General features: G+C 40.8%; 44 protein-coding genes, 1 other RNA gene and 1 pseudogene (1 of these 46 only partly in view). 28 read left to right on the top strand and 18 right to left on the bottom strand.

Going from position 1 to position 57,671, the window contains the following annotated elements:
• Window positions 1-232: 232 nt before the first annotated feature.
• The 7 genes from fabD to H6G68_RS09735 all read left to right on the top strand — a co-directional run bounded on the left by fabD (window position 233) and on the right by H6G68_RS09735 (window position 5,873).
• Complete coding sequence (fabD, locus tag H6G68_RS09705) at window positions 233-1,114, top strand: ACP S-malonyltransferase (RefSeq protein WP_190906452.1); 882 nt, start codon at window positions 233-235, stop codon at window positions 1,112-1,114.
• A 60-nt stretch (window positions 1,115-1,174) separates the two neighbouring features.
• Entirely contained in the window at window positions 1,175-1,549 is a 375-nt protein-coding gene (locus tag H6G68_RS09710) for a DUF433 domain-containing protein (RefSeq protein ID WP_190906453.1), read from the top strand.
• On the top strand, window positions 1,546-1,938 hold the full coding sequence (locus tag H6G68_RS09715; RefSeq protein WP_190906454.1) for a DUF5615 family PIN-like protein: 393 nt from the start codon (window positions 1,546-1,548) through the stop codon (window positions 1,936-1,938). Before H6G68_RS09710 ends, H6G68_RS09715 begins: the two co-directional genes overlap by 4 nt.
• Window positions 1,939-2,139: 201 nt before the next feature.
• Window positions 2,140-3,258, top strand: coding sequence for a fatty acid desaturase family protein (locus tag H6G68_RS09720; RefSeq protein ID WP_190906455.1), 1,119 nt, complete (start codon window positions 2,140-2,142; stop codon window positions 3,256-3,258).
• Between the two features lie 272 nt (window positions 3,259-3,530).
• Window positions 3,531-4,244, top strand: a complete 714-nt coding sequence (locus H6G68_RS09725; protein WP_190906456.1) for a PspA/IM30 family protein — start codon at window positions 3,531-3,533, stop codon at window positions 4,242-4,244.
• A gap of 10 nt (window positions 4,245-4,254) precedes the next feature.
• Entirely contained in the window at window positions 4,255-5,121 is an 867-nt protein-coding gene (locus H6G68_RS09730) for a phosphate ABC transporter substrate-binding protein (protein WP_190906457.1), read from the top strand.
• A 113-nt stretch (window positions 5,122-5,234) separates the two neighbouring features.
• A complete protein-coding gene (locus H6G68_RS09735; protein ID WP_190906458.1) occupies window positions 5,235-5,873 on the top strand; it encodes a 1-acylglycerol-3-phosphate O-acyltransferase in 639 nt (212 codons plus the stop codon).
• A 470-nt stretch (window positions 5,874-6,343) separates the two neighbouring features.
• On the opposite strand, the gene H6G68_RS09740 is transcribed toward H6G68_RS09735, so the two are convergent.
• Complete coding sequence (locus H6G68_RS09740; protein ID WP_190906459.1) at window positions 6,344-7,444, bottom strand: MraY family glycosyltransferase; 1,101 nt, start codon at window positions 7,442-7,444, stop codon at window positions 6,344-6,346.
• 158 nt (window positions 7,445-7,602) lie between these two features.
• Between H6G68_RS09740 and groL the strand changes: the two genes are divergently transcribed.
• From groL to rnpB, 4 genes are all read left to right on the top strand, one after another.
• A complete protein-coding gene (gene groL / locus H6G68_RS09745; protein ID WP_190906460.1) occupies window positions 7,603-9,294 on the top strand; it encodes a chaperonin GroEL in 1,692 nt (563 codons plus the stop codon).
• A 381-nt stretch (window positions 9,295-9,675) separates the two neighbouring features.
• Window positions 9,676-10,821: a magnesium/cobalt transporter CorA gene (gene corA / locus H6G68_RS09750; protein ID WP_190906461.1), complete on the top strand. Its 1,146-nt coding sequence runs from the start codon at window positions 9,676-9,678 to the stop codon at window positions 10,819-10,821.
• Window positions 10,822-10,900: 79 nt separating this feature from the next.
• Entirely contained in the window at window positions 10,901-11,617 is a 717-nt protein-coding gene (locus tag H6G68_RS09755) for a hypothetical protein (RefSeq protein ID WP_190906462.1), read from the top strand.
• Between the two features lie 48 nt (window positions 11,618-11,665).
• An RNA gene (gene rnpB / locus H6G68_RS09760) (RNase P RNA component class A) lies at window positions 11,666-12,033 on the top strand.
• Window positions 12,034-12,381: 348 nt separating this feature from the next.
• Here the strand turns inward: rnpB and H6G68_RS09765 are convergent.
• Window positions 12,382-12,639 carry an alpha-amylase family protein gene (locus tag H6G68_RS09765; protein ID WP_190906463.1) on the bottom strand — a complete coding sequence of 86 codons (258 nt, stop codon included), beginning with the start codon at window positions 12,637-12,639 and terminating at the stop codon, window positions 12,382-12,384.
• A 181-nt stretch (window positions 12,640-12,820) separates the two neighbouring features.
• Here H6G68_RS09765 and rnc point away from each other — a divergent pair, with 181 nt between their 5' ends.
• Together rnc and H6G68_RS09775 are read left to right on the top strand one after the other, a co-directional pair.
• Entirely contained in the window at window positions 12,821-13,558 is a 738-nt protein-coding gene (gene rnc, locus H6G68_RS09770) for a ribonuclease III (RefSeq protein WP_190906464.1), read from the top strand.
• Window positions 13,559-13,568: 10 nt separating this feature from the next.
• Window positions 13,569-14,618 carry a Gfo/Idh/MocA family protein gene (locus H6G68_RS09775; RefSeq protein ID WP_190906465.1) on the top strand — a complete coding sequence of 350 codons (1,050 nt, stop codon included), beginning with the start codon at window positions 13,569-13,571 and terminating at the stop codon, window positions 14,616-14,618.
• Window positions 14,619-14,867: 249 nt separating this feature from the next.
• Here the strand turns inward: H6G68_RS09775 and H6G68_RS09780 are convergent, their stop codons facing one another.
• A complete protein-coding gene (locus tag H6G68_RS09780; RefSeq protein WP_190906466.1) occupies window positions 14,868-16,889 on the bottom strand; it encodes a sensor histidine kinase in 2,022 nt (673 codons plus the stop codon).
• Between the two features lie 292 nt (window positions 16,890-17,181).
• Here H6G68_RS09780 and H6G68_RS27140 point away from each other — a divergent pair.
• From H6G68_RS27140 to pabB, 4 genes and pseudogenes are all read left to right on the top strand, one after another.
• Window positions 17,182-17,594: pseudogene (locus H6G68_RS27140) on the top strand (dihydrofolate reductase family protein); the annotation flags it as partial.
• A 162-nt stretch (window positions 17,595-17,756) separates the two neighbouring features.
• Complete coding sequence (locus H6G68_RS09790; protein WP_190906467.1) at window positions 17,757-18,938, top strand: GNAT family N-acetyltransferase; 1,182 nt, start codon at window positions 17,757-17,759, stop codon at window positions 18,936-18,938.
• A gap of 78 nt (window positions 18,939-19,016) precedes the next feature.
• Window positions 19,017-19,400, top strand: coding sequence for a DUF4346 domain-containing protein (locus tag H6G68_RS09795; RefSeq protein WP_190906468.1), 384 nt, complete (start codon window positions 19,017-19,019; stop codon window positions 19,398-19,400).
• 265 nt (window positions 19,401-19,665) lie between these two features.
• Entirely contained in the window at window positions 19,666-21,819 is a 2,154-nt protein-coding gene (pabB, locus tag H6G68_RS09800; protein WP_190906469.1) for an aminodeoxychorismate synthase component I, read from the top strand.
• Window positions 21,820-21,917: 98 nt separating this feature from the next.
• On the opposite strand, the gene psb32 is transcribed toward pabB, so the two are convergent.
• Entirely contained in the window at window positions 21,918-22,649 is a 732-nt protein-coding gene (gene psb32 / locus H6G68_RS09805; protein ID WP_190906470.1) for a photosystem II repair protein Psb32, read from the bottom strand.
• A gap of 466 nt (window positions 22,650-23,115) precedes the next feature.
• Here psb32 and surE point away from each other — a divergent pair, with 466 nt between their 5' ends.
• The gene (gene surE, locus H6G68_RS09810; RefSeq protein WP_190906471.1) at window positions 23,116-23,796 is read left to right on the top strand and encodes a 5'/3'-nucleotidase SurE; all 681 of its coding nucleotides are present in this window, start codon (window positions 23,116-23,118) and stop codon (window positions 23,794-23,796) included.
• A 9-nt stretch (window positions 23,797-23,805) separates the two neighbouring features.
• On the opposite strand, the gene H6G68_RS09815 is transcribed toward surE, so the two are convergent.
• From H6G68_RS09815 to fraI, 4 genes are all read right to left on the bottom strand, one after another.
• On the bottom strand, window positions 23,806-24,165 hold the full coding sequence (locus H6G68_RS09815; protein ID WP_127056688.1) for a hypothetical protein: 360 nt from the start codon (window positions 24,163-24,165) through the stop codon (window positions 23,806-23,808).
• A 570-nt stretch (window positions 24,166-24,735) separates the two neighbouring features.
• Entirely contained in the window at window positions 24,736-25,407 is a 672-nt protein-coding gene (locus tag H6G68_RS09820; RefSeq protein ID WP_190906472.1) for a HupE/UreJ family protein, read from the bottom strand.
• 435 nt (window positions 25,408-25,842) lie between these two features.
• The gene (locus tag H6G68_RS09825) at window positions 25,843-27,594 is read right to left on the bottom strand and encodes an ABC transporter ATP-binding protein (protein WP_190906473.1); all 1,752 of its coding nucleotides are present in this window, start codon (window positions 27,592-27,594) and stop codon (window positions 25,843-25,845) included.
• Between the two features lie 307 nt (window positions 27,595-27,901).
• Window positions 27,902-28,561: a septal nanopore formation protein FraI gene (fraI, locus tag H6G68_RS09830; RefSeq protein WP_190906474.1), complete on the bottom strand. Its 660-nt coding sequence runs from the start codon at window positions 28,559-28,561 to the stop codon at window positions 27,902-27,904.
• A gap of 259 nt (window positions 28,562-28,820) precedes the next feature.
• On the opposite strand from fraI, the gene galE reads away from it, so the two are divergent.
• The gene (gene galE, locus H6G68_RS09835) at window positions 28,821-29,819 is read left to right on the top strand and encodes a UDP-glucose 4-epimerase GalE (RefSeq protein WP_190906475.1); all 999 of its coding nucleotides are present in this window, start codon (window positions 28,821-28,823) and stop codon (window positions 29,817-29,819) included.
• A gap of 104 nt (window positions 29,820-29,923) precedes the next feature.
• On the opposite strand, the gene H6G68_RS09840 is transcribed toward galE, so the two are convergent.
• The 3 genes from H6G68_RS09840 to H6G68_RS09850 all read right to left on the bottom strand — a co-directional run bounded on the left by H6G68_RS09840 (window position 29,924) and on the right by H6G68_RS09850 (window position 32,956).
• Complete coding sequence (locus H6G68_RS09840) at window positions 29,924-30,562, bottom strand: hypothetical protein (RefSeq protein WP_190906476.1); 639 nt, start codon at window positions 30,560-30,562, stop codon at window positions 29,924-29,926.
• On the bottom strand, window positions 30,537-31,766 hold the full coding sequence (locus H6G68_RS09845; RefSeq protein ID WP_190906477.1) for an urease accessory protein UreH domain-containing protein: 1,230 nt from the start codon (window positions 31,764-31,766) through the stop codon (window positions 30,537-30,539). The genes H6G68_RS09840 and H6G68_RS09845 overlap by 26 nt, the downstream gene beginning before the upstream one ends.
• 377 nt (window positions 31,767-32,143) lie before the next feature.
• Window positions 32,144-32,956 carry an SDR family oxidoreductase gene (locus tag H6G68_RS09850; protein WP_199332558.1) on the bottom strand — a complete coding sequence of 271 codons (813 nt, stop codon included), beginning with the start codon at window positions 32,954-32,956 and terminating at the stop codon, window positions 32,144-32,146.
• Between the two features lie 88 nt (window positions 32,957-33,044).
• Between H6G68_RS09850 and H6G68_RS09855 the strand changes: the two genes are divergently transcribed.
• Window positions 33,045-33,449, top strand: a complete 405-nt coding sequence (locus H6G68_RS09855; protein ID WP_190906478.1) for a MerR family transcriptional regulator — start codon at window positions 33,045-33,047, stop codon at window positions 33,447-33,449.
• Between the two features lie 47 nt (window positions 33,450-33,496).
• On the top strand, window positions 33,497-34,516 hold the full coding sequence (locus tag H6G68_RS09860; RefSeq protein ID WP_190906505.1) for a M28 family peptidase: 1,020 nt from the start codon (window positions 33,497-33,499) through the stop codon (window positions 34,514-34,516).
• Here the strand turns inward: H6G68_RS09860 and H6G68_RS09865 are convergent.
• On the bottom strand, window positions 34,513-34,953 hold the full coding sequence (locus H6G68_RS09865) for a hypothetical protein (protein ID WP_190906479.1): 441 nt from the start codon (window positions 34,951-34,953) through the stop codon (window positions 34,513-34,515). The genes H6G68_RS09860 and H6G68_RS09865 overlap by 4 nt on opposite strands.
• A gap of 507 nt (window positions 34,954-35,460) precedes the next feature.
• On the opposite strand from H6G68_RS09865, the gene H6G68_RS09870 reads away from it, so the two are divergent.
• The gene (locus H6G68_RS09870) at window positions 35,461-37,140 is read left to right on the top strand and encodes an alpha/beta hydrolase (protein ID WP_190906480.1); all 1,680 of its coding nucleotides are present in this window, start codon (window positions 35,461-35,463) and stop codon (window positions 37,138-37,140) included.
• 150 nt (window positions 37,141-37,290) lie between these two features.
• On the opposite strand, the gene murD is transcribed toward H6G68_RS09870, so the two are convergent.
• From murD to H6G68_RS09890, 4 genes are all read right to left on the bottom strand, one after another.
• Window positions 37,291-38,676, bottom strand: coding sequence for a UDP-N-acetylmuramoyl-L-alanine--D-glutamate ligase (murD, locus tag H6G68_RS09875; protein WP_190906481.1), 1,386 nt, complete (start codon window positions 38,674-38,676; stop codon window positions 37,291-37,293).
• 80 nt (window positions 38,677-38,756) lie between these two features.
• The gene (gene glyS, locus H6G68_RS09880; RefSeq protein WP_190906482.1) at window positions 38,757-40,907 is read right to left on the bottom strand and encodes a glycine--tRNA ligase subunit beta; all 2,151 of its coding nucleotides are present in this window, start codon (window positions 40,905-40,907) and stop codon (window positions 38,757-38,759) included.
• Between the two features lie 342 nt (window positions 40,908-41,249).
• Window positions 41,250-45,434, bottom strand: a complete 4,185-nt coding sequence (locus tag H6G68_RS09885) for a DUF4347 domain-containing protein (RefSeq protein ID WP_190906483.1) — start codon at window positions 45,432-45,434, stop codon at window positions 41,250-41,252.
• A gap of 340 nt (window positions 45,435-45,774) precedes the next feature.
• Window positions 45,775-47,703 carry a heavy metal translocating P-type ATPase gene (locus H6G68_RS09890; RefSeq protein ID WP_190906484.1) on the bottom strand — a complete coding sequence of 643 codons (1,929 nt, stop codon included), beginning with the start codon at window positions 47,701-47,703 and terminating at the stop codon, window positions 45,775-45,777.
• 491 nt (window positions 47,704-48,194) lie between these two features.
• Here H6G68_RS09890 and H6G68_RS09895 point away from each other — a divergent pair, with 491 nt between their 5' ends.
• The 5 genes from H6G68_RS09895 to H6G68_RS09915 all read left to right on the top strand — a co-directional run bounded on the left by H6G68_RS09895 (window position 48,195) and on the right by H6G68_RS09915 (window position 55,227).
• A complete protein-coding gene (locus tag H6G68_RS09895; RefSeq protein WP_190906485.1) occupies window positions 48,195-49,406 on the top strand; it encodes a sigma-70 family RNA polymerase sigma factor in 1,212 nt (403 codons plus the stop codon).
• Window positions 49,407-49,408: 2 nt separating this feature from the next.
• Window positions 49,409-50,545: a DUF1822 family protein gene (locus H6G68_RS09900; RefSeq protein ID WP_190906486.1), complete on the top strand. Its 1,137-nt coding sequence runs from the start codon at window positions 49,409-49,411 to the stop codon at window positions 50,543-50,545.
• 290 nt (window positions 50,546-50,835) lie between these two features.
• On the top strand, window positions 50,836-53,175 hold the full coding sequence (locus H6G68_RS09905; RefSeq protein ID WP_190906487.1) for a CHASE2 domain-containing protein: 2,340 nt from the start codon (window positions 50,836-50,838) through the stop codon (window positions 53,173-53,175).
• A gap of 411 nt (window positions 53,176-53,586) precedes the next feature.
• Window positions 53,587-54,042 (top strand): hypothetical protein, encoded by a 456-nt coding sequence (locus H6G68_RS09910; RefSeq protein ID WP_190906488.1) that lies wholly within the window; start codon window positions 53,587-53,589, stop codon window positions 54,040-54,042.
• A 402-nt stretch (window positions 54,043-54,444) separates the two neighbouring features.
• Complete coding sequence (locus H6G68_RS09915) at window positions 54,445-55,227, top strand: DUF928 domain-containing protein (protein WP_190906489.1); 783 nt, start codon at window positions 54,445-54,447, stop codon at window positions 55,225-55,227.
• Between the two features lie 132 nt (window positions 55,228-55,359).
• On the opposite strand, the gene H6G68_RS09920 is transcribed toward H6G68_RS09915, so the two are convergent.
• Window positions 55,360-56,892: a calcium-binding protein gene (locus H6G68_RS09920; protein WP_190906490.1), complete on the bottom strand. Its 1,533-nt coding sequence runs from the start codon at window positions 56,890-56,892 to the stop codon at window positions 55,360-55,362.
• A gap of 80 nt (window positions 56,893-56,972) precedes the next feature.
• Here H6G68_RS09920 and H6G68_RS09925 point away from each other — a divergent pair, with 80 nt between their 5' ends.
• The gene (locus H6G68_RS09925) at window positions 56,973-57,161 is read left to right on the top strand and encodes a hypothetical protein (RefSeq protein ID WP_190906491.1); all 189 of its coding nucleotides are present in this window, start codon (window positions 56,973-56,975) and stop codon (window positions 57,159-57,161) included.
• 66 nt (window positions 57,162-57,227) lie between these two features.
• On the opposite strand, the gene H6G68_RS09930 is transcribed toward H6G68_RS09925, so the two are convergent.
• On the bottom strand, window positions 57,228-57,671 hold the 3' portion of the coding sequence (locus tag H6G68_RS09930; RefSeq protein ID WP_190906492.1) for a CHAT domain-containing protein. Its footprint extends 2,184 nt past the window's final position; the window shows 444 of its 2,628 coding nt (coding positions 2,185-2,628); its start codon lies off the right edge, out of view; its stop codon occupies window positions 57,228-57,230.

Consider the following 57,671-nt stretch of genomic DNA (forward strand, 5'->3'; position numbering starts at 1 on the left):
GGAATTTCTTGCCCAATGACCAATGACCAATGACCAATGAATGACCAATGACTAATAACTGGGGAAGGTAAAGAGGCAGGGGGCAGGGAGCAGGGGGCAGGGGGCAGGGAGCAGGGGGCAGGGGGCAGGGAGCAGGGGGCAGGGGGCAGGGGAGGGAATTTCCTGCCCAATGACCAATGACCAATGACCAATGACCAATGACTAATAACTAATAACTAATAACTAATGACAAATGACTAAAACTGCATGGGTGTTTCCCGGACAAGGTTCGCAAACCTTAGGTATGGGAATGGATCTACTAGAAATACCATCTGCTCAAGAAAAATTTGCCCAAGCTGAGGCAATTTTGGGCTGGTCTGTCATAGATATCTGTAAAAATGATGAAGAAAAACTATCACGCACACTGTATACTCAACCGATTCTTTACGTAGTAGAAAGCATTATCGCTGATATCCTACGAGAACGAGGACAGCAACCAGATTTAGTTGCTGGTCATAGTTTAGGAGAATACATAGCCCTTTATATTGCTGGCGTTTTTGATTGGTCTACGGGCTTACACTTAGTTAAACGTCGGGCGGAAATCATGGATAGTTCCGCAGGTGGAATGATGGCTGCACTGATGAACTTTGACCGTGAAGAATTGGAAAAAGTCATTAGTGATACACCTAATGTAGTTCTAGCAAATGATAACAGTCCGGCTCAAGTCGTCATTTCTGGGACTCCAGATGGTGTACAGGCTGTAATGTCGCAAGTCAAAGCCAAGCGCGCTATCCCCTTAAAAGTTTCAGGAGCATTTCACTCACATTTAATGACAGCTGCTTCCACTGAATTCCAAGAAATTCTCGACTCAGTGATTTTTGAATCAGCGGTAGTCCCAGTTTTGTCTAATGTCGAACCTGTTGCCACAGTAGATGCTGACGTATTAAAACAGCGCCTTTCTCGACAAATGACAGGTTCAGTTCGGTGGCGAGAAATTTCTCTACAATTACCAGAAAATGGAATTGAGCGAGTTGTAGAAATTGGTCCTGGTAATGTTTTAACTGGTTTGATTAAACGTACTGCTCCAGGCTTGATTTTGGAAAACATTCGTAATGCTGCTGAGTTACCTGTTTAGGGTAAATTCATTCACAATTAAATTAGGGTCAACAGAAACAATTTCTAGGAGATGATGGATATGACAACCGTATCCAATGAACAATCAGGTATCATTCGGACAGAAAAAGGACTGATGATAACCGGAACTCGTATTACCTTGTACGATGTGATGGACTATTTAAAAGCCCAATATCCATCCAAGTTGATTCGTGAAAAGCTCGGACTAAATGATGAGCAGATTAACTTGGCTTTAGCTTACATAGATGCTCATCCTGCGGAAATAGAAACTGAGTATCAAGAATTTCTCCAAACAGCAGAGGAAATTCGACAGTATTGGCAAGAACAAAACCGCGAACGATTTGCCAAAATAGCAGCTATGCCTACTAAAGTTGGTCAGGAAGCTCTGCGTGCAAAACTGCAATCGTGGAAAGAGCGCATTACATCCCAATCATGAATTTTCTAATTGACTATAATTTGACAGGGGACGCGGTTTTATTCTGGGGAACACTTGCAGCAGAAGGTTGGGTTGATCTCTTGTCAATTCGCTTTTTCACTTTTAAACAAATTGGATTAGCAACAGATAGTAGTGACAGAATTGTGTGGCAATTTGCTCAAGCAAACCAAATGATTCTGATTACAGCTAATCGCAATATGAAAGGATCTGATTCGCTAGAGCAAATGATTCGTGAGGAAAATATAGAAACTTCACTACCAATTCTCACTATTGGAAATCCTGATCGATTCGATGAGCGTGGTTATAGAGAAAAATGTGCGGCTCGTCTAGTTGATATTGTATTAGATATTGAAAACTATATGGGAGCGGGTAGAATCTTTATTCCTTGAAGTTTTTGGTCTGGTGGAATAGCGATTTCAATATCATAAAAAAGTTATGTAGCCTATTTTTTTGTCTAAAGATTGACTTGATGAACTCCAGTAATTTGTTAAGGGTTTCAGTAAGATAACGCCAAAAAAATCGACCTTAAAGTTCCTGACGATTTCTCAAAAATCGGCTTAATAACTATTCAAACAAAACTAAAAATATTCATGAATACAGTTGAACAAAACACTTGGATGACGCAAGCAGACTATGCTAAAAAGCTGCGTCCTTTACTTCCAGCAGAAGCATTTCTCCCTGATACTACTAAAGTCTGGATTCTGTTAATTAATCTAGCAATTTTAGGGCTGGGTTGGGGAATTGCCAATCACCTTGATGACTGGAATTGGTATTTTCTCTGGCTTTATTTGCCACTAGCATTAGTGATGGGTAATAGTGTTATTGTTCTCCTTTTTAGTACCCACGATTTGCTCCACAGCCGCAGCATTAAAAATCCCCGGTTGAGGCAAGTAATTAGTCTGCTGGGATTAACAATGTTATGGATGCCACCAACTTTATGGAAGGCAGTACACAATCGAGAACATCACAATAAAACAAATTCTTTACAAGATCCAGATCGCAATTATTTAGATAGCCAACCTCAAAATTGGGGTAAATGGATTCAGAATGCTTTTGTCCCCTCCGCTGAGGTAAATCCTATTTTACTGTTTATCGGTATGGGTCATGCTTGGGGAGTTCACGCATTTCGTAACCTGACCTCAGTGTTATTATTTAACAATGGTAAAGCCGAATATCCTGTGGTAGCTTTTACAGTTAGTGGCAAAGAACGACGTGCGATCGCTCTAGAATTATTAATTATCATAGGAATACATGGGAGCATCTTAACTTACCTGGAATTCCATCCCGTTAAACTTCTCCTGGGCTACTTTTTACCAATTTGGATAGGCTATGCAGGTCTTATATTTTATATCTATACTAATCATATGGTATGTAAAATGACAAGTGTAAATGATCCTCTGATCAATAGTCTTTCTATTCGAGTTCCTAAAATATTTGATGTTTTACATTTTAACTTTTCTTACCATACCGAACATCACATTTTTCCTGGCATAAATTCAGATTACGCGCCAATGGTGCAAGAATTATTACAAACACATTACCCTGAACGTTTCAATTTGTTGAATGCTGGCAAAGCATGGCAATTGATGCTGCAAACTCCTCGTCATTACAAAGATGACAACACTTTCACAGACTGGTCTGGAAACAAGTCCGTGGAATGTCCAATCTTATGCACAAATCATCTCACTGATGATAGTAATGCTCAATAAATCTCTGTAGTAAATAATGAATGTGGAGACTTTTTCAGGAACGTCTCTACAAGCATTCTAGAAGATACACATTTAAATTTAGTCCATGTCTAATGATGGGTTTGGCTAATGAAAAAGTTTTGCCTAAAATCATAATTATGCAATTTACAGGCGTGATAGCTTAATATAAGTTTTTGCTAAATACCTGAAAAAGTTGACATAAGACTGGTGTATATGTCTATATTAAGGTAAAAATATTACCATAACCATCCTCACTGAAATAACTTTGGGTTATGAAAAAAGCTGTCTACTGGATAATGGGTGAAAGGGCAGGGCGAACCATAGTTGGGACTTGGAACTGGTTATGGGGAATGCCTGTCGAGTCTGGTGGTAAAGTGGCTGTAGCCGTTGCTGAAGAATCTCTACAGTCAATGCAAGAAGCAGTGCAGAAACTGGCTGTAGCAGTTGCGGCTCAAGAAGGTGCTTATAAAACCGCCAAGAATAAATATGAGACAAAAGTTAAAGAATTCAAAACCCTAGAGCAACAAGCGATGATTGCTCAAAATGGTGGCAATGAAGAAGCAGCGCGAATGGCCATGAGTAAGGCTATTCAAACAGAGCAAATCTTGCCCAAACTAGAAGAAATGGTTAAACAGGCGGAAATGGCAGTCAAGGCTTCTAAAGATAAACTCAACCGTGAGCGTATGAAGCTAGAAAGTTATAAAGCCGATATGCAGAATATGAAAGATATGTCAGAGGTAAATGAAGCTCTGGCTATGATAGCCAAAGTCAATAATGAATTTGACATTGGTTCTGCTAAAAGTGACTTTGAAAAAGCTAAAGATGCAGTAGAACGTCGAAATCTCAAGACAGAAGCTTTAGCAGAATTGTCAGAAAATCCAGCAGAAAAACTACAGGCCGAAATCGAAAATATGACATTAGACGACGAAGTTGCCCGTCGTTTGCAAAGGTTACAAGATTCTCAACCCAAACAACTACCAGAATAAATAGGAATTTATGAGTCAGAAAAGCGGACCACCTCCTATTGTTTTTATCTTGTTGTTTTTAGGGCTTTTGGGTGGTGGTTACTGGTGGTTTTTCATGCGGAACTCTGCTTCAACCACTACAACTACTACTGGGGCTTTTTCACTACCAACAACAGTAGCCAGCGGTACTACCGTAAAAATAGACGGTTCTACCAGTATGGTGACAATTAACCAAAATCTTAAAAATAGTTTTGAGAAACAGTTTGCGGGTACAAAGGTAGAAACATTTGGGAATGGGACAGATAAGGGAATTCAGGATCTATTGGCTGGTAAAGTTGATATTGCCGCAGCTTCCAGACCATTGACAGCACAAGAGCAAGGTCAGGGATTGAAGACTGTTACTGTAACACAAGATGCGATCGCTCTGATTGTCAGTAAGGCAAATCCTTTCAACCGAGGATTAACCAGCAGCCAAATTGCAGATATTTTTCAGGGAAAAATTAATAATTGGTCAGCAGTGGGTGGTTCACCTGCAACAATCCGCGTTATTAATCGACCGATAATTAGTGGCACACATCAAACATTTAAAGAATTGGTGTTAAAAGGAGCTAATTTTGGGACGACACCCAACATTACGACATTACCGCAAGATGCTACAACTCCCTTAATTCAAGCTTTGAAAAAAGATGGTATCGGCTATGCTACCTTTGCTCAAGTTGCTAATCAGCAAACCGTGCGAGTTGTTGCTATTGAGGGCTTGACTCCAGAAGCCGCTAGTTATCCTTACAAACGTTCACTGTATTACGTTTATAAAGACCCTGCTAATGTGGGAGTGCAAGCATTCCTAGGCTATGCAACTTCGCCCCAAGGTCAGCAGGCTTTAACATTAGGAAACTAGTGTAGAAGAAATAGAAAGTTATGATCTGGGAGAATGCTCCCAGTTAAAGGTTAAAATGAATTCTGACTGCTGAATTCTGACTGCTGAATTCTGTTTTATTTATATTATTTTCTGTGACTAGAACTCGTGAACCCTTAATTAGTTTGGCACTGTATCACGCCTTTAAATGGTCAGTGGTTAGTCCTATGCTGCATACTTACTTTCGGATCAAGATTTATGGCGTGGAAAACGTCCCTCAAACGGGCCCATTGCTAGTAGTCAGCAATCATGCCAGTTACTTTGATCCACCAATTGTTTCTAGTTGTGTACGTCGTCCCGTCGCGTACATGGCTAAAGAAGAATTATTTAAAGTCCCAGTTTTAGCACAAGCAATTAAATTATACGGTGCTTACCCGGTTAGTCGGGGAAGTGCTGATCGGACTGCAATCCGTTCTGCTTTAGAATGTCTTGATAATGGTTGGGCTGTGGGCGTTTTTTTAGAAGGGACTCGTACCCCAGATGGTCGGATTACTGACCCCAAAAGAGGAGCCGCACTACTAGCAGCAAAGGCAAAAGTACCTTTTTTACCCGTAAGTTTATGGGGTACTGACAAGATTTTACACCCAGGTTCATCGCTTCCCCGTTCAGTTCCCCTGACTGTCAGAATTGGTAAATTAATTGATGCTCCTAGTTCCACTAATAAACAAGAATTGGAGACATTGACACAAAAATGTGCATCTGTAATTAATGAAATGCACGATTTAGGGCGATAATAGCAATTTTAGATTTTGGATTTTCAAGTAAGTGAACCACATTTTTTATTTCACGCTCCAGAGAAATAAAGAGTGTAGTCCAAATACGTGAAAACTGCGGTCATGTCCACGATAGAAATGAAAATGCCGCAGTTATAGCAGGAGTCAGGAGTCAGGAGACGCTTCGCAGACCTTCGGTTCAGGAGTCAGGAGTAAACCCTCTTTAAGTGGGAGTTTCATTATCAATTGATGTCCTAACCACCCTGTCCACGGCTATACAAGTAGTCGGACAAAATTAAATTCATTAGTGGAGAGAGAGAACTCTTAACAGGGAACGGGGAACAGAAAAACAATCCGTGTAATTAATTCTGTCGGGGTACTTATCAATTCACTTAATTAAAGCTACAAATGAATCCCCGCCTCTCACCGTCTCCCCGTCCCCACGTCTGTCCATTTGTATCAATCATAGAAAAAGAGAGTTTCAAAGAGAGTTAAGAGTTCCCTGTTCCGTGTTCCCTGCTGTATATTCGTTGCCAGACAGTAAAAGCTAAAAGCAAAATAACACTACTGGCACAAGCCATCATTACTAGCAAACTCATCCCTTGTACTCTCATTGCCAACAGGTTAAAAAACAAGGTAATTGACCACAATGTAAAAGCGGCGTGACGTTGGGATAATCCCCAAGCCAGCAAGCGGTGATGTAAATGGTCTTTACCGGGAGTACTGAGAGGGTTTTTTCCTGCCAAGAGTCGCCGGATAAACACCTGAGTAGTGTCTAAAACTGGCAACAGCAGAAATAAAACCGTGGGGATCAGAGCATAAACAGTATTTTGTTGAAGTTTGCCCAAAATACTAGTTGCTGCTAGTACATAACCGAAAAAATATGCTCCGGCATCACCCATGATGATGCGCGACGGGTAGAAATTATGGCGCAAAAAGCCTAGTGCTGCACCTGCCAAAGCTGCCAAAACTAAAGTAGCCGCCGCCCGATTATTAAATTGGGCAGAAACCGCTAACAAATTCATGGCGGTAATGAAACTGATTCCTCCTGCCAAACCATCCATACCATCCATTAAGTTAATAGCATTGGTAATACCTACAACCCACAATACTGTCAACGCCATCGACAGCAGCGAATCAATAGGAGTACCAAACATCACTTTGATGCTGATGCCATTGGCAACCAGCAACAGTGCTGTCGTAATCTGCGCCCACAACCGAACAGAAGGGGGTAAGCCAAATTGGTCATCAATAAAGCCGACAAGGACTAATATCGACCCTCCTAACAGAATCGTTAAAACTTGAGCTAATACGCCTTGGAGTTCAATAGGACGTAAAAGGCTGGCTAGTACCAAAGCGGCGATAACACCGGCATAGATAGCCAAACCTCCTGCATTAGGTAAAGGTTCTCGATTTAGTCGCCGGGCGTTGGGTTGGTCTGCCCAACCTACCCGTAAGGCAAATTTGCGTATAATCGGCATTAAACGCCACGTTACAAGCCAAGCCAAAAGAAAAGTAAAAACTACTGCCAACCAGCCGGTGCCGCTAGGGTCAGCAATACCAAGGGATTTCAGGGAGTTCTCTAGGTTCATCTCCCAATTCCACCATTACTGCCAGTATCTAAAATGAGCATTAACTGTAATATTAATCAATTTTTTATTTGTATCTGTTAAATTCAGTAGCTGAGGCACTTAGCACTCTTTGCCTGTGAGTGCTAAATTGTCTAATGGAAGCGCTAGAGAAATAAAACATGGCCAAGATTATTGCATTTAATGAAGAATCACGACGGTCTTTAGAAAAGGGTATTAACGCCTTGGCTGACGCGGTGAAAATCACCTTGGGGCCAAAGGGTCGTAATGTCCTTTTAGAAAAAAAATTTGGTATACCTCAAATTGTCAACGATGGTATCACTGTTGCCAAAGAAATTGAATTAGAAGATCCTCTGGAAAATACTGGAGCCAGATTAATTCAAGAAGTAGCCTCCAAAACTAAAGATATTGCTGGAGATGGCACTACTACGGCCACGGTTCTAGCACAGGCTATCATTAAGGAAGGGTTAAGGAACGTTGCCGCCGGTACAAACCCCATTAGCTTGAAACGGGGAATTGATAAAACCGTTGAGTTGCTAGTGGCAGAAATTGCCAAAATAGCCAAGCCAGTGGAAGGCAGTGCGATCGCTCAAGTTGCTACCGTTTCTGCTGGTAATGACGAAGAAGTGGGCAATATGCTGGCTCTAGCAATGGAAAAAGTCACCAAAGATGGTGTCATCACCGTTGAAGAATCCAAATCCCTCACAACCGAATTAGAGGTAGTAGAAGGGATGCAAATTGACCGGGGTTACATTTCCCCCTACTTCATCACCAACAACGAACGGATGACGGTGGAGTTTGAAAACGCCCGCATTTTGATTACCGACAAAAAAATCAGCAGCATTCAGGATTTAGTACCTGTATTAGAAAAAGTTGCCCGTGCAGGTCAAGCTTTGCTGATAATTGCCGAAGATGTCGATGGAGACGCTTTGGCAACTTTAGTCGTCAACAAAGCACGGGGTGTGCTGACGGTTGCAGCAATTAAAGCCCCTGGATTTGGTGAACGCCGCAAAGCTTTATTACAGGATATCGCCATTCTGACCGATGGGCAGATGATTTCTGAAGAAATCGGTTTAAGTCTAGATACCGCTACTTTGGAAATGTTGGGTACTGCCCAAAAAATCACCATTGACAAAGAAAACACCACTATTGTCGCTGGTAGCACCACCAAACCAGAAATCCAAAAGCGGATTGCTCAAATTCGCCAGCAGTTAGAAGAAACTGATTCTGACTACGACACAGAAAAATTGCAAGAACGCATCGCCAAACTAGCTGGTGGTGTGGCAGTTATCAAGGTGGGCGCAGCCACAGAAACCGAACTCAAAGACCGCAAGCTGCGAATTGAAGACGCACTTAACGCCACCAAAGCCGCAGTTGAAGAAGGCATTGTTCCTGGTGGTGGTACTACCCTGATTTACCTGGCTTCTAAGATAGAAGCAATTAAAAACAGCCTCGATGCAGAAGAAAGGATTGGCGCTGAAATCGTCGAAAGAGCGCTAGAAGCTCCTTTACGCCAAATCGCTGACAATGCAGGTGTTGAAGGTTCCGTGATTGTTGCCAAAGTGCGGGAAACTGATATTAACATCGGCTACAACGCTGCTACAGACGAATTTGAAGATTTAATTGCCGCAGGTATCATCGATCCTGCCAAAGTTGTGCGTTCAGCTTTACAAAACGCCGCTTCTATTGCGGGGATGGTCTTAACTACCGAAGCAATTATCGTCGAGAAGCCTGAGAAACAAGCTGCCGCTGCCCCTGATGGTGGCATGGGCGGTATGGGTGGCATGGGCGGCATGGGCGGTATGGGCGGTATGGGTGGTATGGGCGGCATGGGCGGCATGGGTATGTTCTAATCACAACTTCCCCAAATAATTAATTTTTAATTTTTTCTACAGTTTGTCTTCACAAAAAGGCAAACTGTTTTTTATAGCATTCAGAAATTTTGCAGAAACTTATAAATGTTATTATGTCGGCTGTAATACTGCTGACTTTTCACGATAATTGTAAAAAGCGGCTTTGCTCAAGGTCAATTACAATAATTCGTAATTCATAATAATGCTTACAGTCCCGCTAGGGATACATAATAATGCCTAAGGCAGGCTACCGCCAACGTAATTAAGTTTTGTAATGAAGATTTAGACCTTGCCTAACATACTTGCTGCTTTTAGAAGCTCTTGACTTAAACCCCCAGAATTAGTTAGAACCTTTGACAAATGACTATTAGGTAAAAATGCATGATTAGAAAAATTCGCCGTACTTCTAAAGTTATTACTAAAAAATATGAGAAAGAATATTATCATCAACCAGGAACTCTGCCAGGCACAATCATCATTGATGAAAATGCTGAACAGCCAATTATTTTTATAATTGACTATAACCAAACTAACTTTATCCGTGAACAAATTACTAACCCTGAAGATTGCCTTAATTATTTGGATACAGAATCTGTTTCTTGGGTAGATGTACAAGGCTTAGGTAATAGAGATGTCTTAGAACGCTTGGGGAAAGTTTTTGATTTACATCCTCTAGTTTTAGAAGATGTGGTGAATATGACAGAGCGTCCCAAAATTGAAGATTATGAAGACCAATTGCTGATTATTGCTCGCATGGTAGTACCGAAGGAAAAAGGCTATGGTTTTTATAGTGAACAAGTAAGTTTAGTATTGGCAAAATATTATTTACTCACAGTTCAGGAGGAAGCAGAACATGATTGTCTGGAAGGAGTAAGGGTGCGAATTGAAAAAAATAAAGGTATTATTCGCAAACAAGGAGCGGATTATTTAGCTTATTCTTTATTAGATGCAATTATTGATGGCTTTTTTCCCGTATTAGAACTTTATGGCGAGCAAATTGAAGAGTTGGAGCAGGAAGTAATTATTAAACCTACCCCACAAACACTACGAAAAATTTATCAAATCAGACGAGAATTACTGCAACTACGTCGTGCAATCTGGCCTCAACGGGATGCAATTAATTCTTTAATTAGAGATGGCAGTGAACTAATTGGTGATGAAGTGCGAATTTATTTACGAGACTGTTATGATCATACGGTGCAAGTGATGGATATGGTGGAAACTTACCGAGAACTATCATCTGGATTAATGGATGTTTATCTTTCCGCAGTTAGCAACAAAATGAATGAAATTATGAAACTGCTAACTGTAGTTTCATCAATTTTTATTCCCCTAACTTTTGTGGCTGGAATATATGGCATGAATTTTAATACTGAAAAATCGCCATATAATATGCCTGAACTGAATTGGTATTGGGGTTATCCATTATGCTTGGCATTCATGGCAATGATTGCTGGTATATTAATATTCTTTTTTTGGCGACGGGGTTGGCTAAATAATTCAGTAGATATTAATAAGCATGATTAAAAATGCCACCCAAAAAATTATAATCAATAAATTAATCTAACAATCGACAAAATATTAGCGGGAGTTGAAGAACAAATTTATGGCAATACAAAGCGGCGATCAAAATCTCATTGTTTTGACGGTTTATATTCTGGGGGTATATTACACATTCAATCGCATGATTGAATCTATCGACGATATGGTAATGCTGAATTTTCAGAAAGCTCTTGTTGATGAACAATTAAAAGAGCAAAATCTCCAAGATACAGTGGGCATTTCTTTTAAGACAAGTAATTATGGTTTAGATAAGATAGAAACTGATCTGAAAGAGTTATCAATGAGTATTGAAAATAAATCAGAAAGTATTGCCATATACGTTGATTGGGATAATAGTTCTTTTGTGGTTGAACATACTCAGCAATCCCGCCGAGTGATTCGCAAATCCCCAGATTTAACTCGTGATTTAGCCATACCCCAAGTACCTACTATCATTGCTCCTAAGAAAACTATTTCGGAAAATGTCACCGCAGAAGATGTTTTTCAACGAGATAAAGAATTAGGTATTTATAAACCAGCATCGCCTTTAATTAATGTTGCTGCCATCAAAAAGAATGATAAGCAAAAGAAGTTATACAAAGACTTTCTAGATGGCACAAAGGATTTAGAATTTTCATTACAACTCGTGCTGCGGATTTCGGAAATGAGAGTCGGTATTGCTCCTGGTATCAATGTTCCTCCAGTGTCAATTATCAATTGTCCCTTTACCATCACCAAGCTACCCTGGACTTACGCTTTACCTTGGAATAAAAAGAAGTAATTCCGATCCAGACACAGATGGCGATCAAAGCGTACACTGGATAAAGGAGAGAGTAGGCGTAGGCAGTTGCAGATCAGTTATCAACACTGGTTTGAGGAAAGTCCGGGCTTCCGAAAGACCAAACTTGCTGGATAACGTCCAGTGCGAGCGATCGTGAGGATAGTGCCACAGAAAGATACCGCCCATCAATTTTAAATTGGTTGGTAAGGGTGCAAAGGTGCGGTAAGAGCGCACCAGCAGCATCGAGAGGTGCTGGCTCGGTAAACCCCGGTTGGGAGCAAGGCCAGAGGAACTATGGTTGGTCTTTTACCAGTTCCGTTAAACAAGAGCCGCTAGAGGTGTCTGGTAACAGGCATCCCAGATAGATAACTGCCCTCGAAAGAGAACAGAACCCGGCTTACTACCGACTCTCTTCTTTAAACGAATTATGGATTTTTTATTTTCCATAGTTCGTTTTTTAGTTTCAGCGATTAGAAATCACCGCTACACAAACTAAGTCCACACTATGGCTAACGCCACGCTACGCTATCGACAAGCTCAGTGACCGCCTGCGTGGACTAATGAAAAATCAAAAATTTCAAACCCTCACATCATGAAGCTTTAAATGCACCTTTACTAAAACCAGAGAAAAAGAAAAGAGCGAAGAAAAGTAATTAATTGTTAACCTAAATAGCTAGGGGTTTAGCATTGCTAAACCCCTACAAAAATTTTATCCATATCATGATTTTGGTGAATTGCTATAGAATAAACCTCTACCATAAATCTTAGGCGTTAATATCGTCCCAAAGCTGTGAAACTGGGAAAGTTTGCCCTGTTGCTACCTGTCGCATTGACTCTTGCAGATCAGCTAATATTTGTGCTTTTGGCTCTTGTTCATCAATCCAAGCTAAACCACTGGTATTATCAGAGTTGATGGAACTTATAAGCTGTTTCCAAAGTTCTACGGGAACGAGTACATCGGTTGTTTCTCCGTCTACATTGGTGACATAACGAATCTGACTTTCAATCTGTGCAATCATCATCGGTTGATCTCTCGCTTCATGTTTTTATTGTAGGGTAGGCGATCGCTAATTCCAAATTTCATAAATCTTTGCATTTATGAAAATGCTGACACAGTAAGTTTTTCCACAAAAACCAACTTGTATTTATACTCTATATTTAATGCTAAGTTAGGATTATTAGCCCTTTTTCCACACTTACTGAATGTCTCTCGTTTATCCCCGCCGTCAACGGCAACTTGAAAGTTTAGTCCAAAAGCTGGGTTTGTCAAAAGATGCACCGATAAAGTGGCCTTTACTTGATTTGGCGCTAACTCATGCGACTGTTTCTGAGTCGGCAAATTATGAACAGCTGGAGTTTGTGGGTGATGCGGTGGTGCGGCTGGTAGCGGCTGTAATGTTATGGGAACATTATCCTGATTGCTCTGTGGGGGATTTTGCGGCTATTCGTTCCGTTTTGGTGAGCGATCGCATTCTTGCCCAATTAGCAAGAGGATATGGTTTAGAATTATACTTACTCGTCGCTGGTAGTGCTACCGCTGATCATGTTGGTCAAGAATCAAGACTTGCAGATGCTTTTGAAGCAGTTCTGGGAGCGCTTTATCTCAGTACTCACAATCTCAATCTGATTCGTCCTTGGTTAGATCCCCACTTCCAACAACTGACTACAGAAATTCGTCTTGATCCCGCAAGACTCAACTATAAAGCGGCTCTCCAAGAATGGACTCAGGCACAATTTAAAGTTCTGCCAGAGTATCGAGTAGTGGAGGTGAATCAACCCCACGGCACTCAAGAGCGTTTTGTGGCTGAAGTTTGGTTAAATGAAAAAATGTTAGGACAAGGCAAGGGACGCTCTATTAAAGCAGCTGAACAGGCAGCAGCTAAAGTAGCTTATGTAGCAGTTACTGAAGAGGTGATTGCTAAGGGAGCAAATGACAAATGACTAAAAACTAATGACTCATATTAAACTTGCGATCATCGGGGTAGGACGTTGGGGAGTACATTTACTGCGAAATTTTTTAGCACATCCTCAAGTGTATGTAGTGGCTGTAGTAGACAACCATCCAGCAAGATTGACAGCAGTCCAACAACAATTCAATTTAGGTGAAGATGTATTATTAACAACTGATTGGCAAGTTGTCAAGCAAGTTCCAGGAGTGAATGCAATAGCGATCGCAACTCCTGCTACCACTCACTATGCCTTAATTAAAGATGCTCTCCAGCTGGGATATCATGTTTTGGCAGAAAAACCCTTAACTCTTAATCCAGAAGAATGCCGGGAACTTTGCCAATTAGCCGATTATCAGCAATTGATACTCATGGTTGATCACACCTATTTATTTCATCCAGCCGTGGAACGAGGTCAAACTGTTGTTCAGTCTGGTCAATTAGGTGCTTTACGTTATGGCTATGCTACCCGCACCCATTTGGGTCCCGTTCGGCAAGATGTTGATGCATTGTGGGATTTAGCTATTCACGATATCGCCATCTTTAACACTTGGTTAGGTGAATTACCTGTGAAAGTACAAGCAACAGGTACGGTGTGGCTACAGGAAAATAGGGAAATTGAGGGAACCGCAACAGAAAACCAAGGTTTAGCTGATTTAGTTTGGGTAAAGCTGACTTATCCAGATCAATTTCAAGCCTATATTCACCTATGTTGGCTAAATCCTGATAAACAGAGACGATTAGGGATTGTGGGTAGCAAGGGTAGCTTGATTTTTGATGAAATGTCCTCCCCATCACCGTTAACTCTGATACATGGAGAGTTTTCTCAACAGGAAAATTTCTTTATTCCTGTGAATCAAAGCCAAGAAGTGCTGGACATTGAAAAGGGTGAACCATTACAGAAAGTGTGCGATCGCTTTGTTGTCTCTATCCTCCAGAATACCCCTTCTCTGGTTTCCTCTGGTTGGGTAGGTAGAGAATTAGTAGAAATTCTCACCGCTTTGACGACATCTCTTCAGCAAGGTGGTAAATCTATTAAAATCACTAATCCTTAATTTTATGATTTGTAGTAACCGTTCAGCGGGTTAGACAAGCGATCGCCATAAATTTAATTTATATAGGACTAAATATACAGCGCTTCCTACTGTTATCAGGTACAGTTTTTTATCCTAAGTAGGGGCGGGGTTTCCCCGCCCTATATTGTATTGAATAGGGTTTCCCCGCTCTATATTGTATTGAATGGGGTTTCCCCGCCCTATATCGTATTGGATTCTGAAAATAAAACTTAATTCCAAGAGGAAATATTAAAGCTTTGCTACTTTTTCCCCTTGTTGTAAAAGTTGATTGATATCACCTGTATCTACGTGTTCTCCCTTTATCTCTGCTGGCTGCAAGCTAGGATAACTAATTGCTTTCACTTCATTAATAGAAGTATGTTCACTATTTCTTAAATCCCCTTTTTTTACTGAGTTAGGTAACTGCTGTATATCAATCAAAGGTAATATAATTTTTACCGTCGTCCCTTGGTGCAAACCCAAACTCTCAAGAGTAATAGTTCCTCCCATGAGTTCGATTAAATTGCGAGAAATTGCTAATCCTAGTCCAGTTCCTTCAAATTTGCGTGTGGTTGTACCATCCACCATCACAAAGGGGCGAAATAGTTTATGCTGCTGTCCAGGATCAATACCTATTCCTGTATCTTTGATTGAGACTATGACATGATATTTACCATGACTGTGCTGAATATCTGTACTAATGGTGATACTCCCTGTATCGGTGAATTTTGTAGCATTACCAATGATATTAATGAGAACTTGTTTGAGTTTTACTTCATCTGCCTTAATTGGTATCGCTTCATTACCTAACTCACATTTCAGTTGCAGTCCCTTGTGTTGCACATTAACTGATTGTAAATTAATGACCTCTAGCAGTAGTTGACGCAATTCTAGAGGTGTTATCACTACTGAGAGTTTACCTGCTTCAATTTTGGAAATATCGAGTAAATCATTAATAATTCCTAACAAGTGAATTGCTGTTTCATCCGCTCGCTGGAGAAATTCTAATTCTTCTTCTCGGTCATCACACATTCCATCTCTAACTAAGCGAACGCAGTTAATAATAATATTTAGTGGGTTTCTTAATTCATGGGAAGTCGTAGCTAAAAACTGACTTTTAACTTTGTTGGCTGATTTTGCTTCTTTCCAGGCTATTTCTAGTTCTTCTGCCCATGCTTTAAGTCGTTCAACCATTTGATCTAGTGCTTGTGCCAGTTGATTAAATTCCCGAATTTCAAAGTTACGAGGAATTGGTTGTGCAGCGTGGTGACTGTGAATATTTAAAGCATAGTCTCTGAGTTCTTCTACAGGGCCTGCTAGATAAGGAGCTAAATATAATGATGCTAACAAACTTGCGCCAATTAAACCGACAGTCAAAACAATAAGGATAAGTTTGATTTCATCTAAACTAAACAGTGCATTTTTTACACTTGTTACAGCTAAGATGACCCATTTCTTTTTCTGCTTTGGGGTAATGGGATCAGGAATAGCTGTATAACCAGCAACTAATTCTTCACTTTCTATAAAATTAAAATTTATTGAATCATTCCGTCCTGCAACTGCATTTTTAATTAAGCTTTTTAGTTGTTCAGCATCTGAGTAATTATTAATATTAGTTCCAACTCTTTCTGGCAAAGGGTGAGCCAAAATAGCTCCATTTTCAGCAATGACTACCAAAGATCCTGTCAGTGAACCCGGTTGATTTGTAGTTTTTTGATGCAATGTCGTTTGCAGAATTAAGGCATAAGCTAAATTTCCTCGACGATTATAAACTGGGGCTGATAACAGCAATTGCAGCTGATTCTGTGTATTTTTTTTGCCAGTTGTTCCGGCTTTGGGTGGTAATATAGCTTGGATTTGCACTTCATCACTGGGAAAGGATGATTTTAATTCTGAAATTGCTTTATCACCGCAGCTACTAGCAATAATGTTACCTGTTTGGAGATTTTTTAATTGAATACAATCAATGTGGTTTGGTAGTTGTTGCGCTAGTTGATTGAGAAATGTTTGAACTTGATCGGAGTAACCAGACTTAATGACAGTTGTTTGACTAGCACTCAGCAAATTAGTTTTCAGTAATGCAATCGCATCGGTAATTTTTTCACCTTTATTGATAGCGCTCTCTGTTAAGTTTTGTCGAGCAGTTGTCAAAAGGCTTGAGCGTGCCTTATTCAGAGCCACCATTTCTCCGACTAATAACACCGGAACAAACACCAAAAGAATTCTTGTTACTAAAATTCGTCGAAAGGACGATTGACGGAACTTAGCCATCGAGTGTCTCACTTCGCATCTGCAAACCACAATAACACCGATATGCAATTAGACTAGCTAAACGAGACATTTTATAAACTTATGGGAAATTTATTGTAACTTGTTAAAAATATCAAACTGTTATTAGGTAAAAAGACATTAGAGATACCAAAACTATTAGACAGTATATGTAATAGCGGCTGGTTTTGCATATCTATCTAAGGATGAAATTAATCAACATTGTTCTGTTGGCAAGGCTTTTCTACAATCAACTCATTCACAAGAAAAAGTTCAAAACTATCAAACCAATCCAATGGTAAAATATGTTCCTCATTCCACAGTAGTTGTGGACATGAGTGTAGATGGCAAGATAGCAGATTTTAAGCGATCGCACTGTTGGCCTCAGGGGCTGATACAACCCACCTGGAAAAACAAATTGCTGCCTCTCATGCCGTTTTATTCGGGGCAGGTACGCTCCGTGTCTACGGTACAACAATTACGGTATCAGATTCAACGCTGCTGCAACAGAGAACAAAAGAAAATAGAACTCCTCAGCCCGTTCATATAGTGATTTCGAGTTCTGACCACCTTAATCCGGATATTAAATTCTTTCAGCAACCAGTTAAATGCTGGTTAATTACGACTAAAGTGGGGGCAAATTTTTGACAATCAGGCTCAGAATTTGAGCAAATTCTGGTTACGGAAACACCAACCGAAGAAATTGATCAAGGGCAAGAATTTTTACCCGGATTTCTCACAAGTGGCAACTTCTACAAGTTCATACAATAGAATAAGAAGTATTTTGGCGCTATCGGCTGCAACCACAAGCTTCTATAGATTACGCTAATGAAAGCTTTTGCTAAATTGTTAAATATTAAAAGCCACACGATGGTAAAACCACTTAAACCTAACTATTCTGTCGTTTGGACTAACAAAATTGCCGAAGTTACCCAAGAAGCCTGGGATGCTTTGGCAATGCCACTAAAAACCCCGTTCTTGGAGTGGGAGTGGCTGAATAATATGGAAACCTCCCACAGTGCTACAGCGAACGCAGGTTGGTTGCCAAATCACTTGACGCTGTGGCGAGATAGAACATTAATTGCTGCTGCGCCACTTTATTTAAAAGGGCATAGTCAAGGCGAATTTGTATTTGATCATCAGTGGGCAGAGTTAGCCTCACGCATTGGGGTAGAATATTATCCAAAAATGTTGGGAATGTCTCCATTTACTCCGGCGGAAGGCTATCGCTTCTTAATTGCTGCTGGGGAAGATGAGGAAGAAATCACGGCGATAATGTTGCATGAAATTGATTCTTTCTGCATCAAGCATGGTATTTCCGGCTGTCATTTTCTCTATGTTGATCCTCAATGGCGTGCTGTAGTGGAAAAACAAGGTTTTACGCCTTGGTTACACCATAGTTACATTTGGGAAAACGCAGAATTTCAAGCTTTTGATGATTACTTGACAGTATTCAATGCTAATCAAAGACGCAATATTAAACGGGAACGCAAGGCTGTAGAAAAAGCAGGTTTAAGACTTGAAGCATTAACTGGTGAGGAAATTCCTAAGTCTCTGTTTCCCTTGATGTACGAGTTTTATGCTGACACCTGCGATAAGTTTGGTTGGTGGGGTAGCAAGTACCTGACAAAGAGGTTTTTTGAGCAGTTACACTATAGTTATCGCCATCGGGTGGTGTTTTTTGCTGCCTACAATGAGCAAGATCATCGCCAACCTGTGGGAATGTCCTTTTGTCTATTTAAGGATGACAGACTATATGGACGTTATTGGGGTAGTTTTCAGGAAATAGATTGCTTACATTTTGATGCTTGCTATTATAAACCGATTGAGTGGGCGATCGCTCACGGTATCCAAACTTTTGACCCCGGTGCAGGAGGTAGACACAAGAAACGGCGAGGGTTTCCAGCCAAACCCAATTACAGTCTCCATCGCTTTTACAACAATCGTTTAGGACAAATTTTGCGCCCCTATATTCGGGAAGTGAATGAAATGGAACAGCAGGAAATGGAGGCGATTAATGCAGAGTTACCTTTTAGTAAAGGTAATGCTTAGGAAAAATATCACCTCAGCAATACCTTTGAGATGTAATGTAAAAAGACTGTCGAATTAATTTTTCTTTTGAGAATGCTTATGAATTTGCTACTTGATGATTTAACCGCAATTGATAATAAACTTTCTCAACGTCATATTGACCTTGATCCTAATGGCTATTTCATAATTTACATAGACCGCAATGAACAGTTAATTTACGCCAAGCATTTCACAAATGTAATTGATGATCGCGGTTTGGCTGTAGATCCAGAAACAGGTCAAGTAATTCCGGCACGGGGAAAGGTAGAAAGAACCCACACAACTGTATTTAGTGGCAGGACTGCAAAAGAACTGTGTGTAAAGATTTTTGAAGAAACTCAACCCTGTCCTCTTACCTTACTAGACCATGCGGCTTATTTGGGTAGAGAATTTGTTCGCGCTGAAATTGCTTTAGTGACAGGGCAAGAGTACATTCAGGATTAAAATCAAGGATGATGAGTAATTGGGGAGGAGGTAATGGGTAATATTTGTTCTCCAATTATCTCTTCCTCAATTTGATAGCTGATGAGACAATTGAGTTTACGTTAATAATGTGGAAAATTGAAAGTTTCACCAAAAGCAATTTTCCTGGAGTTCTTACCTTGCGCTCATTGGTACTGTAATGAAAGAAAATAAGGTTTCTTCTGCAAATTTTTTCAAACCAACAAAAAGCTGGAATTGTTGAAAAGTTAATTGAGAGGATTGCAATGTGAAAACCTTGATTATTGACAACTATGACTCTTATACTTTTAACCTTTATCAATTAATTGCAGAAGTCAATGGAGAGTATCCGACTGTAATTACAAACAAGTTTGTATGGGATGAACTGAAACAGTGGGAATTTGATAACATCGTAATTTCACCCGGACCTGGTCGTCCAGAAAACCCAAAAGATTTTGGGATCTGTCTTCAAACCATTCAAAATGCCCAAGTGCCACTTCTAGGCGTTTGTCTTGGACATCAGGGACTTGGTCATGGGTATGGAGGAAAAGTTATTTATGCGCCTGAAGTGAGGCATGGTCGGGTCAGTGAAGTTTATCACAATGGCAGTGATTTGTTTGCGGGAATTCCTTCACCTTTCTCTGTTGTGCGTTACCATTCCTTGCTGGTTTCCGATGACCTACCGGACTGTTTGGAAAAAGTAGCGTGGACAGAGGATAATCTGATCATGGCAATGCGCCATCGCTCTTTGCCACTATGGGGTGTGCAGTTTCATCCAGAGTCAATCTGTACTCAATATGGACATACTTTATTCGAGAATTTTAAAGAAATTACTCAAAAATTTTCCCAAAAGCAAGGCAATAGTCCAAAGAAAAACTATTGGACAGAAAATAATGGAACTTTAATAAGTTCTTCTGACCAAAAACAGCAACGAGAATTTGAACTTTGTACGCGCAAACTGAATCTATTTCCTGATTCTGAGCAGATATTTGTGCATTTGTTTGGTAAATCACCCAACGCATTTTGGCTAGATAGCAGTCGTGTTGAACCTGGTCTTTCTCGCTTTTCCTTCATGGGAGATAGCAGTGGTGAAAACAGTCTCCTGATTCATTATCGGACGCTATCGCAGGAACTCACAATTACACAGTCCGATACTGTCAGCTTCAGTACAGAAGGGATTTTTGAGTATCTCAAGCGAGAAATTGAACGGCGACATTGCCAATCTCATGATCTACCCTTTGATTTTAATTGCGGGTTTGTGGGTTACTTTGGCTATGAACTCAAGGCAGAATGTGGATCGCAATCAAACCATCCCTCTACCTTACCCGATGCCATGTTTATGTTGGCTGATCGGATGATTGCAATTGATCACCAGGAGCAAACTCTTTATTTGCTTTGCCTAATTCAGCAAGGACAAACAGCCTCAGCAGAAGCTTGGTTTGAATGGATTAGATACCAGATTGCCCACCTTCCTCCCCTGTTACCTATTGTTCCTGAGCAGAAAGAGACACCTGTGATTTTCCGGTTAAGCCGTTCCCAAAGGACTTATCTTGATGATATTCAGAAATGTTTGCAGGAAATTCATGAAGGAGAAACTTATCAAGTTTGTTTGACGAACCAGATTCATACAGACACGACTCCTGATCCACTGGCGTTCTATCGTTCATTACGCTGCATCAATCCTGCTCCCTACTCTGCATTTTTGCGCTTTGGTGATGTGGCAATTGCTTGTTCGTCTCCAGAACGATTTCTGCACATTGATCGCCAAGGTTGGGTAGAAACAAAGCCTATTAAGGGGACGCTATCACGAGGAAAAACACTCAAAGAAGATTTTATCCTGCGTGAACAATTACGGAATAGCGAAAAAGATCGAGCAGAGAATCTGATGATTGTGGATTTGCTTCGCAATGATCTGGGAAGGGTTTGTGCAGTCGGCACTGTCCATGTTCCCAAATTGATGGATGTGGAAACATATCCTACAGTACATCAACTGGTAACGACCATTCGTGGTCATTTACGCGCCGATATGAGCGCCGTAGACTGCATTCGCAACGCCTTTCCCGGCGGTTCTATGACTGGCGCACCTAAGATCAGAACCCTGGAAATTATTGATCGATTAGAGCAGGAAGCGCGGGGTGTGTACTCAGGGGCAATCGGCTTTTTGGGATTGAATGGTTCAGCTGATTTGAATATTGTTATTCGCACCGCTGTGTTGACTCCAGAACAAACTTCGATTGGTGTTGGTGGGGGCATTGTGGCGCTTTCTGATCCCCAGATGGAGTTTCAAGAAACAATGCTGAAAGCAAAGGCATTGTTTCATGCGATGTTGATCACAATTCATGGAGTTTTTGATCCTGACCAATATTACATCCAGGGAATAGAAACAGAGGTTTTTGATGGCTATGAAAAAGCGCCGGCATAGTCCAGAAATTTTGGAAATCTAATTCCAGTGGTGAGGGTTTAGCATTGCTAAACCCCTACACAATATAGGGTACGATGTTTTACGCCATCCCCAATCACCTATGCCTCATTTGATGGTTGAACGGCTAGGTAGATATAGTAAGTGGCCATGGGAATGACAGTGGCAGCAATTAACAATCCTACTATCCAAGCGATCGCATTATCTTTTTCGGTTCCTTCGGTTTTTCCAAATGTGCCTTCTACTCGTAGAGTTTCTACTATCTTTGGTGGGCCGGGATCAGGTTTACCGGAGATGACAGCGACTAAGCGATCGCGCACGTCAATAAATGCCTGATTATATTTGTTACCATTGCGTAACGGTACACCCAAAGTTTCTTCAGCCACACTCTCAGCGATCGCATCTGTCAATGTAGACTTGACTTGATCACCGCTGACAATAGCGGCACGATTGGTAACAGTATCAATCACCAATAAAGTTTGATTTGCTTGTGCTTCTGCTGTGGGAAACCATTTTTCAAATAGTCCTTGAGCAAAACTTTCTGGTGTTTCCCCATAGTCAAGACGGTGAATAGTCACAATTCTGGCTTCGTTACCAGTTTCCTGTGCCAATTCTTTGAAAGCGCTGCTAATTTGACCTTCATTGAAACGACTAATGACTTCAGCTTGATCTACAATCCAGGTGTCTGGTGTCAGACTGGGTATTTGATACACACCCGTAGCAAAAGCAGGCACAGCGAACAGAGAAGTCGCCATCATCATCACCATTAAGGATAAAATGAGGCGCGTAAAGTATTTTTGACTACTAAATAATTGCTTGAGTAGCTGTTTCATCGGATGAATCCTAAGACAGTCTTGCACTCAAAATACTACACAACCAAGGACAAAATCACCCCATTTGCGGATAATTATGGATTTGTTAGTTGAAGAAGGAGTCAGGAGTCAGTAGCCAGGAGCGGAGCCGGAGACGCTCCGCCTCCGGTCAGAATCAATCAGTCGGGGATTGGGTACCCACAACTGAATTGTTGCACCACCAAATCTACGATTTGGTGGGGGTCTTAAACCCGGTTATTCATCCGCCACTCGCACAGAATACCTTTCCTGTATTCTGACTCTTGACGGATGTATTCTGTTCGATAAAATCTATGAATTCATCTAGTATCTATCTGCCTAATCTTCTCTTCTCCTGTCGGAGACGCTGCGCGAACGAGAAGTCACCCATAGGGTGTCTATATCCGCGTTTATCTGCGGTCGTTGTCCTTGAAATATAATAGTATTCTTACAGATATTATTGATATACATGACCATCATCTTAACCAACGACGACGGTATTGAAGCAGATGGTATCCAAGCCTTACTGAAAGCGGTAAACGGGAAAAATGTGATTATCGCTGCACCACAAGAACATCAATCTGGTTGTGGACATCAAGTGACGACAACTTTGCCTATTAAACTACAACGCCGTTCTGAGTTTGAGTACGCTATCTCTGGTACTCCCGCCGATTGTGTGAGAATTGCAATCACACAAATATGTTCAAATGTCAAATTTGTTCTTTCAGGTATTAATGCTGGAGGGAATCTGGGCGTAGATGCTTACATTTCCGGTACTGTCGCAGCTGTTAGAGAAGCTGCAATGCATGGTATTCCTGGAATTGCAATTTCCCAATATCGCAAAGCCAAACTAAATTATGATTGGGACTTAGCCGCTAAATGGACATCGGCAGTTTTAGCAGATTTACTTCAACGTCCTTTAAAACCTGGAAACTTCTGGAACGTCAATTTACCTCATCTCCTTCCGGGAGAAACAGATCCTGAAGTTGTGTTTTGTCAACCATGCACTAAACCTTTGCCCGTCAATTATCGGATGGAAGGTAATGATTTTTACTATGTGGGGGAATATGGTAAACGAGATCGCACTCCTGGGAGTGATGTGGATGTATGCTTTTCTGGGAATATTGCGATAACTCAATTAAGGGTTTAAGGTGAAACGTCATGTTTCTTCATCTGGACTTTGAAGCAAAGATACGATTTTGTCTACTGTTTGTGTCAATTGAGTGAGTTCTTGTAGTGAATCTTTCTGAGCTTCAGCTAAACTTTGGACAGCATCACACAAAGCGAAAATTTGAAACCCCTGCTGCTGTACCTGTTTTCCTTGTGCTTCAACTTGTACACTTAGAGCATCAACTCTTTCTGCCAGACGTTCAATTGTTTCAGTAGTAGATAGTACTGCTTCCCCTATTTGCTCAACAATAGATTCTAATCGACTTATTTTAGCTTCGACTCCTGCTGAAATCATTTCCTGTCCGCCCCAATTTTGAGAAATCATCATAGTAATATTGTTAGTATTCATCCAATAATTTCATAATCAGTAATACAAGGCTAAATTGCAAATTCCAGTATTAAATAAAGTCTAACTGATTCTCATACTGGTATGCATTCCGAAAACCTATTTAAGTTACAGTGAATTACCAATGATTGAAATCGATAATTTTGTTGTCAATTCATATTATATAAAGCTTGTTTTACTCATGTCTCCAGCAATACTACTGTATTTCGAGAAGGGTTATCTCCTGGACTTTAGGCTGACGTAATTAATTGTGTAATTTTTCTAACAGGAGGATAACTTACGCATTGACATATAGCAGGAGGCAGAGGGCAGGAGGCAGGAGGCAGGAGGGAAAGCCTTATTATATCTAAGTTTCAAGGATTAATAATGTCCTAATTATCCTGGCTACAGCTATAAAACCCCAAATATGTTGCGTATTGTCGAAAAGCCACATTATCCTTAGGGGTTTAGCACTGCTAAACCCCTACAACACGACATCAACAAAATTATTAATTAAAGCCTGAAAGAAGCTATTTCGGTAAAGGCACACCATGATTAATTTGCACAGTGCGTAAGCCCTATATTCTACTTAACTTAGATGAATGATTGACCCAAAAACACAATACCGATACCACAAAAAGCTAAACCAGCCCAGCGAATTTTACTTGGTAATATTGGCTGAATTTTTCTGCAACCGATAATTGCACCAACTTCTCTAGTACAGAGGAAAATTACACTTTGAGTTAAAATGACACCAGTAATATAGGCAACTACAGTGAATATTCCTGCACCGATGATGGATTCACCATCAGCATATCCCTGAAATAAACCAGCCGCAGCACCCAGTATGGCTATAACTAACCAACTAAGTTGAATTTGCCGGACTAAGATGATGCCAAAGGCAATAGTGCAGATAGCGATCGCAATTTCTTGTCCTGGTAAATTGTGTTGGTACAGATGAATCATTTGTCCACAGAATGCAGCTATAACAAAAGATACACCTATCCAAACACCACTTCCAAATCGAGCAGCCAGTAAACCTATGGCAACTATGCCAGCTAATCGATTTAAGCTAATGACTGGATCAGCTATGCCCCAAATTAATCCTTCCCAGAAGTTAGAAATAGTGTGCTGAACTGGTGAGCCACCTGATGAACTTAGTAGACTGATGAGGACTAAAGCTGCGATCGCTCCCATATGGCTGTACAGTCTGGATGCAGGTAATTCCCCTGAATTAGAAGATGCTATTAGTTGAATTTTCAACATTATCATTAATAAGTCAAATTAGTCTTTTCTGTAATTTATACTACTTCAATCTCAAAAAAAACTAACGCCGTTATAAATATATATGACACTTACAGCAGGTTGCGTAGTTAGGAGGTACAAAATCTAAATTGAAACCTATACACAAAGCCAGTTTTACTCCTGACTCCTGACTCCTGACTCCTGACTCCTGACTCCTGACTCCTGACTCCTGACTCCTGACTCCTGACTCCTGACTCCTGACTCCTGAATTCTGCTGTATATGACACTGGCTATATATATTTTTGTTAAGTTCAAATTAGGGCAGGATTACTCTCAGGGAACTCCAAAAAATAAATTATCCAATTTCTGCTAGAATCAAAACGACTTTTCCCCCCTGCCCCTGCATTAAAAGCGATAGAGTATTTTTTTATTTGGAAGTCCCTAAGAGCGGGTAGCTCATCGAAGTAATTCCTCAACTTGATACTGGCTCCACAAAGTTCTGTAAAGACCTGGCTGTTCTAGAAGTTCTGAGTGATTACCTACTTGGACAATTCTGCCCTTGTCCATGACAAAAATTCGGTCAGATGTGGCAGCGGCAGAGAGTTGATGGGTAATGAAAATTACTGTTTTCCTTTGAGTGCCACGATCAAGATTTTTCAGGATTTTTGTGGCTGTTTGATTATCCACACTAGAGAGAGCATCATCTAAAATTAATACCGGGGCATCAATCAGCATTGCCCTAGCTAGGGCTGTACGTTGCCTCTGTCCCCCAGACAGAGTAATTCCTCGTTCACCAACAATAGTTTCATACTGCTGCGGAAAATTACTAATTTCTGCCTGGATTTGGGCAAGATTGGCAACGGCTTCTACACTTTCTTGTTCACTGAGAGGATCGCCATAACGGATATTATTTTTAATGGTGGTGCTAAACAAAAAGCTATCTTGAGGTACATAGGCGATCGCACCCCGTAAATCATTTATAGCTATTTTTGTAATATCCATCCCATCTAAAAACAACTGCCCCGCTTCAATATCCAACAAGTGTGGTAAAGCATTAGCCAAAGTAGATTTACCCGATCCGATAGCGCCGACAATAGCCACCACTTCCCCCGGAGCAATAGTAAAGTTGACATGATCTAAAGCTGGAGTAGCAGCACCAGGGTAAGTGTAAGTGAGATTTTTGGCTGTCAGTTTTCCTGTGATTTTGTCGGCGCTGATACGTATGGCATCTGCGGGATCTTGAATTTTTGGGGTAACACTGAGAATAGATTCCAGGCGATCTATACTTACTTCACCTCGTTGGTAAGTAGTGATTGTGAAGCCTAACAAAGCTGTTGGGAAAACTAGACGCTCTACATAAATCAGTAGCGCCAAAAAATCACCCACATCCAGCGTGCCAGAAGATATCCGTATTGTTCCCAAGCAGATGATAATCAGAGAACTGAGATTAGCTAAACCGCCAATCAGCGGAAACAGAGTATTGCGGCTTTGTGCCAATTTTAGGTTAGCTGCCAATAGCTGCTGATTTTTCTTGTTAAAAGCTTGACGTTCGTTTTCTTCTTGAGCGTAGATTTTAATCAAAGAAATGCCGCTAATGTCCTCTTGGATGAGTTCACTCATATCCGAGAGTTTTTCCTGTACCGCTGATTGTTGTTGACGCAAGCGATCGCTAAACAGATGTACTAACAGAAACATGAACGGATAGACTGCCAAGGAAGCTAATGTTAGATCTACACTAATCGACAGCATCACTGGCAGCGTTAGAGCGTAAGCAAACAGAGTATTTGCCAAACTCAATACCGCAAAACCCAATAACCTCCTGATATTTTCTACATCACTAGTAGCCCGACTAATTAAATCCCCAGGAGTGTTATTGGCAAAATAAGCCGGCTCCAACTTGAGCAAATGTTGAAAAATCCGCTGTTTCAGTTCAAATTCTACCTGCCGCCCTACGCCAAAGATCCAAATGCGGGAAGCCATCCGCATCAGCAACATCGCTGAACTCAGCAAGATGATTGTAATTACATAATGTAATACTTGATTGATACTAAAGGTGGTCGAAAGTTTGTCTACCCCAGAGCGAATGAGCAAAGGAATATAAACGCCCAGCGCATTCACAAACAATAAAGCAATAATGCCTAATGTCGTCTCTCGCCAATAGGGACGCAGATAAGTACCGAGTTTCTCAAGCCGTCGAGATTGTGCCATTCAAGCAATTCTGCTACTTTATCATCCTGAACTAACTGGCTATGGTTTTCTTGTTTTGTCGTTATTGCCGCAGCCAGTCTTCACCTACTCTAATCCATGACTAAGTTACATAGCCATCATCAACTGGGTACACTAGGACGCATAAAAATATTTATTTATATTTATTTGCGTATTTACACCTTTGCGTCCCCGTGTGTCCATGTTTGTGCGTCTATTCTTCAAGTTAGCAAATCAGACTGAATTTTAAATCAGGCCAGCTACTACAAGGTAGCAGAGCGGCCTGTTTATAATCAGGTTTTCCACCTTCTTAAGAGCGCCCGCGTAAGAAAATGTAAATCTGATTGAGATAACTTTCCCAAACTTGGGTTGTCAGTTGTAGCGTTTCCGCACTAGGTACAAAATCTTCTACTCGTAATCCTCTTGTACTGATGGCTTGAGGATTTTGTAGTAGATAGGATGGTATTTGCATATTTAGAGCATTGAAGGCCATGGTTGTCCGATTCATATCTCCCACAGGTAGGATGCTATCCCCTCTGATATCTGAGATGTTCAAAGCAGTACTTGTTGGACTCAAAGCAACTAATGCCGATGGGGGCAGCCCCCCTACTGGGGTTCTGACTACGAAGTAAGCAATAGCTGGTGTACTTGACAATAGTAAAATCGTCAGCGCCCAACCCAATAACAACCCACCTGGTTTGTCTATCCCACCTCCTTTGATCTTCTGGGCAGCAATCATCAACATTAAAACCGACGCACCTAGAGGCTTGAGTGGAAAAGAGATAAACCGCCACAAGGAAGCCACAGCGGGTTCGCTAGGATTAAGAAATGCCAAAGCTAAAACAACCAATACAATCCCTAAAGCAAATTTTCCAACAAAGCTTACTGTTGGATAAAATCTTTGGAATAAAGAAAAGGCAACAACACCAATTAGCAGCCACAACAATACCCGGCTTAGTAATTGAAACATAGATTAACTCTCTAATTTTCTGGTGTGGCAAGCCCAAAGGATGCGGGGAGTGGACTTATTTTATCGTCAAACTGTAATTTCACCATTAGCCGACTTATAAAATACTTCATACCTCACACCTACAGACTACCGTCGTAGTGATTTTAGTTCAATTTTTTGACACTGCGTCTATATCTTAGGATTTTCCAGAAGAGCAACATAGCACCAGTAAACTAAATTAATTGAGTAGTAGTAGTCAAATCGTTATAAAGGAAAAACTATGTCGGCAGGAAAACCCACCATTTTGGTAACTGGGGGAGCTGGTTATATTGGTTCTCATGCAGTGCTGGCTTTGGTAAAGGCAGGTTATCAGGTGGTGATCCTCGATAATCTGGTGTATGGACATCGTGATTTAGTGGAAAAAGTTTTACAGGTAGAACTTATAGAAGGTGATATAGAAGATCGCCCACTGTTAGATCATCTATTTAAAACCCATAATGTGGCGGCAGTTATGCACTTTTCAGCCTATACATATGTGGGCGAATCAGTCACCAATCCTACCAAATACTATCGCAATAACGTTGTCGGTACTTTAACGCTGTTAGAGGCGATGCTGGCAGCCTCTATTCAGAAATTTGTTTTCTCCTCCACTTGTGCCACTTACGGTGTACCGGAATTTATCCCGCTGACTGAGGAGCATCCTCAAAATCCCATCAATCCCTATGGAACTACCAAGTTAATGGTAGAGCAGATTCTTTCTGATTTTGATGTGGCTTACGGCTTAAAATCGGTGCGTTTCCGCTACTTTAATGCTGCTGGCGCTGATCCCAATGGATTATTGGGTGAAGATCATAATCCCGAATCTCATTTGATTCCTTTAGTATTGATGACAGCATTAGGCAAGCGAGAATCAATCTCGATTTTTGGTACCGATTATTCTACTTCTGATGGCACTGCTATTCGGGATTATATTCACGTCAGTGATTTAGCAGATGCTCATATTTTGGGTTTGGAATATTTACTCCAAGGTGGTGAAAGCGAAGTTTTCAATTTGGGTAATGGTAACGGCTTCTCGGTTCGAGAAGTGATTGCCGCTGCTGAGGATGTGACAGGAATGGTTATACCTGTTCAAGAGTGCGATCGCCGTTCTGGAGATTCTCCAGTTCTCATCGGCACAAGCGAGAAAGCCCAAAAGGTCTTAGGCTGGAAACCTCAGTACCCAAATATTAAAGATATTGTCGCCCATGCCTGGCAATGGCATCAAAAACGGCATAAGTAGGTGACAGGGAGCAGGGGGCAGGGAGCAGGGAGCAGGGAGCAGGGAGCAGGTGACAGAAAAGAGTTTTTCCTAATTACGAATTACGAATTACGAATTACGAATTACTATCTCCTCAGTGCTTGCACTAAGAAAAATACGATACCTATAGATAGCAGTATAATTGCTATGACAATTATAGGCTGTATGAATCCTATCGTCCCACCTTGCTGTTGATTAGTAATATTTTCTACAGCTTGTGGTGTTTCTACAGCCTTACCTGCTGCTACGGTGATTTGAAACTTTAAATCAAACGGTCGAAAACTCCCTTCGGTGGCAGGTTTACCAGTCAGTTTGAGTTCATAAGCCCCTGGTTTGGGAAAAGTAATTTCTGCTCCTGGTATGCCTTCATACCGTTCAGCCTGCACAGGTTGCAAAGCAGGCTCAAGCAGTGCCGGTTCTCCTGGTGTATAAGGTTCGGCATAAACAGCCAACTGACAATCACACTCTTTGAGGGGTAGTACCTTACCACCTTTGCGGGTAAGAGCAAACCAAGCTTGAGAAGGTTCGCCCGCACGGGGGTTATCATTGGGTTCAATGTGGAGAGTACCACCAATATCGGCTGCAATTTGCACCTTATGAGCAGAAACGGTGGAAACTGATGTTAATAATATAACTAATAAAAATACTGGTAAGACATAATTTATCTTTCTCCGCCTGGGTGTAGTTGAAACACTGAGTTTACCGCGACTTGTTTGGAGGGACATACAACTTTTCTATACTTAATTTTGACCAAAAACAGCGCCAACGGACTAATAACACCCCAAGAGTGATGATTCCCAGTAATACAGCCGCTAATGTATTTTCCCAAGTCAATCTTAAAGAACCCAGATAATGAGAACCAATTAAAATTGCATGAATGGTACTCAATAGTAAAGCTGGAACGCTTAAAAGATGAATTTGCCGCCAATAATTACCTAAATACTTCTGAATTTGATCAAAACTTGTAAGAGCAGCAGGAGTCATTAACATTAATGCCACAGCACCTGCACTCATACCCCATTGAAATTCCAAAGGCAAAAACCCGAAAGCGGCAAAATTCCATTGTAGGGAGTGTTCTATCATGTGGGTGGTATGCACCCCAGAGAGAATAAAAGCAGCTACTCCTAAAGCGCGACGGTAGCGCAGAGGTGATGCCCAGCAGCTACTAATGGGACGAGCAATTAGCGCCAGAATTAGGCAAATTAAGGCGGCGTGTCCGCTGTAGTCTACCATTGTGTCACCAGTCCGCAACAGGGTAATTGCGCCAATAATCAGTGTCACCCAACCACCCAAGCGAAACAACTGACTCCGCCGATCTTTACTCATTAAGGAAGTGGAAACACCTACTCCCAACATCGTCGGTAGAGTTCCCAAACCAAAAGCTAACATAGTAATTGCACCATGCCATAAATTACCAGTTGCTGCGGCTTTAATTTGAGCAGCGTATAAAAAACCGCAAGGCATCAAACCCCAAGTCATCCCTAATAGTGCTGGTGTCCACCATTTACTATGTAAGGATAGCTTCACCATCCCCGCACTCAGTCGGTTATGTAAACTACCTTGTAATATCGGGTGTAGTAAGGGAATACGCGGTATTAAGTCTGGTTTGACTTGTCCTAAACCAAACCAGATCAGCATTATGCCAGTAATTATTGCTATCCAACGGCGGAAATCGCTACCAATACCTGCTAATTGCCCACTTTCGACTAGTACCGAACCTAGTGCGCCAATACCAGCGCCAACCAGAGCATAACTCAACATTCGCCCTAAGTTTAGCAGGGTATGAAATTTTAATTGCTGTTGCCAACCCAGAGTTTCCTGTTGATGCGAAAGGGAAAATGCAACTGCTAGGGGGCCACACATCCCAAAGCAATGTCCAAAACTCCCCAGGAAGCCCAGGATTGTCATTAACAGCAAATCTAACCACATAAATAAAGTCCTGAGTCCTGTTAGCGGTAGCGGGGCGTTTAGCCCGTTATAAGTTCTGAAGCTTAAGTCATATCATGTCCGGTTGAATACTTATCATTTAGACTGACACGGAGACAGGGAGACGGGGGGACGCGGAGATTTTTTTTGATAAGTGATTAGGCGGACATGATATCAGAACTTTTCTAGAGGCGAACTTTACGTTAAATTTGTAATTTTGTCAAAAGACAAGTTGTCAAACTAGTACAGCAAGGCGCAAATAAGCAGACAATCAACAATTTCTGAAAAGTTGGTGCAATCTGCTTTTTAAATTACGCTGTACTGTACTAGGCATTTGATCGAGGATTTGTTTAAATGCTTTCAATTAGAACAAAACGGATCTAATAGCTTTTTCCCAGCATTATTTTGCCAACTAAAGACCGCCATAATGTATCTGGAAGTATGGCGTGTAGAAAGAAAAAAGCCTCACCATAAGGTGAGTAACGCAGTCTTCCTGATTGATCCGTTGCTGCCCGATAAATTGTTTTTGCCACCCCTTCTGGTTCTGGTAAAGAGTCATTAATCTTCTTTGTGAACTGCTGATAATGATTGACCATTTCCGTATATTCAGGATGGGTGGCCCAAGTTGTGCCGTGATTAATAAAGTTAGTTTTGATACCGCCCGGTTCAATAATTTTTACCTGAATACCAAAGGGACGTAGTTCATAGCGTAAAGACTCAGAAAGTCCCTCTACAGCCCATTTAGTTGCGTGATAAGAGGAAGTGAGCGGGAAAGCAAGACGACCACCAATTGAAGAAACATTGATAATTGTGCCTTTCCCTTGCCGGCGCAAAACTGGAATAACATTTTGGATAGTGGATACAAGCCCAAAAAAATTAGTTTGAAACTGATGCTCTAACTGCTCAGGTGTAACACCTTCCAGTGGTCCCATGAGTGCATATCCAGCATTGTTTATCAATACATCAATATGCCCGAAATATTCTAATGTTTCGCGGATAGCAGCGGCAATTGTTTCGGGTTTGGTGACATCAAGATGTGGACAGATCACATTCTTTTCTTTTGCCCAATTATTAGTTTTATTAGGCGATCTCATTGTTGCTGCAACATTCCAGCCTTTTTGGAGGAAATACTTGGCTGTTGCTTCACCAATACCACTGGAAGCACCTGTAATCAAAACCGTTTTACTCATCATTACCCTTTAGAAAATTAAATTTTGCTATCAGGTAGCTTAAACTGTGGAGTATAGTCCGCAGTCAAGTAAGATATTTGAGGTTGCTGTGATGTTGATTGGTGAACTGTCCCAGAAAACGGGGCTATCGAAGGACACTATCCGTTTTTACGAAAAAATAGGCTTAATCGCTGCCAGTGATAAGCCTGCTGGAACCAGAATCTACAAGGAATACAATGCAGAGACGGTAGAACGTCTTTTTTTAATCAACCAGGGAAAAGGACTCGGATTTACTCTCAGTGAGATCAAACAGCTAATTGATCAATGGGGAAGTGATGCCATGCCTGAAAGCGAACAAATTAAAACCATTGAGCGCAAACTCACCGAAATTGATCACAAGATCCAACAAATGAGTAATATCAAATCTTACTTGGCTGCTAAATTAGGTAAGCTAAAGCAAGGAAATAATGCATCTATCCCACCTGCAACATCAAGGAAAATTGAGTCCAAAGACTAAATTATTTGCGTTATCTTAGGTCTGGAATATAAGAGTAATTAATAATGATGAAAAAATGGCTTTGGCTAATGTTAGTGATCTTGGTTGCAATAGCTGTGATGGACATTAGCGGTGCTTTCCAGCAACCTGAACTTTTACCTATTGTTGAAAATACTCCCTTAGAAAAGCCCCAACCTCAGCCAGAACCGCAGAATAACAATACTAATACTCTATTGGTGTCTGCTGATCAGCTTTTGGAACATATTCAAAAGTTGAATTTTCAGCGATTTACAACAAAGGAGAGATTTAATACCCGCACTTATATTACAACTGAATTGCGAAGATTTGGCTGGAAACCGCAAATAGAAAAATTTCCTACAGGTGTAAATATTTTTACTCAACGACAGGGAACTGACAACGCTGCTGGTTCAATTCTCATCGCTGCCCATTATGATAGCGTTGAATTTTCTGCCGGTGCAGATGATAATGCCACTGGTGTAGCTGTGGTATTAGAAGTTGCCAGACTTTTCGCTGACTATCCCACATCTAGAACATTGCAGTTAGCTTTTTTTGACAAAGAAGAAGCAGGACTTTTAGGTAGTCAAGCTTTTGTCAAGCAAAAAGCACGTTTATCAAATCTCCGAGGTGTAATTGTCATGGATATGTTAGGTTATGCTTGTTACACTGCGGGATGTCAGAAATATCCGATTGGATTACCTGTAACTCCACCTAGCGATAAAGGCGATTTTTTAGCAGTAGTAGGTGATATGGAACATCTACCTTTATTGAATGCTTTTAGCAACACTAATCAAAATCTACCACCAGTACTGACATTACCTATACCTTTCAAAGGTGTGTTGACACCGGATACTTTACGTAGTGATCATGCACCATTTTGGTATCAAGGTGTAGGTGCTGTATTAGTGACAGATACTGCTAATTTGCGTAGTCCTAATTACCACCTACCCAGTGATTTACCCAAAAATATCGATCGCTCTTTTTTCACAGGTTCGGCGCAAATTATTGTCAATGCTGCTACTACTTTGTTAGAAACAACGGGTGTTTTGACAACTCCACCAGCGACTTAATTAACCTTGGGTTTAGGAAATGTCAAAGTCCAGTTTTGGGGATTATTTAGCTGAGAATATAAACCTTGAAAAATCATTTTTATAGCAATGCGACTTCTAATATAGTACCTAATCAAATGGGTTCCTGGTTTGGCAACAACATCATCATAATTTTCGCTATAGCCAAAAGGACGAGAACAGTATTGACGATTACCTGGAACTGTTAACATAAAAAATGGAGTTTCTTTATATTCATCAGGAACCATAAATATCCCATATATATTATGTTCACCATGCCAAGGTTTAACAATAACCTGACTTGCTTGTACTTGAAATTTTCTGGTTTTTAATTTCAGCACATCTACGAGACTGCAATTAGAATCATTTACAGGCCACCAAATAATAATGATGATTATAGAAAACAGCAGAATTACACCATAAGTGAAGGAGCGACGCATACAGTCAAGATAATTTTGTGGGCATGAGATTTAAATTTCTATAGGACTCCTATTTGATGTTTGTGAAAGTGTCCTCCGCTTTGCGTTTATCAAAATCAGTACATATAGGAATCCTACTAAATGATTTCTGTTAGCTTGCGTGGCGTAGCCATAAAATATCCGAGTATTGTAGGGTGGGCATTGCCCACCAAAACCCGCATATTGTAGGCAATGCTCACCGTATATGTTCAAAAATCAAATAGTAACCCTATATCTACCTCTCCTGTTCCCTATTCCCTATTAAGAACCCACACAAGTAAATTCCGTAATCAAACCGGATTCCTATCTATATATATTGTTGTATTTAAATTAGACGAGAATTTAGGCAATATTTGTGGCTATTAACACCAATTTTAAATAAATTAGGTCAATGAGGTAGGATTATTTATTGTAACTTTTAATTCAGAATAATAGTAGTCAAAGACACTAAAACCAGGTACAATTCCTTAAGTTGAGGTGCAATTTAAGATGTTAACAGAAAAAAGCTGGGACAATCTCAAGCCAGTTGCAGGAGTTGTTTGCAAGTTGGGCAAAGCCGTTGCCGTAGGCATCACAATCACGCAACTATGGGGAGTAAACACTTCTGCACAAGCGGCAGATCAGGTTGTGGTGCGGTATGGTGCTTTGGAAGAATCCGCTACTCTTGCTGACTTAAAAAAGACTGCGGAAACTGGAGAATTACCTGCTAGTTTAGGTACTTACACCAAAAGATTAAACGAACAACAACGTAGTTTCCTGGTGCGCGGCTTAAAAATTAGAGTACCTGTGAATGTTGTCACTCTCAATCGGTTACTCAATACTCAACTTGGTAACACTATTCTTAATGACATCTCTAAGGCTATAGTCCGCGAGGATAAAGCTGGAGTTCAAGCACTCAGATCCGGTTTAATTTTAGGTGCTAATTCGTCCCAAGGTCTATCTGTACTCAATTTTATTGCGGCCTATCCCAGTAAACGCCTAGAAATTAGTGTACCGCAAGCGTTGACAGTGGCGCAGAGTTTGAATATGGCTTTTTGGCGGACTCAGCAGTTAATGCTGGCTATGACTCCCCGAATTGACCCCACAAAAGGACAAGTTTCTTACTCTGTTGATCCTACACAACCAGGAAGCGCCCAAGTACAAGTCCTCAACTTAAATCTGAATGATCAAAAGCGACAACGTGATATTCCCTTAGATGTTTACTGGTCAACTGCTACAAATACTGACAAACCTGTAATTGTCTTTTCTCATGGTTTTGGTACAAATCGTACAGATTTGCGTTATTTAGCTGAACATCTGGCTTCTCATGGTTATGTAGTCGCAGCTTTAGAACATTCTGGTAGTAATCAGACAAGCAGGGACTTAGCAGTCAAAAATAAAACTCCGTTGCTTCAACCTCAAGAATTTGTAGATCGACCAAAAGATATTAGCTTTGTTTTAGATGAATTAGAAAAGCTAAATCAAACGGCTGATAACCCATTAAAAGGGAAACTAGCAACTAATAAAACTATGGTTGTCGGTTATTCTTTTGGTGGTACTACAGCTTTAGCATTGGCTGGAGGTGAGTTCCAAATTGACAGTCTCAAAAAAAGCTGTGAGCAGAAATCGGCTAAATTGGCTTTGCTACAAGGTTTTTTGTGTGTAGCTAAAGGATTACCGGAAAATAGCTATCAATTACGAGATGACAGAATCAAACAGATAGTAGCCCTTAATCCTGCTACTTCTTTAGTGTTTGGTGAAACAGGTTTAACAAAGGTACAAGTACCAACTTTAATGTTAACAAGTTCAGCCGATGATGTTACCCCACCTTTAAGCGAACAGATTATCAGTTTTGCGAAAGTTCCATCTCCTAAATGGTTGGTTGGTGCAGTTGGTGGTACTCATCTGAGTGTGGTGGATGCTAGTCTGATTAAGAATAATCAGGGAAACACTAATTCATCTTTTTCTAATCGGGAAGTAGTGGGTGAAAAATCCGCAGATATTCGCAAATATTTGAAAGCTATAACTTTAGCAATGGCTGCACAATTAACTCCAGAAGCCAGCAAGTATGCAGTTTTCCTGACTCCAGATTATGCTCAAATTTCTTCAACTTCGCTGTTTCCATTTCGGCTAGTGAAGGAACTTCCTCGCGATGTGCTGGGGTTGACGAAAGGGTTGGGTGAAAAATAAATAAACAAAAAAGGCTTGGAAGGGAAACCAAGCCCAGACTTCACTCAGGGTAAAATATACTATCTACTTTATACTTTTTAAGTAATTCGAGCATCCTCCTTAAGGCTGAATTTTCAGCAAAAGTCAAAGCTAAACATTAAATATTGAATATTAAACGGGGATTTTCAGACACAATTGACGGAAATCATCGCCCCGCACTTCAAAATTAGAATATTGGTCAAAACTCGCACAAGCAGGAGACAACAAGACTACAGATGCTTGATGTTGTTTGGCTAATTCTGCGGATTTGGAAACTGCGTTTGCCATTGTTTCCACAATCTCGTAGTTATGATATCCTACTTCTTGCAGACGTTGCGCGAATGCAGGTGCAGCATTACCAATAAGTAAAACAGCAGCGGCTTTAGCTTGAATTGTTGCTAACCAACCTGTATCATCTCCGGGTTTAGCTTCACCACCTGCAATGAGTATGGCTGGACTTTTCACAGATGCTAAACCAACTTCAGCCGCATCATAGTTAGTGGCTTTGCTATCATTAATAAAGTCAATTCCTTCCCAGGTGCAGATATGTTCTAAACGATGGGGAACACCGGGAAATTCTCGAATTGCATGAGAAATTGCTTCAATATCAATGTTTTCTAATCTGGCGGCTGCTACTGACATGAGGAGATTTTGTTGGTTATGTTCTCCTACCATTCGTAAAGCGGATACTTCCACAATTTGTTTGGGTGCTGATGTGGAGTTTAACTTTTCTATTACCCAACCATCTTCAATATAAAAGCCTTTTTCACCAATTAAAAAATCTTTACCTTTGACAGTTGTCCAATAAGCATCTTGCCACTGACTTAATCCTATTTTACTCAAATAGGCATCATCCCCATTGAATATTTTTAGTTGAGAATTATTTAATAGCTTGGCTTTGATATTGTAGTAATTTTCTAAGGTTTTGTGACGCGGAAGATGATCTGGTGTGAAAGTTGTCCAGATGCCAATGCGGGGAGAAAGGGTGACGGAAGACTCAATTTGATAACTGCTAAGTTCGGCAATTATCCAATCTAGGCGATTTTGGGTTTGAGATTGGGTTCCTTGTAAAGCGACTTCACAAGCAGCATAGCCGATGTTACCACAGGCTGGGGCGTTGAATCCTGCGGCTTGAAAAATGGCAGCAGTTAGGGCTGTGGTGGTGGTTTTACCGTTTGTACCGGTAATTCCTACCCAGGGAATATTTTGTAAATGTCGCCAAGCGAGTTCCATTTCGCCGATAGTTTCAATTCCGAGCGATCGCGCTTTGGCTAAGATAGGAATATCCCAAGGTACTCCAGGGCTGACAACTATTAATTCGGGTAAGTGATTAGTATCGAGGTTTGGGGAATGTCCTAAGTTGACGGTAATTTTTTCAGCTGCTAGTTCTTGTTGTTGTTTAAGAAGGGTTGGGGAGGTGTTCGTATCGCTGATTTCTACCTCCCAGCCTTCCTGTTTCAACAATCTTGCCGCAGCAACCCCGGACTTTCCCAATCCAATAATGCAAGCTTCTGGCATAGACTGTGTCGCATCCCTGGTTAAGCTACCTTATGTTAACCCGAATTGGTAAAAATTACACCAGTTTTTGTTGCTTTATGCTACAGATTTTTCACAATCGCCCCAAAATCAGCTAAAACACGGGCATGATTGCGGAGTAATCCTAGCAAATTTAACCGATTTCGCTTGATGTTTGCATCTGAGTCCATGACTAAAACGCTATCTTCACCATCAAAGAAGGTACTGACGGTGGGCGCAATTTTTTCCAGTGCTGCTATTAACAGTTGATAATTGCGGGTTGTTTGGGCTGCTTGGGTTTGTGGGACTAACTCTACTAGGGCGTTATAGAATGCTTGTTCAGAAGACTTTTGGAAGAGTTCTGGTTTCACCAGGGATTGTGGTTCTAGCCGTTGAAAGTCTAAATCTCCCTGTGCTGCTAGACGGGTAGAACGGTTAACGGTTTCGTAGATTTTATCTAATATACCGTCTTTGCGGATTTGTTGTAAATAGAGAGCGCGATCGCGTACATCTAATAAATCCTGTAAAGCACGTTCTGTGTATTCTGGGTCATTTTCTCCCAATACAGCATTTACCAAATCATAATCTAGCTGTTTTTCTTCTTGTAATAAGGTGCGGATACGTTGTAAGAAAAATTCTTGCAAGTTAGAAATTAAGGATTTTGCATCTTTGTGAAAAGTGGTGGCAAAATTTGTGGCTATTTGCTCAATTAGATGCACTAAATTAATTTGCAAATTCGCAAACCAAGTAATTTTGACTATGGAATTAGCCGCACGACGTAAAGCAAAAGGATCAGAGGAACCTGTGGGAATTAAACCCAAACCAAATATACTCACTAAAGTATCTAATTTATCTGCTAAACTGACAACTTGACCTGTGAGAGTTGCGGGTAAGATATCACCAGCACCTGTGGGTAAATAATGTTCAAAAATCGCTTTGGCGACTTCGCTATTTTCCCCACTGGCTAAGGCGTATTTTTCTCCCATAATTCCTTGTAATTCTGGGAATTCATACACCATTTGGGTGACTAAATCTGCTTTACATAATAATGCGGCTTTGTGAATATTCTCGCTTGTTGCTGCATCTAATTGTAATTGGTTGCTGATTTGTCCAGAAATATTCACTATTCTATCTACTTTGGCACGAACAGAACCTAACTCTTCTTGAAAAGTGACTTTTTCTAATTGGGGTAAATAGCTTTCTAACGGTTTAGCTAAATCAGCTTCATAGAAAAATCTACCATCTGCTAAACGCGCCCGAATTACTCTTTCATTCCCGACAGCAATAATATCTGATTTGGCAGGATCACCGTTAGAAATTGTGATGAAATTTGGCAACAATTCATTATTATCGTCATTTTTGAAGATGGGAAAATAACGTTGGTGCGTAACCATGACTTCTGTAATTACTTCAGTTGGTAATTGCAAAAATTCTGGTTCAAATTTACCGATAACTGCGGAAGGATATTCGACAAGATTGATGATTTCTGCTAATAAATCTGGGTAAAGAACTGTATGTCCACCTGCTGTTTGGGCTGCGGCTTGGACTTTTTCAGTGATGACTTTTTCCCGTTCTTCAGGAATGACAGTCACAAAAGCAGAACGGAGAGTATTTACATATTCTGTAGGGTGGGAAATGCTGACAGGTTCGGGATGTAAAACGCGATGTGCTTGAGAAATGCGATCGCTCTTGACAGTCTTTTCGCCATTCTTTAATTCTAACGGCAAAACATCCCCATCTAACAAAGCTACCAACCAACGAATGGGGCGAGAAAATCTTTCATCTCCGCTTCCCCAACGCATTAACCGCTTTCCTTCCAAATTCCAAACCCACTGGGGAACCAATTCTGTTAAAATTTCCGCAACTGGACGGCCAGCAGTCTTTTTCTGAACAAAGACAAAATCCCCTTTCTCTGTGGGACGAATTTCTAAAGCTGTGATTTCCACACCTTGTTTTTTAGCGAAACCTATTGCTGCTGGTGTGGGTTTACCATCTTTAAAAGCTGCTTGTGCGGGAGGCCCCTTAATTTCTTCTTCCTTGTCTGGTTGTTGAGACGGTAAACCTGTAATCAAAACCGCTAACCGTCGGGGAGTACCATAAACCTCAACCGCTTCTGGAGTCAGACTATTTGCTTCCAGACTTTGGGGAATGCGCGATCGCCATTGTATGATGGCATTACGCAGAAAACTTGCAGGTAGTTCTTCTGTACCAACTTCTAATAAAAATGCAGGCATAAGTCACTTAATTTCGTCAGTCAATTCCACCAGTTTACCTTGTCATTAGGCTGAAGTATGGGTTGTAAGAATCAAGATTTCTAGGATTTGAAGGTTTACAGGATGAGGATCGGAATATACTAAAGATGGCAGGGAACTTTACTTTTAAACGCAGAGGCTCGCTGAGGTAAACGCAAAGGTACGCAGAGTCTTTGTTCAAGTTTTCGCTCTCTGATTTATGCAATACTGTAAAGTTCAGATATTAGCCGTTTTTAGGATAAATTTCACATCCTTTTATATATGAAATCCAGTAAGTAGGGTGGGTTAGCGACAGCGTAACCCACCAACAACATCAACAACCAATTAACTAAACAAGAAATTAGCACCAAACAGATTAACATTGAAGTTAGCACTATTAAACCCAGATGTACCGGATAAAGTAGCTAATAACTGACCAGTTCCAAAGCCAGTATTACCAATTGTGCCATCACCAATGCGTAGGAGAGTATTAGCCCCTGATGTCACCACATCAATATTAGCAATACCTGTAAACTGGAATTTATCACCACCGACACCACGCACAAACTGAGTAATGGTATCTGCACCATCATTCAAAGCATACTTAACGATATCCACAGCATTATCGTTTAAACCTAAAGACTGGATATCGTTACCAAGACCACCAATCAAAGTATCTGCACCAGCATTACCAGTCAGGGTATCGATACCTGCACCACCAGTCAAAGTATTAGCTGCTGTGTTACCTGTGAGGACATTATTTAAGGTATTCCCTGTACCATTAATTGCAGCTGTTCCTTGTAAAGTCAGGTTTTCTACATTGTTGGCTAATGTGTAAGTGATAGTGCTGAAAACAGCATCAGTTCCGGCATTAGCAGCTTCAGTGATGATATCTCCCGCATTATCAACATAGTAAGAATCATTACCCAAACCACCAATCAAGGTATCTGCACCTGTTTTACCATCAAGAATGTTAGCTGCTGTGTTACCTGTGAGGACATTATTTAAGGTGTTACCAGTACCATTAATTGCAGCTGTTCCTTGTAAAGTCAGGTTTTCTACGTTGTTGGCTAATGTGTAAGTGATAGTGCTGAAAACAGCATCAGTTCCGGCATTAGCAGCTTCAGTGATGATATCTCCCGCATTATCAACATAGTAAGAATCATTACCCAAACCACCAATCAAGGTATCTGCACCTGTTTTACCATCAAGAATGTTAGTTGCTGTGTTACCTGTGAGGACATTATTTAAGGTGTTACCAGTACCATTAATTGCAGCTGTTCCTTGTAAAGTCAGATTTTCTACGTTGTTGGCTAATGTATAAGTGACAGTGCTGAAAACAGCATCAGTTCCTTCACCAGCAATTTCGGTGATGACATCTCCCGCATTATCAACATAGTAAGAATCATTACCCACACTACCAATTAAGGCATCTGCACCTGCACCACCGTTGAGGGTATCTGCACCTGCGCCACCAGAGAGAGTGTTAGCTGCTGCGTTTCCTGTGAGGACATTATTTAAGGTGTTACCAGTACCATTAATTGCAGCTGTTCCTTGTAAAGTCAGGTTTTCTACGTTGTTGGCTAATGTGTAAGTTACAGTGCTGAAAACCGCATCAGTTCCCGCATTAGCCGCTTCAGTGATAGTATCTGCGATATTATCCACAAAGTAGAAATCATTACCAGCACCACCAATTAAGGCATCTGCACCTGTACCACCGTTGAGGGTATCATCACCATTACCACCATATAAATCATCATTGCCGGCTAAACCGTAGAGTGTATCACTTCCATCTAAGCCATCAATCCGATCTGCATTGGCTGTACCATTGAGAATATTGTTAGCTGCTGTGCCTATAATGGCGTTTTCTGCAATGTTGTTAATAATGATGGTGAGTTGTTTTTCGTAAAATAATCCATCTTGGTCTTGGGTACGAACTCGAATACTATAACTATTTTTGGCTTCAAAGTTAAAACTAGCTTGGGTTTTTAGTTGAGTACCACTGATGGTAAATAAACTGTTATTAGTTGAACCTGTACCACTAACTAAGCTATAGGTGAAGGTATTACCTATATCTGGGTCGGTGGTGGTGAAGTTACCAACTACTGTAGCAATGGGTTGATTTTCAGCTATGTTGCTGTTAGATAAGGTGAGGTTTGTTGGGGCTTGGTTTGTGATTGGGTTAGTAAATTCACTCACATCAATAATCTTTAACCCATCTGCACTATCAGCCACATAAGCGTAGTTGCCTACTATTTCCACATCCACAGCATAGTTAGAAGTATGATAGCCGACGAGAGTGGGTGCGGCTGGGTTGCTGATATTGATGATTTGCAGTCCTGAATACCCATCAGCCACATAAGCGTAGTTGCCTACTATTTCCACATCGAAAGCATAGTTAGAAGTATGATAATTGCCGACGAGAGTGGGTGCGGCTGGGTTGCTGATATTGATGATTTGCAGTCCTGAAGTCCCATCAGCCACATAAGCGTAGTTGCCTACTATTTCCACATCCACAGCAAAGTCAGAAGTATCATAATTGCCGACGAGGGTGGGGGTTGTAGGGTTGCTGATATTGATGATTTGCAGTCCTGAAGTCCCATCAGCCACATAAGCGTAGTTGCCTACTATTTGTACATCTAAAGCATAGACAAAGGTAGCATAATTGCCCTTGAGGATGGGGCTAGTGGGGTTGCTGATGTCAATGATTTGCAGTCCTGAAGTCCCATCAGCCACATAAGCGTAGTTGCCTACTATTTGTACATCTTCAGCAAAGCCATTATCATAATTGCCGACGAGGGTGGGGCTAGTGGGGTTGCTGATGTCGATGATTTGCAGTCCTGAATACCCATCAGCCACATAAGCGTAGTTGCCTACTATTTGTACATCTCTAGCATAGCCACTAGTATCATAATTGCCCTTGAAGATGGGGGTAGTGGGATTGCTGATGTCGATGATTTCCAGTCCTGCATCACCATCAGCCACATAAGCGTAGTTGCCTACTACTTGCACACCTCTAGCAAAGCCATTATCATAATTGCCGACGAGGGTGGGGGTTGTAGGGTTGCTGATGTCGATGATTTCCAGTCCTGTAATATCATTAGTGACATAAGCGTAGTTGCCTACTACTTGTACACCATTAGCAGAGTTATAAGAAGCATAATTGCCTTTGAAGACAGGCTCAGTAGGGTTGCTGATGTCGATGATTTCCAGCCCTGAACTAAAATTATAGGCTTCAGTGTAAGTTACATAAGCGTAGTTGCCTACTATTTGTACATCATTAGCCTTGCCATCAAGATAATAATAGCCCTTGAAGATAGGTTCAGTGGGGTTGCTGATGTCGAAGATGTTCAGGTGTGAATTATAATCATTAGTGAACTCGTCAATAGGATAGTAGCTAAAAGAAGCGACATAAGCGTAGTTGCCTACTATTTCCACATCTAAAGCCTCGTCGCCACTAGTATAATAATTGCCGATGAGAGTGGGTGCGGCTGGATTGCTGATATTGATGATTTCCAGGTATGAATCACCATCAGCCACATAAGCGTAGTTGCCTACTATTTCCACATCTAAAGCAGAGCCATTCGTATCATAATTGCCGATGAGGGTGGGTGCGGCTGGGTTGCTGATGTTGATGATTTGCATTCCTGAAGTACTATCAGCCACATAAGCGTAGTTGCCTACTATTTCCACATCTAAAGCATTGCCATTCGTATCATAATTGCCGACGAGGGTGGGTGCGGCTGGATTGCTGATATTGATGATTTGCAGTCCTGAATACCCATCAGCCACATAAGCGTAGTTGCCTACTATTTTTACACTCCTACCATTAGAGATATCGTAACTTCCCTTTAAAACTGGGTTGTTGGGGTCACTAATATCAATAATATCTAGGGTGTCCCCCACTGCGTAGGCGTAGTTACCCACCACTGTCACATCATAGGCATAGCTTAAACGATCCCACACCCCGATTAACGTAGGTGCAAATACTCCCTGATAGGTGTTGAGGGTATCTGCAAGAAAAACAATATCCGACAAATAATGTAGAGACGTTCCATGGAACGTCTCTACATCTGTGGGAATATTAACTTCTAACTCCCAATTTCCCCCTAATGCTGTATTTCCCGTTTTTGTTGCTGACGCGCTAACGGTTGCGTTGGTAATCTCATGTAATTTTCTAATAAATTCTTCTCCAGCATCCCCCGCAGCGACGTTACAACCATAGAGTAAAATGCTCTGACTTTGCCAACGCTGCAATAATTCAGTATATTTACCAATGTTATTTAAATTCAGTTGGCTATTCCCTAAATACAAACATCCAGGAGAACCGTGAGAAACGATGTGAATATTGGTAATTTGGGGATATTGTTGTAAAAATTCAGTAATTTCCTCAATTCCGTCTTTATTTGGGGAAAGAATGATTGTTTCTACTCCCTCAACAACTCCTGTCTGTAGGGTTTGATAGTCGGAAACGGAGGAATCAATAAAGACAACTGTGGTAGTTTTATAGAGTAAAGAGTTATTCAACATATTTATGATTTTTGCACCTGATAACAGAGTGTAGTTTTCTATTGCATTAAAATTAGTAGGGGTTTATTAGTTAAAAGGGCGGTTAGAAACCGCAATTAGACAGGCTAAACCCACTATTTTGAAAAAGTTAATTTTTAAACCTTTTGGAGTATCATATCATGTCCGCTTAATTACTTATCAGAAGCCGACATTACTGATATGAAACTTTACGTCTTGACGCGAAACCCATTCATACAGCGGTTCTCGATTGAATACAATATAATCTAGGGCGGGGAAACCCCGCCCCTACAGGCTTGGGGATAAAAAACTGTATCTCATAACAGTAGAAAGCGCTGTATATTCACTTTTTCAACAACCTTAAACCACTCAAAGTAACTAATACCGTCGAACCTTCATGGCCGATAACGCCAATAGGGAGGTTAATATTACCGAAAAAGTTACCAATTAAAAGTAAAACAATAAAACCCAAAGCTACAGTGATATTTTGTTTGATTATAGAGTGCGATCGCTTGCCCAATTTCATCGCCACCGCAATCTTTTCTAAATTATCCGCCATCAATACTATATCTGCGGTTTCCAAAGCTACATCACTACCAGCCACACCCATAGCAATACCGACAGAAGCTTGCGCTAACGCAGGTGCATCATTAATACCATCTCCCACCATAGCCACAGTCTGGTAATGTTTCTGGAGACTACGAATTACATCTAGTTTATCTTCTGGCAAAAGCTCTGCATACACTCGATCAATTCCCACCAACTTAGCAACAGTTTGGGCGGTTCTGTGATTATCCCCAGTTAACATGACAATTTCTTCAATTCCCAACTTCCGTAACTGGGGAATAGTTGCAGCTGCTTCTTCTCTGACTTCATCTGCGATCGCAATTATACCCAAACAATTGGTGATTCCTGATTGAGAATTTTCCTGGGCTACCCAAACCACAGTTTTACCCTCATCTTCCCAACCTTGCGCCGTTTTTTGCAAAGCAGCAGGTAAATTAGTCACAGACTTTTTAATAAAAGTCCCATTCCCGACAATGATCTTTTGTTCATCTAATATGCCAATAATACCCTGTCCTGGGATAGCTTGCGCCTCAATTGCCCGTTCCCATGTTAACTCAGCCGCAGCTTGAATAATTGCCTTAGCAATGGGATGTTCAGAAGCCGATTCTACAGATGCTGCTGCTGTTAATACATCATTGTGAGTAAATTCCTCAGATGCAATTACCTGAGAGACTTTTACCAGTCCTGTAGTTAGAGTACCAGTTTTATCAAATGCGATCGCTCTGACTTTCCCAATCATCTCCAATTGAGAGCCATTTTTAAACAAAATTCCCCTTCTTGCACCATTAGCAATTCCAGATAGTAAAGTAGGCATTATCGCCGCCATTAAAGCACAGGGAGAAGCTACCACCAAAAAAGTTAAAGCCCGATAAATCGTAGTTTCCCAATCCCAACCCCAAAGAAATGGCGGTAAAATTGCTAATAATATTCCCGCAATCACAATAAACCGCGCATAGCCCCGTTCAAATTTTTCGATAAACTCTTGAGAAGGAGGTGCTTCTGTTTGCGCTTGTTCAACTAACTTAATTACCCGTTGAATTAAACTACTTTCCGCAGGTTTGTGTACTTGCAACTGTAACGCCCCATAACCGTTGAGACTACCTGCAAAAACTTCCTCTCCCACCGTCTTTTCTACAGGTAAAGATTCCCCCGTAATAGCCGCTTGATTTAAAGTACTGTAACCAGATAAAATCACCCCATCAGTAGGAATAATTTCCCCCGGTTTCACAATTATTTCATCTCCCACCCGTAACTCAGAGATAGAAACCATTTCTTCACTTCCTTGACGCAGAACCCGCGCTGTATCTGCTGTCAAACTCATCAAACTGCGGATACTGCGTTCTGTGCGACGCATAGCGTAACCTTCCAACGCGCCACTAATAGCAAAAATGAGAATTAAAATCGCGCCATCGATAATTAGATGATATTCCCGTTTCCATAATCCCAAACCAGCAGCCCCTAGAGCCGCCACTATCATCAACAAATCTACGTCTAGTTCTTTTTCTTTAAAAAGAGTAGTTAGCCCCTCACAGGCGCTTTCATAGCCGCCTATGACATAAGCAGCAGGTAACAGTAGCAACGCCAAACCCAACCAGTTGAGATGTAAAGCAAACCAGCCGAGAAATAGCAGGAAACCACAAAGCATTGCGGCAACAGCGTCAGCGTGTTCTATCGTGAATTGTTGAAACCGTTGAGGGTAGAGCATGAGATTTGTCTGAAGATAACTACTCTCACCCTAAACCTTGACATTAATGTCAATGTCAAGAATGTGGACTTTATTTTTTGTCGCTACACCTTATATAGCCGTCCTAAATTAGTTGTAAACAACAATATAGCAATTCCCATTCAAGTGAGGTACAAGCAGTAACAATTACAGAACTTACGCAAAATTTCTCTAAACCCTCTTTCCTTCTCTTCGAGACGCTACGCGAACGCGCTCTTCGCGTCTTTGCGGTTCATTTTTTCCTTACTTTTGCGTAAGTCCTAAATTAAACGCAGATAGACGCAGATAATTTTGTACTTCATTAGACTAGGAAATGCTATATCCCCGACTTCTGAGAGAAGTTGGGGATCTAAATCTTTTAGTGTTCACAAATCAGAAAGGATTACTATATATTTGATTATATCTTTTGAATTCAAACGATATACTTATACTGGATATCAACATTTAAACCCTATTTAGCAACCTATTAATTCATGCGCTCTCGGCAAAGTATCCTGGAAATGTTTGCGACTTTCCTACAATTTGAGGCTGAACGCTTCAACGGTTGGGTATATGATGCCAAATTACGTCGCAGCATCCAGAAGCTCTTATTACAAATACCCCAAACGCAAAACTCAGAAAATTTTTGGGCAATTTACTGGCATAAAGCTTGGCAAACTCAACCAAATTCCTTAGCACTTGGTCATCTATCTGCTTACTTGCAAGAAACCTGTTATTGGTCTGTACAAAGAACAATTCCCCAATTTTCCAGCTTACAGAGTAGTTTATCTGACTGTTTTCAGATAGCAATTTCCGAACTTCCCAAAATCTTAAAAGGTTGTGATCCTAATCAAAAAGCTAGTTTAAAAAGTTATAGTACTGTCGCTTTTGGTAATATTATCCGCGATGCTTTACGCCAAAAACAAGAAATAGATTTTTGCCATGATTGGGCATTATTGCTGAAATTAAGCCGCAAGCGACTCCAGGAAGCTTTACAAAATGCTGGGGTGACAGATGAGATTATTGCTCGTTACCTGTTGGCTTGGAAATGTTTTACAGATGGTTATATTCTCAGTAAATCTCCAGGTGTTCGTAAATTACAAAAACCTGACCAAGAGACTTGGGAAACTATAACTCAACTCTACAACCGCGAATGCTTAACCCTTAACCCCCCTGGGACAGAATGCAATGCCGAAACTCTAGAAAAATGGCTGGTTTTTTGTGCCAAACAGGTGCGTGCTTATCTTTATCCAGTGGTTTCTTCCCTCAACTTACCCAAGTTAGGACAAGCAGATGGTGAATTGCAAGATGATTTACCAGATAATACTCATGAATCTTTACTAACTAGTATAATTGCTGAGGAAGAAGCCGAAACTCAAAAAAATCAACAAACAGAAATCCACAACTTGTTAATTGCGGCCTTGGAAAAACTGACTCCACAATCACAGCAGTTATTGCAGCTATATTATCAGCAAGGACTCACCCAACAACAAATAGCCCAACAGCAACAAATCCAGCAATATCAAGTTTCACGTCAATTAGCTAAAGCCAGAGAATCCCTACTGCTGGCCATTACCAAATGGAGTCAGGAGACAATGCATATTTCTCCAAGTTCCAACGTGGTGAAATATATTAGTGCAGTGTTAGAGGAGTGGTTACAGAATTATTTCCGTAATCTGGAATCTCACTCCTCAAAGGAGAAATAGTTATGTCTCTGTTCTGTGTCCCCCCTACCCAACTGTGGTTAGAGGTATCTTTAGAGGTACAAAACCAATCTTGGCAGCAAAGCCAGTCTTTTGTGAGTCCTCTCGGTCGTTGGAATGCCTTTTTGAATCAAGTATGCCTCAGTACCTTTCTACCTTGGTTGCAAACAGAATATGCACCAGAAGCTACTGTAGAAACCCTTCCCCAGATTTGGGAAGTAGTCAGCGGCACTGCTATAAATCTGGATACAAAACGCCTGATTCTGATTCCAGATAAAAATTTAGAAACTAGAGAATTTCATGTCCCCCAAGAATGGATAGATATTCCTAAGTTAGCTGGAGATTATTATCTAGCAGTACAAGTTAATCCTGATGGTGAATGGCTGCGAATTTGGGGTTATACCACCCATGAACAATTAAAAAATCAAGGTAGCTATGATCCTCAAGAGCGGACTTACTCTTTGGACGCTAATCAAATGATTGAGGATTTGAATGTACTGTGGGTTGTACGTCAATTATATCCTGAAGAACAAACACAAAAAGCGATCGCTCCTTTGCCTATTTTATCAACTACCCAAGCAGAAAACCTCAAGCAAAGATTAGCAAATCCGACAATTACTAATCCTCGCTTAGAATTGCCCTTTGAAATTTGGGGAGCATTATTAGAAAGGGAAGACTTTTTCCCACAAACCCAGAATTCAACAATTGTTAATTTGCGTCAGTGGTTTGAGAATGTGGTTACAAATAGCTGGCAAACAATAGAAACATTATTTGGTGCAGAACCCAATTTAGCCTTCAGTTTTCGTCAAAGCAATGATGTTGTTGAAGAATCAATTCGACGGGTAAAAGTAATAGACTTATCTAGTAGTCAAACAGTGGTACTGATGTTGCATTTAACAGCAGAAACAGATGGTAGAGTAGGAATTCGCGCTCAGTTATATCCGAATAATCGCAATTCTTATTTACCAACTAATGTTAGACTAGCATTGATTTCTACATCAGGCGATGTTGTGCAATCAGTAACAGCAAGGGAAGAGGATAATTCTATTCAACTGAAAAGATTTCGCTGTCCAGTAAATACAAGATTTAGTATTCAGGTAATTCTTGATGATTTCACCTTCACAGAAGAGTTTGAATGTTAATTAGTTATTGTAGGGGTTTAGCAATGCTAAACCCTTACCCACTAAACAACTTGTCAGAATCAGGATTTCCAGGATTTAAGGATGAACAGGATTAAGATGAGGACTGTATCTCGTTCCCAGGCTCTGACTGGGAATGCCATCACAGAGGCTCTGCCTCTGATATCATCGTTAATGCAGCTTGGCGTATGCTCCGCTAGAGCCATAGGCAGAGCCTTCTAAAATTCATTCCTATACAGAGTATGGGAACGAGAAATAATCTCTTACAAATTACAAATTACAAATTACCAAACATGAGTAAATTGATCGTCCTAAATTTAGGAAAAGGAAACTTACACCAAGGGTTTCCCACGGTCATAGCTCAACTTTGGCAAACAGATGTTCCTAATCCCATGCAATTTACAGGTGGATTACCTGCTGCACCACAATTAGAACATCTTTATCAACGTTGGCAACAATTGTATACAGCGTTATATGCAAGTTTAGGATGGCGTAGTCACAACATTTCTGAATTTGAAATTGAAGAAGAAGACGTTACTCATATTTCTCAAGCCGAGTTTGAAAACCTCTGCCAAGAATTACAAAAAAGTCTGAATATATGGCTCAATAGTTTAGCGTTTCTGAATATTGACCGCAAGCTACGAACCCAACTTTTACCTACAGATGAAATTCGCTGCATTATTACTTCTGAATGCCATCAAGTTTTAAAGCTACCTTGGTGTTTGTGGAATTTTTTTACTGATTACCCATTAGCAGAAATAGCCCTCAGTCCTCCTGAATATACCCGTGCAATTAAAAATAAGCAGAGAAAGACTAATGGTAAAGTTAGAATTTTAGCTATTTTAGGCGATCGCAATGGCATTGATCTAGAAAAAGACCAAAATTTACTACGACAATTACCTAATGCAGAAATCAAGTTTTTAGTTGAACCTAACCGTTCTCAACTTACAGAACAATTATGGGAATCTGGTTGGGACATTCTCTTTTTTGCGGGGCATAGTTCCAGTCAAGGTAAAGGGAAAATGGTACTAAATGCTGGCGAAACTTTGACAATTGATCAATTAAAGTATGGTTTACAAAAAGCGATCGCACAAGGTTTGCATTTAGCTATTTTTAACTCTTGTGATGGTTTGGGCATAGCAGAAGATTTAGCAGATTTGCATTTGCCCCAAGTGATTGTCATGCGAGAACCTGTCCCCGACAGGGTTGCACAGGAATTTTTAAAGCATTTCCTCGCTGTTTTTTCACGAGGACAAACTTTGTATACAGCAGTCAGAGAAGCTAGGGAAAGGTTACAGTCTCTAGAACATGATTTTCCCTGCGCTACTTGGTTGCCTGTGATTTGCCAGAATCCATCAGAAATATCGCCAACTTGGCAGGATTTTTGCGGTCAGCAGTCTGGTTTACAGTTGTCACGCGCCAATTTACGGCAGTTACCAGTTGTGGTTTTGGGTAGCTCAATTATTACTTTTGTGATAGTAATAATACGGTTATTAGGGGGAATGCAAGCCCTAGAATTGGGAGCATTTGACCAATTAATGCGATCGCGCCCCAAAGAACAACCAGACTCCCGGCTATTGGTTGTAACCATCACTGACCAAGATATTCAAGCACAAGGACAAGAACCTAGACAAGGTTCACTTTCAGATAAATATCTCAACTTATTACTCACAAAACTCGAACAATATCAACCAGCAGCTATTGGTCTAGATATATACCGGGATTTTCCCGTAAGTGCCAACCAACCAGAACTAGTCAAACGGATGCAAAAAAGCGATCGCTTGATTGCTATTTGTAAACGTGCTGATCCAGAATATGACCCCACAGGCGTTTCACCTCCACCGGAAATCCCAGAAGCAAGGCTGGGTTTTAGCGATTTTATCGAAGATAACGACAGTGTAATGCGCCGTCATCTAATGGCCATGACCCCAAATCCCATCTCATCAACTTGTACTCCCGCTTACGCCTTCAGCACTCGGTTAGGGTTTTTATATCTGCAATCACGGGGAATTACCGCCAAATTTACACCAGATTGGAATTTACAACTAGGGAATAAAACCTTCGGACGTTTGTACAAAAGAAGTGGCGGTTATCAGTCCATAGATGCACAAGGCAGTCAAATCCTGCTGAACTATCGTTTTTCGCCCTCTGTACAAGCGATCGCCCCACAAGTTACCATGAGCCAAGTATTAAATGGGCAAATTAACCCCAATGCCCTCAAAGACCGAATTATTCTTATCGGTGTCACCAGTAATAGTAGTAGTGATTATTGGTCTACACCTTATGGTAAAAGCCCCTTAGAAGTCGTACCAGGCATATTCATTCAAGCACAGATGGTCAGCCAGATTATCAGTGCTGCTTTAGACAACCGACCTCTATTATGGGTTTGGAGTCAGGGGATTGAAATCTGCTGGATTTGGTGTTGGTCTTTGACAGGTGGATTACTAGCTTGGTATGTTAGAAAAATCACTTATTTAATTATTATCTTAGCGATCGCAATAGGCACACTATCTGGACTCTGCTTAATCATACTCATTCAGGGCGGTTGGATACCTTTAGTACCATCTCTGATTTCTTTACTAATTTCTAGCGCTCAAGCTACTTATATCAGTAAAAAATTACAGAAATTTTAGATATGGGTAATGTATCAAAAAGTTAGGTAAATTACATACAAAGCCATATACAAAGAGACTTTCAAACCTATTCCCTCCTGTATATCAATAAACCAAACAAAAATATCTAAAAGTCTATAGCGGTATGCACTTGAATGAGGCACATCATAGCCCCCTCCACGAAACAGCGGGGAGGGGGTTGGGGGAGGGGTAATTGTATCTCACTGAACCAAGAAACGCTATATCTGTATATACACTTGAGGCTATTTTATCGGATTTTTTGGTCTAAGTCCTACTAAAAAAACTTTTTGTTTTGCGCTGATTTGAGTGCATAAACCTCAAAACTGGAACGTGTAACTCATCAAGAAGTCAAATGGCTAACACCAGACTTCTTGACAAACAGTATAAATTCATTGACTTAAGGAACTGAACATGAATATTTACCCTAACAAAAAAATGAAATCTTTGTTATTAATCTTGGCTACAACTTGTGGAACAGCTTTATCAATTGTTGGTACTGTGAATTCTGCTGTTGCCTCAGAATTAACAGCTAATAAAAATTCAGCAGTAAATAGCAGAAATATAGCTAGAGTAAGTACTTGTCCCAAATATACAGGAGGAGGAAAGTTATTTGCCAAAATTGAAACTCGTAATTTTATTATTCACCTTTGCGATCGTCGTGGAACGCTGTTTTATACAGGCATTTCTAAGCAGAATGGTAGAGGAATTTATTCTCTGCCAACTTATTCAGAAGAAGGAATAGGAATTATTGCCAAGAATGGACAATATGAATATGTTGTTACTGGGGCTGAACTAAGCATTTCCAAGAATGGCAAACTTTTACAGTCAGAACGTGTAATTAAATATGTTAGTGGTAACTCCAATTAATTTTAAAGACAAAATTCTGAAAGAGCAAATTCTGATAAACCTAAAAATTTGTCAAGCAGTAGATGTTAGTTCACAGTGCAATATGACTGAGATAAAAAAATAGACTGAAAACCCATCAAGTGGAAACCTAAGAACCCAAAAAGTTTTTAGGTTTTAACGTATTGAGAACACACTCTAAATATCTGGATTTCTTTCTTCCTTTGCGCTTACTCTGCTAGAAACCACTTCTTCTCACTGCGTGTGATCTAAAAATGTGGTTTATTTACCCAAAAATCGCTGTAAATTGGGGGATAAAAGCCAATGGAGAGATAAAGTTTTTATAGTCAGAAATCAAGGGCATATTCATAAAAAACAGGTATAACTTGTTATATACATTGTTTCATTAAAAAATAAATTTTTGCTATGAAAAAAACACTTTGGTTTCATACTGCCAGCATCATCTCTGCAATGACATTGAGCATTTTTAACTTACCAGGAAATTGGCAAAGTGGACAGGCTAAAACCCCAACACAAACTACTCAAATACAGTATATTGCACCAGGAGTGCAGGAACAGCCAGGAGAACCCAGAGGCCGACGTAAAGGTGGGGGTAGTCGAGGCCCATGTAAGCAGTATACAAACCTCACGGCTCTAGTACCCATAACTAAAACAAGAACGAAAGATTTCGTTTGGGGACAATCAGCATCTCCAAATCCCACATTTTGGTTTTTAGTACCTGATAAGTTAACTCCCAAACTTCCTGTTGAATTTGTAATTCAAGACGAAGCAGATAATTATGTCTATCAAACAAAATTTAATCCACCAGAAACACAAGCAGGTATAGTCAGCCTAGCTATAAAACCTACAGTACCCTTAGAAACAGGCAAATCTTATCGTTGGACTTTTGCCATTTATTGTGATCAAGATAAGCCTTCTGCATCCGTTTATGTTCGAGGTTCAATGACGCAAGTTGCCCTCAATCCAACGCTGCAAAAGCAACTAGAAGCAGCAAAAACACCATTAGAACAAGCTGCTATTTTTGCCAAAAATGGTATTTGGCATAATGCCTTAACAACTTTGGGGGAACAAATCCAAGACAGTAAGAACAAAGACCCGAAAATTGCATTAGCTTGGAATGAACTACTCAAACAAGTTAATTTAGATAATTCTGCTTCCATTGTTCCATGTTGCACACCCAAGCCATAAACATATAGCAATAGCTAAACCCACATTCTGAAATGTGGGTAAAAAAAACTACACCCAGAAATTATTTGAAATTCCTGGGTGTAATTAGTAGACTTAAAATTATGAATTTATCAGACTAATTTCTACAGAGTTTTAAACAAGCTGGATGTCTAGACTAACCGCGAAACCAGCAGGTTTATTCTCAAGAGTAGCGAATTGAGTTCCTTGGAATAACAAACCACCAGTAACATTATTATAGCTGAAACTATTGACATCAGTAATCCCAAATCCAACTTTAGAAATTTGAATCTTGTCACCTTCAGCCCAACTAAAATCTTTGATCACATCAATTCCTTCTAACTTGGAGTTGAAAACAAAGTTATCTGCACCAAGACCACCAGTGAGGGTATCATTGCCAACTCCACCAGTGATGGTATCGTTGCCAGCACCACCTTTGAGGATGTCATTGCCAGCACCACCTTGGAGAACATCGGCATATTTTGTGCCTGTGATCTCAAACTTCTCAATATTGCTGTAACCAAGTATGCCCGTACCAGTCAAGCGGCTGAAAATCTGATTTTGTCCCAGATATCCCACATGAACACCAGCACCATTGTCTAACAGGCTGTAGTCTGCCCTGAGAGTGTCAATGCCAGCACCACCATCAATACTACCGTTAGTATCAATCAAAATATCATTACCATCTCCACCAAAAAGGTAGTCATTACCAGTTCCACCATCCAGGATATCATTGCCAGCCCCGCCACGAATTTCATCATCACCAGCACCACCTTTGAGGATGTCATTACCAGCCGCACCCCGCAAAACATCGGTATATTTTGTGCCTGTGATATCAAACTTCTCAATATTGCTGTAACCAAGTATGCCCTGACCAGTCAAGCGGCTGAAAATCTGACTATATCCCAAATATCCCACATCAACACCAGCGCCATTGTTAAGCAGGCTGTAGTCTGATCTGAGAGTGTCAATGCCTACACCACCATCGACACTACCGTCGGTATCAATCAAGATATCATCGCCATCTCCACCAAAAAGGTAGTCATAACCAGCCCCACCTGTGATGGTATCGTTGCCAGCCCCACCCGTGATGCTATCATTGCCAGTACCACCATCTAAGATATCATTGCCAGCCCCGCCATCTAAGATATCATTGCCAGCACCACCTTTGAGGATGTCATTGTTAGCACCACCTCGCAAAACATCGGCATATTGTGTACCTGTGATCTCAAACTTCTCAATATTGCTGTATTTGAGTAAGACAGAAGCGTTATAACCCAAACCACTGCCAGGAATTATGCTGTTATCATCGCTATAGATGGCATTTTCTCCGTTGTATCCCACTTCAATCCCAACGCCATTATTAAATAGACTGTAGTCTGCTTTAAGAGTGTCAATCCCTACACCACCATCAACAATACCGTCGGTATCAATCAAGATATCATCACCATCCCCACCATTGAGCGTGTCATAACCAGCCCCACCTATAATGGTATCCTTGCCAGCACCGCCATTGAGGGTATCGTTACCAGCACCGCCATCTACTTTGTCATCTTTAACTCCACCCGTGAGAACGTCATTACCTCCCTTTCCAGAAAACACCCAAGCTAAACCATCATTAGGAGCAGCAAAAACATTATTGTTATCGTCACCAGTGTATGTAGGCATTTGAGTTTGTCCTTATATTTTTCAAAGTAAAAGTGATGTCACATCTGAGGTGATTAACCTCGTTTTTTGTGTAATGGAGTTTGGCGTTAGCTTTTGAACTCCTTGCTGATTTACACGCTGGGGTTTTGAGTTTTATGCAGCTATTTGGAAAAATAAAAAATAAAAAATTTGCTGACTTGATCAAAGTCAGTCTTGGTAAGCATTGTGGCTTTACTGAACGCAAACTTGATTATTATTTCGTGTTACAGGGCATTGCCCACCAACGCTGATTGAGAAGGTGCAAGATGTGAATTTGCTCAGAAATCGGAAATGATTCAGATCACAATGCCAGCAATCTAAAGCCAATTTCCCAACAATACGTAAGATGCCCAATGCACAGGATGTCGATAATCAGGGTCTTTTAATAGTGAGAGTTGAGCTAGTCGCAGTGCTTCTGCCTTCGTCACTTGCTTAGTTGCTAACTCTTTATAAAATTGACCAATGAGAAGCGCCCCAGATTCATCATCAAGACTCCAAAGAGAAGCTAAGGTACTGCGTGCGCCGGCTTGAATTGCTACTCCAGCCAATCCTAAAGCCGCTCGTTTATCTCCCTCGGCTGTTTCGCAAGCACTCAAAACCAGTAATTCAATGGGTTCAGGTCTAGTTTGTTCTCGACTGCGAAGTAAGTCTTTTAATTCATTCACCTTCATGGGTTTATCCCAAGCCAACACAAAGGTTTCATCAGCATTGGAACTAAATTGACCGTGAGTTGCTAAATGCACTACAGAGAAGGGGAGAGA

The organism is Anabaena catenula FACHB-362, assembly GCF_014698735.1.
GTDB lineage: Bacteria > Cyanobacteriota > Cyanobacteriia > Cyanobacteriales > Nostocaceae > Anabaena > Anabaena variabilis_A.

Coding starts and splice junctions, on each gene's coding strand:
- fabD (WP_190906452.1), top strand. CDS start 233: ATGACTAAAACTGCATGGGTGTTTCCCGGACAAGGTTCGCAAACCTTA.
- H6G68_RS09710 (WP_190906453.1), top strand. CDS start 1,175: ATGACAACCGTATCCAATGAACAATCAGGTATCATTCGGACAGAAAAA.
- H6G68_RS09715 (WP_190906454.1), top strand. CDS start 1,546: ATGAATTTTCTAATTGACTATAATTTGACAGGGGACGCGGTTTTATTC.
- H6G68_RS09720 (WP_190906455.1), top strand. CDS start 2,140: ATGAATACAGTTGAACAAAACACTTGGATGACGCAAGCAGACTATGCT.
- H6G68_RS09725 (WP_190906456.1), top strand. CDS start 3,531: ATGAAAAAAGCTGTCTACTGGATAATGGGTGAAAGGGCAGGGCGAACC.
- H6G68_RS09730 (WP_190906457.1), top strand. CDS start 4,255: ATGAGTCAGAAAAGCGGACCACCTCCTATTGTTTTTATCTTGTTGTTT.
- H6G68_RS09740 (WP_190906459.1), bottom strand. CDS start 7,444: ATGAACCTAGAGAACTCCCTGAAATCCCTTGGTATTGCTGACCCTAGC.
- groL (WP_190906460.1), top strand. CDS start 7,603: ATGGCCAAGATTATTGCATTTAATGAAGAATCACGACGGTCTTTAGAA.
- corA (WP_190906461.1), top strand. CDS start 9,676: ATGATTAGAAAAATTCGCCGTACTTCTAAAGTTATTACTAAAAAATAT.
- H6G68_RS09755 (WP_190906462.1), top strand. CDS start 10,901: ATGGCAATACAAAGCGGCGATCAAAATCTCATTGTTTTGACGGTTTAT.
- H6G68_RS09765 (WP_190906463.1), bottom strand. CDS start 12,639: ATGATGATTGCACAGATTGAAAGTCAGATTCGTTATGTCACCAATGTA.
- rnc (WP_190906464.1), top strand. CDS start 12,821: ATGTCTCTCGTTTATCCCCGCCGTCAACGGCAACTTGAAAGTTTAGTC.
- H6G68_RS09775 (WP_190906465.1), top strand. CDS start 13,569: ATGACTCATATTAAACTTGCGATCATCGGGGTAGGACGTTGGGGAGTA.
- H6G68_RS09780 (WP_190906466.1), bottom strand. CDS start 16,889: ATGGCTAAGTTCCGTCAATCGTCCTTTCGACGAATTTTAGTAACAAGA.
- H6G68_RS09790 (WP_190906467.1), top strand. CDS start 17,757: ATGGTAAAACCACTTAAACCTAACTATTCTGTCGTTTGGACTAACAAA.
- H6G68_RS09795 (WP_190906468.1), top strand. CDS start 19,017: ATGAATTTGCTACTTGATGATTTAACCGCAATTGATAATAAACTTTCT.
- psb32 (WP_190906470.1), bottom strand. CDS start 22,649: ATGAAACAGCTACTCAAGCAATTATTTAGTAGTCAAAAATACTTTACG.
- surE (WP_190906471.1), top strand. CDS start 23,116: ATGACCATCATCTTAACCAACGACGACGGTATTGAAGCAGATGGTATC.
- H6G68_RS09815 (WP_127056688.1), bottom strand. CDS start 24,165: ATGAATACTAACAATATTACTATGATGATTTCTCAAAATTGGGGCGGA.
- H6G68_RS09820 (WP_190906472.1), bottom strand. CDS start 25,407: ATGTTGAAAATTCAACTAATAGCATCTTCTAATTCAGGGGAATTACCT.
- H6G68_RS09825 (WP_190906473.1), bottom strand. CDS start 27,594: ATGGCACAATCTCGACGGCTTGAGAAACTCGGTACTTATCTGCGTCCC.
- fraI (WP_190906474.1), bottom strand. CDS start 28,561: ATGTTTCAATTACTAAGCCGGGTATTGTTGTGGCTGCTAATTGGTGTT.
- galE (WP_190906475.1), top strand. CDS start 28,821: ATGTCGGCAGGAAAACCCACCATTTTGGTAACTGGGGGAGCTGGTTAT.
- H6G68_RS09840 (WP_190906476.1), bottom strand. CDS start 30,562: ATGTCCCTCCAAACAAGTCGCGGTAAACTCAGTGTTTCAACTACACCC.
- H6G68_RS09845 (WP_190906477.1), bottom strand. CDS start 31,766: ATGTGGTTAGATTTGCTGTTAATGACAATCCTGGGCTTCCTGGGGAGT.
- H6G68_RS09850 (WP_199332558.1), bottom strand. CDS start 32,956: ATGATGAGTAAAACGGTTTTGATTACAGGTGCTTCCAGTGGTATTGGT.
- H6G68_RS09855 (WP_190906478.1), top strand. CDS start 33,045: ATGTTGATTGGTGAACTGTCCCAGAAAACGGGGCTATCGAAGGACACT.
- H6G68_RS09860 (WP_190906505.1), top strand. CDS start 33,497: ATGAAAAAATGGCTTTGGCTAATGTTAGTGATCTTGGTTGCAATAGCT.
- H6G68_RS09865 (WP_190906479.1), bottom strand. CDS start 34,953: ATGCGTCGCTCCTTCACTTATGGTGTAATTCTGCTGTTTTCTATAATC.
- H6G68_RS09870 (WP_190906480.1), top strand. CDS start 35,461: ATGTTAACAGAAAAAAGCTGGGACAATCTCAAGCCAGTTGCAGGAGTT.
- murD (WP_190906481.1), bottom strand. CDS start 38,676: ATGCCAGAAGCTTGCATTATTGGATTGGGAAAGTCCGGGGTTGCTGCG.
- glyS (WP_190906482.1), bottom strand. CDS start 40,907: ATGCCTGCATTTTTATTAGAAGTTGGTACAGAAGAACTACCTGCAAGT.
- H6G68_RS09885 (WP_190906483.1), bottom strand. CDS start 45,434: ATGTTGAATAACTCTTTACTCTATAAAACTACCACAGTTGTCTTTATT.
- H6G68_RS09890 (WP_190906484.1), bottom strand. CDS start 47,703: ATGCTCTACCCTCAACGGTTTCAACAATTCACGATAGAACACGCTGAC.
- H6G68_RS09895 (WP_190906485.1), top strand. CDS start 48,195: ATGCGCTCTCGGCAAAGTATCCTGGAAATGTTTGCGACTTTCCTACAA.
- H6G68_RS09900 (WP_190906486.1), top strand. CDS start 49,409: ATGTCTCTGTTCTGTGTCCCCCCTACCCAACTGTGGTTAGAGGTATCT.
- H6G68_RS09905 (WP_190906487.1), top strand. CDS start 50,836: ATGAGTAAATTGATCGTCCTAAATTTAGGAAAAGGAAACTTACACCAA.
- H6G68_RS09910 (WP_190906488.1), top strand. CDS start 53,587: ATGAATATTTACCCTAACAAAAAAATGAAATCTTTGTTATTAATCTTG.
- H6G68_RS09915 (WP_190906489.1), top strand. CDS start 54,445: ATGAAAAAAACACTTTGGTTTCATACTGCCAGCATCATCTCTGCAATG.
- H6G68_RS09920 (WP_190906490.1), bottom strand. CDS start 56,892: ATGCCTACATACACTGGTGACGATAACAATAATGTTTTTGCTGCTCCT.